43 protein-coding genes and 3 tRNA genes (2 of these 46 cut by a window edge) are annotated in these 57,671 nt (G+C 52.4%); 17 read left to right on the forward strand and 29 right to left on the reverse strand.

Going from position 1 to position 57,671, the window contains the following annotated elements; genetic code table 11:
* A protein-coding gene (gene csdE / locus DRI82_RS13880; protein WP_114194519.1) for a cysteine desulfurase sulfur acceptor subunit CsdE crosses the window boundary here: on the forward strand, positions 1-48 show its 3' end. It extends 390 nt beyond the left edge of the window; 48 of the gene's 438 nt are visible here — the last part of the coding sequence; the start codon falls outside the window, past its left edge; the stop codon is at positions 46-48.
* A gap of 5 nt (positions 49-53) precedes the next feature.
* Here csdE and tcdA read toward each other — a convergent pair whose 3' ends face one another.
* On the reverse strand, positions 54-872 hold the full coding sequence (tcdA, locus tag DRI82_RS13885; RefSeq protein ID WP_114194520.1) for a tRNA cyclic N6-threonylcarbamoyladenosine(37) synthase TcdA: 819 nt from the start codon (positions 870-872) through the stop codon (positions 54-56).
* 164 nt (positions 873-1,036) lie between these two features.
* Complete coding sequence (mltA, locus tag DRI82_RS13890; protein ID WP_114194521.1) at positions 1,037-2,227, reverse strand: murein transglycosylase A; 1,191 nt, start codon at positions 2,225-2,227, stop codon at positions 1,037-1,039.
* Between the two features lie 214 nt (positions 2,228-2,441).
* Here mltA and DRI82_RS13895 point away from each other — a divergent pair.
* The 3 genes from DRI82_RS13895 (at position 2,442) to DRI82_RS13905 (ending at position 2,932) form a co-directional block, all read left to right on the forward strand.
* Positions 2,442-2,518 (forward strand) — tRNA-Met (locus DRI82_RS13895).
* Positions 2,519-2,645: 127 nt separating this feature from the next.
* Positions 2,646-2,722 (forward strand) — tRNA-Met (locus DRI82_RS13900).
* A gap of 133 nt (positions 2,723-2,855) precedes the next feature.
* A tRNA-Met gene (locus tag DRI82_RS13905) sits at positions 2,856-2,932 on the forward strand.
* Between the two features lie 130 nt (positions 2,933-3,062).
* Here the strand turns inward: DRI82_RS13905 and amiC are convergent.
* Positions 3,063-4,310 carry an N-acetylmuramoyl-L-alanine amidase AmiC gene (gene amiC / locus DRI82_RS13910; RefSeq protein WP_114194522.1) on the reverse strand — a complete coding sequence of 416 codons (1,248 nt, stop codon included), beginning with the start codon at positions 4,308-4,310 and terminating at the stop codon, positions 3,063-3,065.
* A gap of 233 nt (positions 4,311-4,543) precedes the next feature.
* Here amiC and argA point away from each other — a divergent pair, with 233 nt between their 5' ends.
* Positions 4,544-5,869 (forward strand): amino-acid N-acetyltransferase, encoded by a 1,326-nt coding sequence (gene argA / locus DRI82_RS13915; RefSeq protein WP_114194523.1) that lies wholly within the window; start codon positions 4,544-4,546, stop codon positions 5,867-5,869.
* Between the two features lie 42 nt (positions 5,870-5,911).
* Here the strand turns inward: argA and recD are convergent, their stop codons facing one another.
* The 13 genes from recD to DRI82_RS23875 all read right to left on the reverse strand — a co-directional run bounded on the left by recD (position 5,912) and on the right by DRI82_RS23875 (position 25,426).
* Complete coding sequence (gene recD, locus DRI82_RS13920; protein ID WP_114194524.1) at positions 5,912-7,786, reverse strand: exodeoxyribonuclease V subunit alpha; 1,875 nt, start codon at positions 7,784-7,786, stop codon at positions 5,912-5,914.
* Positions 7,783-11,337, reverse strand: a complete 3,555-nt coding sequence (recB, locus tag DRI82_RS13925; RefSeq protein ID WP_114194525.1) for an exodeoxyribonuclease V subunit beta — start codon at positions 11,335-11,337, stop codon at positions 7,783-7,785. The genes recD and recB overlap by 4 nt, the downstream gene beginning before the upstream one ends.
* A complete protein-coding gene (gene ptrA / locus DRI82_RS13930) occupies positions 11,334-14,234 on the reverse strand; it encodes a pitrilysin (RefSeq protein WP_114194526.1) in 2,901 nt (966 codons plus the stop codon). The genes recB and ptrA overlap by 4 nt, the downstream gene beginning before the upstream one ends.
* A gap of 199 nt (positions 14,235-14,433) precedes the next feature.
* Positions 14,434-17,811 carry an exodeoxyribonuclease V subunit gamma gene (gene recC / locus DRI82_RS13935; RefSeq protein ID WP_114194527.1) on the reverse strand — a complete coding sequence of 1,126 codons (3,378 nt, stop codon included), beginning with the start codon at positions 17,809-17,811 and terminating at the stop codon, positions 14,434-14,436.
* A 184-nt stretch (positions 17,812-17,995) separates the two neighbouring features.
* Positions 17,996-18,346, reverse strand: a complete 351-nt coding sequence (locus tag DRI82_RS13940; protein ID WP_114194528.1) for a prepilin-type N-terminal cleavage/methylation domain-containing protein — start codon at positions 18,344-18,346, stop codon at positions 17,996-17,998.
* A 14-nt stretch (positions 18,347-18,360) separates the two neighbouring features.
* Complete coding sequence (locus DRI82_RS13945) at positions 18,361-18,825, reverse strand: YgdB family protein (RefSeq protein WP_114194529.1); 465 nt, start codon at positions 18,823-18,825, stop codon at positions 18,361-18,363.
* On the reverse strand, positions 18,822-19,439 hold the full coding sequence (locus DRI82_RS13950) for a prepilin peptidase-dependent protein (RefSeq protein WP_245956847.1): 618 nt from the start codon (positions 19,437-19,439) through the stop codon (positions 18,822-18,824). The genes DRI82_RS13945 and DRI82_RS13950 overlap by 4 nt, the downstream gene beginning before the upstream one ends.
* Positions 19,427-20,011 (reverse strand): prepilin peptidase-dependent protein, encoded by a 585-nt coding sequence (locus DRI82_RS13955; RefSeq protein WP_114194530.1) that lies wholly within the window; start codon positions 20,009-20,011, stop codon positions 19,427-19,429. The genes DRI82_RS13950 and DRI82_RS13955 overlap by 13 nt, the downstream gene beginning before the upstream one ends.
* A gap of 204 nt (positions 20,012-20,215) precedes the next feature.
* Complete coding sequence (gene thyA, locus DRI82_RS13960; RefSeq protein ID WP_114194531.1) at positions 20,216-21,010, reverse strand: thymidylate synthase; 795 nt, start codon at positions 21,008-21,010, stop codon at positions 20,216-20,218.
* 6 nt (positions 21,011-21,016) lie between these two features.
* Positions 21,017-21,886: a prolipoprotein diacylglyceryl transferase gene (gene lgt / locus DRI82_RS13965; RefSeq protein WP_114194532.1), complete on the reverse strand. Its 870-nt coding sequence runs from the start codon at positions 21,884-21,886 to the stop codon at positions 21,017-21,019.
* 172 nt (positions 21,887-22,058) lie between these two features.
* Positions 22,059-24,305 carry a phosphoenolpyruvate--protein phosphotransferase gene (gene ptsP / locus DRI82_RS13970; protein ID WP_114194533.1) on the reverse strand — a complete coding sequence of 749 codons (2,247 nt, stop codon included), beginning with the start codon at positions 24,303-24,305 and terminating at the stop codon, positions 22,059-22,061.
* Between the two features lie 12 nt (positions 24,306-24,317).
* Complete coding sequence (gene rppH / locus DRI82_RS13975; protein WP_114194534.1) at positions 24,318-24,845, reverse strand: RNA pyrophosphohydrolase; 528 nt, start codon at positions 24,843-24,845, stop codon at positions 24,318-24,320.
* Positions 24,846-25,282: 437 nt separating this feature from the next.
* A complete protein-coding gene (locus DRI82_RS23875) occupies positions 25,283-25,426 on the reverse strand; it encodes a hypothetical protein (protein WP_157968072.1) in 144 nt (47 codons plus the stop codon).
* Positions 25,427-25,547: 121 nt separating this feature from the next.
* Between DRI82_RS23875 and mutH the strand changes: the two genes are divergently transcribed.
* The 3 genes from mutH to DRI82_RS13995 all read left to right on the forward strand — a co-directional run bounded on the left by mutH (position 25,548) and on the right by DRI82_RS13995 (position 27,833).
* A complete protein-coding gene (gene mutH / locus DRI82_RS13985) occupies positions 25,548-26,231 on the forward strand; it encodes a DNA mismatch repair endonuclease MutH (RefSeq protein ID WP_114194644.1) in 684 nt (227 codons plus the stop codon).
* A gap of 133 nt (positions 26,232-26,364) precedes the next feature.
* Complete coding sequence (locus tag DRI82_RS13990) at positions 26,365-26,583, forward strand: YgdI/YgdR family lipoprotein (protein WP_114194536.1); 219 nt, start codon at positions 26,365-26,367, stop codon at positions 26,581-26,583.
* 209 nt (positions 26,584-26,792) lie between these two features.
* Entirely contained in the window at positions 26,793-27,833 is a 1,041-nt protein-coding gene (locus DRI82_RS13995) for an NADP(H)-dependent aldo-keto reductase (protein ID WP_114194537.1), read from the forward strand.
* A gap of 76 nt (positions 27,834-27,909) precedes the next feature.
* Here DRI82_RS13995 and lplT read toward each other — a convergent pair whose 3' ends face one another.
* The 3 genes from lplT to DRI82_RS14010 form a co-directional block, all read right to left on the reverse strand.
* The gene (gene lplT / locus DRI82_RS14000; RefSeq protein ID WP_114194538.1) at positions 27,910-29,124 is read right to left on the reverse strand and encodes a lysophospholipid transporter LplT; all 1,215 of its coding nucleotides are present in this window, start codon (positions 29,122-29,124) and stop codon (positions 27,910-27,912) included.
* Positions 29,121-31,277, reverse strand: a complete 2,157-nt coding sequence (gene aas / locus DRI82_RS14005) for a bifunctional acyl-ACP--phospholipid O-acyltransferase/long-chain-fatty-acid--ACP ligase (protein ID WP_114194539.1) — start codon at positions 31,275-31,277, stop codon at positions 29,121-29,123. The genes lplT and aas overlap by 4 nt, the downstream gene beginning before the upstream one ends.
* Before the next feature lie 318 nt (positions 31,278-31,595).
* Entirely contained in the window at positions 31,596-33,854 is a 2,259-nt protein-coding gene (locus DRI82_RS14010; protein WP_114194540.1) for a molybdopterin guanine dinucleotide-containing S/N-oxide reductase, read from the reverse strand.
* A gap of 237 nt (positions 33,855-34,091) precedes the next feature.
* Between DRI82_RS14010 and DRI82_RS14015 the strand changes: the two genes are divergently transcribed.
* Together DRI82_RS14015 and galR are read left to right on the forward strand one after the other, a co-directional pair.
* Positions 34,092-35,234, forward strand: a complete 1,143-nt coding sequence (locus tag DRI82_RS14015; protein ID WP_114194541.1) for a pyridoxal-phosphate-dependent aminotransferase family protein — start codon at positions 34,092-34,094, stop codon at positions 35,232-35,234.
* A gap of 164 nt (positions 35,235-35,398) precedes the next feature.
* Entirely contained in the window at positions 35,399-36,412 is a 1,014-nt protein-coding gene (gene galR / locus DRI82_RS14020) for an HTH-type transcriptional regulator GalR (RefSeq protein ID WP_114194542.1), read from the forward strand.
* Here galR and DRI82_RS14025 read toward each other — a convergent pair.
* The 5 genes from DRI82_RS14025 to DRI82_RS14045 form a co-directional block, all read right to left on the reverse strand.
* Positions 36,409-36,870 carry a GNAT family N-acetyltransferase gene (locus DRI82_RS14025; RefSeq protein ID WP_114194645.1) on the reverse strand — a complete coding sequence of 154 codons (462 nt, stop codon included), beginning with the start codon at positions 36,868-36,870 and terminating at the stop codon, positions 36,409-36,411. The two genes, galR and DRI82_RS14025, sit on opposite strands and share 4 nt — an antisense overlap.
* 11 nt (positions 36,871-36,881) lie before the next feature.
* A complete protein-coding gene (locus DRI82_RS14030; protein WP_114194543.1) occupies positions 36,882-37,652 on the reverse strand; it encodes an FCD domain-containing protein in 771 nt (256 codons plus the stop codon).
* Between the two features lie 156 nt (positions 37,653-37,808).
* Positions 37,809-38,126: a PTS sugar transporter subunit IIB gene (locus DRI82_RS14035; RefSeq protein ID WP_114194544.1), complete on the reverse strand. Its 318-nt coding sequence runs from the start codon at positions 38,124-38,126 to the stop codon at positions 37,809-37,811.
* A 12-nt stretch (positions 38,127-38,138) separates the two neighbouring features.
* Positions 38,139-39,575 (reverse strand): glycoside hydrolase family 1 protein, encoded by a 1,437-nt coding sequence (locus DRI82_RS14040; RefSeq protein ID WP_114194545.1) that lies wholly within the window; start codon positions 39,573-39,575, stop codon positions 38,139-38,141.
* 8 nt (positions 39,576-39,583) lie between these two features.
* Entirely contained in the window at positions 39,584-40,921 is a 1,338-nt protein-coding gene (locus tag DRI82_RS14045) for a PTS sugar transporter subunit IIC (protein ID WP_114194546.1), read from the reverse strand.
* Positions 40,922-41,153: 232 nt separating this feature from the next.
* On the opposite strand from DRI82_RS14045, the gene DRI82_RS14050 reads away from it, so the two are divergent.
* Positions 41,154-41,477 carry a PTS lactose/cellobiose transporter subunit IIA gene (locus DRI82_RS14050; protein WP_114194547.1) on the forward strand — a complete coding sequence of 108 codons (324 nt, stop codon included), beginning with the start codon at positions 41,154-41,156 and terminating at the stop codon, positions 41,475-41,477.
* Between the two features lie 191 nt (positions 41,478-41,668).
* The gene (locus DRI82_RS14055) at positions 41,669-42,697 is read left to right on the forward strand and encodes a LacI family DNA-binding transcriptional regulator (protein WP_114194548.1); all 1,029 of its coding nucleotides are present in this window, start codon (positions 41,669-41,671) and stop codon (positions 42,695-42,697) included.
* Between the two features lie 71 nt (positions 42,698-42,768).
* Here DRI82_RS14055 and lysA read toward each other — a convergent pair whose 3' ends face one another.
* Positions 42,769-44,031, reverse strand: a complete 1,263-nt coding sequence (gene lysA, locus DRI82_RS14060) for a diaminopimelate decarboxylase (RefSeq protein ID WP_114194549.1) — start codon at positions 44,029-44,031, stop codon at positions 42,769-42,771.
* A 189-nt stretch (positions 44,032-44,220) separates the two neighbouring features.
* On the opposite strand from lysA, the gene DRI82_RS14065 reads away from it, so the two are divergent.
* On the forward strand, positions 44,221-45,150 hold the full coding sequence (locus DRI82_RS14065; RefSeq protein ID WP_114194550.1) for a LysR family transcriptional regulator: 930 nt from the start codon (positions 44,221-44,223) through the stop codon (positions 45,148-45,150).
* 5 nt (positions 45,151-45,155) lie between these two features.
* On the opposite strand, the gene DRI82_RS14070 is transcribed toward DRI82_RS14065, so the two are convergent.
* Both DRI82_RS14070 and DRI82_RS14075 read right to left on the reverse strand, forming a co-directional pair.
* On the reverse strand, positions 45,156-46,322 hold the full coding sequence (locus tag DRI82_RS14070; RefSeq protein ID WP_114194551.1) for an MFS transporter: 1,167 nt from the start codon (positions 46,320-46,322) through the stop codon (positions 45,156-45,158).
* A gap of 413 nt (positions 46,323-46,735) precedes the next feature.
* Entirely contained in the window at positions 46,736-47,644 is a 909-nt protein-coding gene (locus tag DRI82_RS14075) for a LysR family transcriptional regulator (RefSeq protein ID WP_114194552.1), read from the reverse strand.
* A gap of 107 nt (positions 47,645-47,751) precedes the next feature.
* Between DRI82_RS14075 and DRI82_RS14080 the strand changes: the two genes are divergently transcribed.
* Complete coding sequence (locus DRI82_RS14080; protein WP_114194553.1) at positions 47,752-48,630, forward strand: MBL fold metallo-hydrolase; 879 nt, start codon at positions 47,752-47,754, stop codon at positions 48,628-48,630.
* A gap of 44 nt (positions 48,631-48,674) precedes the next feature.
* Here the strand turns inward: DRI82_RS14080 and DRI82_RS14085 are convergent, their stop codons facing one another.
* Positions 48,675-49,388: a tetratricopeptide repeat protein gene (locus DRI82_RS14085; RefSeq protein WP_114194554.1), complete on the reverse strand. Its 714-nt coding sequence runs from the start codon at positions 49,386-49,388 to the stop codon at positions 48,675-48,677.
* Between the two features lie 283 nt (positions 49,389-49,671).
* On the opposite strand from DRI82_RS14085, the gene DRI82_RS14090 reads away from it, so the two are divergent.
* The 3 genes from DRI82_RS14090 (at position 49,672) to pdxR (ending at position 55,018) form a co-directional block, all read left to right on the forward strand.
* On the forward strand, positions 49,672-51,420 hold the full coding sequence (locus tag DRI82_RS14090) for an ABC transporter ATP-binding protein/permease (RefSeq protein WP_114194555.1): 1,749 nt from the start codon (positions 49,672-49,674) through the stop codon (positions 51,418-51,420).
* A gap of 579 nt (positions 51,421-51,999) precedes the next feature.
* Positions 52,000-53,412, forward strand: a complete 1,413-nt coding sequence (locus DRI82_RS14095) for an anion permease (RefSeq protein WP_114194646.1) — start codon at positions 52,000-52,002, stop codon at positions 53,410-53,412.
* Positions 53,413-53,584: 172 nt separating this feature from the next.
* On the forward strand, positions 53,585-55,018 hold the full coding sequence (gene pdxR, locus DRI82_RS14100) for a MocR-like pyridoxine biosynthesis transcription factor PdxR (RefSeq protein WP_157968073.1): 1,434 nt from the start codon (positions 53,585-53,587) through the stop codon (positions 55,016-55,018).
* On the opposite strand, the gene DRI82_RS14105 is transcribed toward pdxR, so the two are convergent.
* Positions 55,015-57,671 carry the 3' portion of an efflux RND transporter permease subunit gene (locus DRI82_RS14105; RefSeq protein WP_114194557.1) on the reverse strand. The gene runs 457 nt beyond the window's last position, so 2,657 of the gene's 3,114 nt are visible here — the last part of the coding sequence; its start codon lies off the right edge, out of view; it ends in the stop codon at positions 55,015-55,017. The two genes, pdxR and DRI82_RS14105, sit on opposite strands and share 4 nt — an antisense overlap.

Genomic DNA, 57,671 nt, shown 5'->3' on the forward strand with positions numbered 1-57,671 from the left:
GCGTTGTCAGACGGGGTTAAAAACCTCGCCCAACGCGCTATTTCCTAAAGAATTCAAGCCATCTGCTGTTGCCGTAGCGCTTTGCCCAACATTTTCTTCAGGGCATGCGAAACGGCAACAAATCCAAACGTCGCGGTCACCATGGTCGCCGCACCAAAGCCTGAAGCACAGTCCATTCTTTTTGGCCCTTCGGCGGTGCTTTTGACAGCGCACACGCTGCCATCGGCCTGCGGATAAACCAACGGCTCATCTGAAAATACGCAATCGATCCCCAATTTCCCTTTACTGTTTTTCACCACGTTAAAATCGCTTTTCAGCCTTTCACGTAATTTTGCCGCCAGCGGATCCTGAATGGTTTTCGCCAGGTCAACAACAGAGATGCGCGTAGGATCGATCTGACCGCCCGCCCCACCCGTCGTTACCACGGGGATTTTGAACCGTCGACAATAAGACAACAGCGCCGCTTTCGGTCTGATACTGTCAATTGCATCAATAACATAGCTAAAATTTTGGTTCAGCAGGTCGGCAGTATTTTCCGCCGTAATAAAATCATCAATGCAGGTGACCCGACATTCAGGGTTGATCGCCAAAATACGCTCAGCCATTACTTCAGCTTTTGATTGCCCCACGGTCTGCTTCAGGGCATGAATTTGACGGTTAGTATTAGTGACACAAACGTCATCCATATCAATGAGTGTGATCGCGCCAATACCCGTGCGTGCAAGCGCCTCTGCGGCCCAGGAGCCGACGCCACCAATACCAATAACGCAGACATGTGCCTGAGAAAATACCGCCAGCGCATTCTGGCCGTACAGACGCGCCGTACCGCCAAAGCGTTGCAGATAGGCATCGGAATAGGTTGTTGTTGACACAGCTTACCTCTGACTCAAAAAACAAAAGCAGCCCGCAGGCCGCTTTAACAAAACAGTATATGCTCTATACCCAAAATAATTGGATTTGCATCGAGGCTCATGGATGAGCCGAATAATCGAGCGTAGCCAACAAAGATGCAGCTTCAAGTATGACGGGTATAGAATCATTCCTGATTATTGACCAATACCGCACCGCTGGCATTTTGGTAGGTTCCCGGCGGAGAAGTCATCAGCGTGGGTGCCTTCTGACTGGTATAAGCCGTAAATAGTGGACCACCACTTTGCCTCGTTTTCAGAACCCAGACCCGGCCATAGTGGTTATAGTAACCCGCCGCATGGCCCGCCTCCTGACCAATCCCCTGATACATATCAAAGTGCTGGCCCTTAATCGCCCCGCCAACATCAAGCGCAACCATCAGTCGCAGATGATATTTACCGGTAAACTTACCGCCATTGTCAAGTTCAGGAACTTCAGCCAACAGGGTGGTCCCGGAGGGAATCAAGGAACGATCGGAGGCAACCGACGCTTTGGCAACCAATGGAACGGCACTCGCCCCTTTCACCGGCGCATACATCTCCGGTTTGAAGAATACGAATGAAGGGTTCTGTTCCAGCAGTTCCCGCACCTCGGATTCACTATGGGAATCCGCCCACTGCCGTATGGCTTGCATCGACATATTCTCGCGCGCCACTTCGCCACGATCAATCAGGACTTTGCCAATACTGCGATAGGCATGACCGTTCTTGCCTGCATAACCAAAGAACATCAATGGCCTGCCGTCGCCATAATCCACATAACCGCTTCCCTGAACTTCCATCATGAAGTTATCCATCAGCGAGTTGGTATAAGCGATGACCAGACTACTATTCAGCGCACCGGAATAAATTCCAGCCCGATCGGGCAGTCGCCGTTTGCCTTTTTGCGGCATACGGTACAACGGATAGCGGAATTCACCCTGCTGCGTATAGCGCGCCTGCAAGACCGGTGTGTAGTAGCCGGTAAATTGAACGTTGCCAAAGTTATCCATGCCTTCCATCTGGTAGGCACTCAGGCCGTATTGGCTAAGCGTGCGGGTATCGCCACCTGAACGGATCCACTGCTCAACGGAAAGGAAAGTATCACTGTTGCGGTTATACAGCGACGAAGACGCGGACTGCACTTTCATTATCTGATCGATATAATCCTTGGCGTTAACCGGTTTCCCTTTTGCATTCGGCTCATTGACCAGTTCCAGAGGATTATCCAAACGCCCGTCTTTATACTGTTGACCACGATCGGTCGGTTTTGACTGACAACCGGCCAGTACCGCAATCATCAGTCCACTCAGCAGATATTTTCCCAAACGTCCTTTCATTTACCGCACTCTCTCTGAGATATTTTCTACCGGCGAACGATAACAAACGCCCATCGATAAAGGAATTGTTCGTCTTAAAAAAAGAGCATGCACAATATTGATGAAAAAAACAGCAAATGTGTGATTATTCAAACAAAAAAACCGCTTCCGTGCCATTAATCACAAAAATGACTTGCATGAGATCTTGTGGAGAGTATAGTGCGCTTCCATCGGACGCGGGGTGGAGCAGCCTGGTAGCTCGTCGGGCTCATAACCCGAAGGTCGTCGGTTCAAATCCGGCCCCCGCAACCAATTCGATTCTGCGAAAGCAAAACGAAAAAGCGTTCGATAACTTGCTGAAATAAAGTAAGTATAGGCAGTAAACAATAGAAAAAAGCACGAAAGAAGTAGAAATGCAGTAAAAATATAGTAAGACGGACGCGGGGTGGAGCAGCCTGGTAGCTCGTCGGGCTCATAACCCGAAGGTCGTCGGTTCAAATCCGGCCCCCGCAACCAATCAGAATGCGTAAGACAGTAAACGTCGTCTTAGTAGGCGAATGATTACTGCAGTAAAGCTGGTAAATAGTGTAAAAATCAGTACAATAGCATCGGTATTAAGCAGTAAGACGTAAATTAAGAAGTAGACGGACGCGGGGTGGAGCAGCCTGGTAGCTCGTCGGGCTCATAACCCGAAGGTCGTCGGTTCAAATCCGGCCCCCGCAACCAATTACTTACAACATCAAACACCCAACAGGGTGTTTTTTTGTTTCTACAGTTTCTCAATCCTATAGTTTCTCAATTCTCCCGATACGAACCTCATTACCTGCAAGCAAATTCTCACCCCAAGAAATCCGACTCAACGTTTTGCCAGCGTTCCGCCCTTATTGAAATACGCCTTGATCCCCGCCAGGATGGATTCTGCGACCTGTTGCTGAAAACGGCTGGTGCGCAGTTTGCGTTCCTCTTCGACATTACTGATAAAGGCAGTCTCTACCAGAATCGAAGGGATATCTGGGGCCTTAAGTACCGCAAAACCCGCCTGATCGACAATGTTTTTATGCAGATGGTTGATACTTCCCATCCGGTTGAGTACTTCTTTGCCAAATTTCAGGCTGTCATTAATCGTCGCCGTCTGTACCAGATCAAATATCGTGTGGTCGAGATAGCGGTCACCACTCTTGCTTACGCCGCCAATATCATCCGCTTCATTCTGGGTTTGCGCCAAAAAACGCGCTGCGGTGCTGGTTGCCCCTTTGGTCGACAGTGCAAAAACCGACGAACCTCGCGCAGCCCGATTGGTAAACGCGTCGGCATGAATAGAAATAAACAGATCGGCGCGCTGCTTACGGGCTTTCGCGACCCGTACCCGCAACGGAATGAAAACATCTTCATTGCGGGTCATATAAACCTTCATATTGCCCTCACGCTCAATCAACTTACGCAAGCGTCGGGCAATCTGTAGCACGATATCTTTCTCACGGGTTTTAAATTTCCCCGTCGCCCCCGGATCTTCTCCGCCATGACCGGGGTCGAGCATAATCACTATCGGCCTGTCGCGCCCGGCCTTACCTGCCTTCGCGGTTTCGGCGGGCAATGTGCGTTCAAGATCGCCCTTATTGTAATCTTCGAGTAATGCCAGCAGGGGATCATCCTCTTGTGAGCTAGTTCCTTCCTCGGGATAGAGATCCACCACCAAACGATTTTTGAATCCTGCGACCGGTCCAAGGGTAAACAGATGCGGACTGGCATTCTGTTTCAGTTCGAAAACGATTCGCACGGTATTCTTGTCAAACTGCCCTACCCGCGCCTGTTTGAGGTAAGGATCGTCAGACTTAACCTGCGTGCCCAGCCCCTTTAAAATACTGTTGAGATGTACGCCTTCAATATCGATCACCATGCGATTAGGGTTCGTCAGCGCAAATTGACGATATTGCAGCGGCGTACTGGATTCCAGCGTAATACGCGTATAGGTGGAAGAAGGCCAAACACGAACGGCAACGACCTGTGAGGCGGCAAAACCGACGCGACTGATGCTCAACAACCAGGTTGCGGCAGCGCCTTGCAGTAAGCGACGTCGTCCCAGATTGTGATTTTCGTTAGCCATGCGACTCCAGTAACAGATAAACGGCGATGAAAAACATCGCCAAACAGAATAAACGCGAAAACTTTAACGAATCATTTCCATCATGTCATCTGAAAACATTGTCAATGTTTGTCAACTTATTAATGACTTAGCTACCCACTGCAAAATCAATGAATAATATCCTGCTTGCCATCGGGCCAAAAAAGGAATAAAAATACAAAAATTACGAATAAAAATGCAAAAGAGGTTTTGCCGTGAAGGAACGCAGTACTGAATTGGTTCAGGGTTTTCGCCACTCAGTTCCCTATATAAATGCTCACCGTGGCAAGACTTTCGTCATCATGCTCGGCGGTGAAGCTATAGAACATGAGAATTTCAGCAATATAGTTAACGATATCGGGCTGTTACACAGCCTGGGTATCCGAATTGTGGTGGTTTATGGTGCGCGTCCGCAAATTGACGAGAACCTGGCCCAGCACAACTATGAGCCGATTTATCATAAGCATACCCGCGTCACCGATGCCAAAACCCTTGAGTGGGTAAAACAGGCTGCGGGGCTGTTACAGTTGGATATCACCGCCCGTTTATCCATGAGCCTGAATAATACCCCATTGCAAGGTGCGCATATCAACGTGGTCAGCGGTAACTTTATTATCGCCCAACCGTTGGGTGTGGATGATGGCGTGGATTATTGCCACAGCGGACGTATCCGTAGAATTGATGAAGATGCCATTAATCGCCAGCTTGAAAATGGCGCTATCGTGCTCTTGGGGCCGGTCGCGGTATCGGTTACCGGTGAAAGCTTCAACCTGACGTCAGAGGAAGTGGCGACCCAGTTGGCTATCAAACTCAAGGCCGAAAAGATGATCGGTTTTTGCTCTTCCCAAGGCGTTACGGACGTTGAAGGTCACATTATTTCTGAGCTATTTCCCAATGATGCGCAGCAAAGAATCGAGCAGTTGGAAGAGACCGGTGATTATCACTCCGGTACGGTTCGTTTTCTGCGTGGCGCGGTCAAAGCCTGCCGTAGCGGTGTCAGACGCAGCCACTTGATTAGCTACCTGGAGGACGGCGCTCTGGTTCAGGAACTGTTCTCCCGTGACGGTATTGGTACGCAAATCGTGATGGAGAGTGCCGAGCAGGTGCGTCGGGCAACAATAAATGATATTGGCGGCATTCTTGAACTGATCCGCCCGCTTGAACAGCAAGGGATTCTGGTACGCCGCTCGCGTGAGCAACTGGAAATGGAAATAGATAAGTTCACTATCATCGAGCGGGATAATCTGACGATTGCCTGCGCCGCACTCTACCCTTTCCCGGAAGAGCGTATTGGCGAAATGGCCTGCGTGGCAGTGCATCCCGACTACCGCAGTTCATCGCGCGGCGAGATGTTACTGAAAAGAGTCGCATCCCAGGCTAAGCAGCAAGGGCTCGAGAGGTTATTTGTTCTGACAACGCGCAGTATCCACTGGTTTCAGGAGCGGGGCTTCAAACCGGCTGAAGTCGAGGTTCTGCCGATGCAAAAGCAGGCGCTGTACAACTATCAGCGCCGATCAAAGATTCTGCTGCTCGATCTCTAACCGCACCAATGTAAAAGTGACGCTGTAAAAAATAGTGCAGCGTCACTCCCCACGCTCTGACGGCACTAGTTCAAGTGGTAGCAGACGCTCCGTCAAGCCACTGCGGCGCTGGGTGGGCGTACGGATCGCCATACTCAGCACTTTATCACTGGCATACAGCGACAGTCGTTTTCGCGCTCGGGTAATGGCCGTGTAGACCAGTTCACGGGTTAATACCGGCAAGAACTGGTTTGGCAGCACCAGCGCCGTATGATCAAACTCTGAACCCTGAGATTTATGGACCGTCATCGCGTATGCCGTTTCATGGGCGGGAAGACGACTCGGCTGCACCGCCTTGATGTCACCGTTCGGTAATTGGAAGAATACCCGCAGTTCCCCTTGCGCATCTCGCAATGCGATGCCTATATCACCATTGAACAGGCCCAGCGCCCGATCATTGCGACCAATCATCACGGGACGCCCGGCATACCAACGCCCGGAAGGGCCAATGGGACGACGAATCAAACCACCTCGTTGTAACACCTGTTCAATACGTTCATTCAAGCCTGTCACACCAAAAGGCCCCTCACGAAGCGCGCAAAGCAATTGAAAGCGGCTAAATTCGGCAAGAACACTTTTTGCCTCATCTCCCGCAGCAACTTTCTTCAAATATGACCGGTAGCCCTCAACGCAGGCTTCCAGCAAATGTTGATAATCTTCCGTTTCGGCCAGTGGAAAACCCTGCACATCTGCGAAGGTGCCATGTAATGCCGCAATGGCATGCTGACTGTTTCCAGCATTGACCGCCGCCGCCAGTTGACCGATACCTGAACTGGCATCAAACCGGTAGCTCTTGCGCAGTAAACACAAACTGTCGCGCACGTTTGCATCCCGGGCGGCCTCAACGCCTGACACATCACACCCGGTCAAGCGCTGTAACTGGGCTGCTCGCTCCGGACTGTATCCTTGCTCTACAAAGCGGCAAATATCCCCCAACACCGCCCCGGCTTCCACTGAGGCCAGTTGATCGCGATCGCCAAGGAAAATCACTTTTGCCTGGGGAGGCAGTGCCGCAATCAGGCGCGCCATCATCGGCAAATCGATCATGGATGCCTCATCAACCACCAACACATCCAGATGCAGAGGGTTCCCCGCGTGGTATCGCATACGCTGGCTATTCGGTTGGGCGCCCAGCAATCGATGCAGCGTCGTTGCTTCCTGCGGGAATAATGCCAACCACCGATCGTTGGCAAAAATCTGCTGGCTGGCCTGCCCGAGTGATTCCGTTAAACGCGCTGCTGCTTTACCCGTGGGAGCCGCAAGCTGAATACGCAGTGGTCGCCCGGTATTCAATTGAATCAGCGCAGCCAGTAATTTTGCTACCGTGGTGGTTTTCCCGGTCCCCGGACCACCTGAGATAATGGAAATACGGCGCGTTGCCGCGACGGCAGCCGCCACTTTTTGCCAATCGATCTCCCCCTGATTCTCGCCAAAGAGTGCATCAAGGATTTTGCGCAGGGCCGATTCATCAGTGAGCGCTGATTGGGTGTCACTGGCAATAAAGCGCGCCACGTCGCCTTCACTCTGCCACATACGTTGCAAATACAATCGCGATCCTTGCAATACCAATGGCGTCGCCAGCGCGCCATCCCCTACGGCATCAGAGCGGGACAACAGGTCAGCCCACTGTTGCGGGTCCAATGAACCTGCGGCCTGCCATATTTGCTGTGCCAGAACAGGATACCGCCCCTCAAAGAGCTTTTCTGGCATCAATTGTGACAGCGGCAAACAGACATGACCACCTCCGGCTTCAGCGCTAACGCAGGCGGCGGCCAGCAATATCGCCGGGTGACGATCGCGGGCAATTACATGGGCAAATTGCACATCCAGTGCGCGTAATGCGCCTACTGCCTGAGCCTGATCCAGTAAGTCCATCATGATTCGGCTCCTGCGTCAGCTTCATTATTCCCTTCGAACAACGCGTCAAGTTGCGCAATAAATTCAGCATCAGGCCGGCGCTGGAAGATCCCTTGTCCAGGTACAGCGCTATCGACCCCGCGCAGGAAAAGATAAATCACACCGCCAAAGTGCTGCTGATAGTCGTAATCTGCCATTCTGTGACGTAAATAGCGATGTAAAGCCAGACTGTAGAGTTGATACTGCAGATCGTAGCGGTGCTCCGCCATCGCCAGGCGCATCGCCGGTTGGGTGTAAGCGCTGCTATCCTCACCCAGCCAGTTGGATTTGTAATCGAGCAAGTAGAAACGCCCTTCCCAGCAAAACACCAGATCGATAAACCCTTTCAGCATGCCTTGCACTTGTTGGAAATCCAGCGGCGGACATTGTGCAGAGAGGTCGTCATAGCGCTTCACCAACCGATCCAGTTCGTCAGCTTTCAGCAAGCCATTGATCGGTAGATAGAACTGTAGCTCGGATTGCATTTGCCGTGGTGAAAGTTGGCTCAGGCTGATTCCATTCTCATCCAGTGGCGCGTGTAAAACGGCATCCAACCAGGATTCAAGCATCGGTAGCCAATGCTCGCCCAGCCCTTGAACATCAAGCTTTTCCCGCAACCACTCGCGCTCAATAGGCTGAGTAAAATCCAGTTCCTCAAACAAACCATGAAGAAAAGTGCCCGGCGATGCGCCACGCGGGAAAGTATGCGGATTAATCAGCGGCTCAGTTTCACCCTGTTGCTCACCAACAGCATCAACATCAAGACGGGGTAACAAATCATACGCAATGGCCGAACCATGCTGTTGCAAACCGGAATAACTGGTCACCCGCCAATAATCCTGAACCTGACGGTTGAACACTTTTGCCTGTAAGGAACGCGTAACCAGCGGAGGCGCGACCCAGCTTGCAGAGTCGGGTTCATCAACAAGGGTTACCGCAATATCGTCGTTGACGAGTGTATTGAGTTGTTGTTGAAGAAACGCCGCATCACCGGCTTCCTGATGCTGAACCAGAAAACCCAACGCGCTGCGATGCAGATCCGTGTCACCCTGTTTTTTGCGCGTACCTTGAATCAGCGGGGCAATGCCTATGCTGCAGTGGTAAACAGAGCGGGTCAGCGCGACATAAAGCAAGCGTAAATCTTCAGCAAACCGCTCTTCTTCCGCCAACTTCACACTTTCTTCACTGGCATTGAGATCCAGTAGCGCGGCAAAGGTTTGCCTGTCGTGATACAGCACTTGTTGCTGTTGGCGAAAATTAGCCACAAAGGGCAGCCACACCAACGGATACTCAAGACCTTTCGATTTATGAATCGTAATGACCTGAACCAGGTGGCGATCGCTTTCAAGACGCAATTGCTGATTATCTGACTGGCGATCGGGTTGAGAGATCTGCTGTGCCAACCAGCGTGTAAGTGCATGCTCACTATCGAGTTGAGACGCCGACTCCTGCAACAACTCACCTAAATGCAGGACGTCGGTGAGCCGTCTTTCCCCCCCGGCCGTTGCCAGCAGATTTTCAGCCAGGTGCCGTCTGCGCATGACTTCTCGCAGCATCGGTAGCACGCCGTATCTGGCCCAATGCTGCCGATAGCCATCAAACTCTTCAACCAACGCATCCCATTCACTCTCATTCTTACTGAGAGCATCAATGGCCAGCGCATCCAATCCCATCAGACCGGTGGCCATCGCACTGCGTAGCGTTCTCTCCTGCTCTGGAGACATCACCGCCTGTAAGAGCCATAGCAAATCTTTGGCTTCTGCCGTATCAAATACGCTGTCGCGGTTGGAGAGATAGACGGACGGAATAGCAAGCGCACTTAACGCATCGCGTATCAATGCGGCTTCAGCGCGACTACGCACCAGAATCGTGATATCCGAAGCCTGAACAGGTCGACGTTTGTCACCTTTCACCAGCCACGCCTGTTGCTGTTGCCCTGCGGTCAGCCAGTCCCGAATTTGTCCAGCACACTGGCGGGCCATCAATTGCTGGTAATCACTGACTCCGACACCTTCGCCGCTCTGAAGGAAAAAGTGCATTGCAGGTTGTGCAGCGCCTTGATACTCAAAGGATAGCCCTTGATTTTTGATGGCAGGCGAGACCGGGTTAAAGGGGATTTGCTTGAAGAGAAAAGGGGAATCAACCTGCTGAAACAAGCGGTTAACGCTGTTCACCATTGAGTAAGAGGAGCGCCAGTTGGTATCAAGTGTGTAGTGGGCACTTACTTCAGATCGCGCCTGCATATAGGTAAAAATGTCCGCGCCGCGAAACGCATAAATCGCCTGTTTGGGATCGCCAATCAACAATAATCCGCACTGCGGCTGACCCACGTATAAGGTGCGAAAAATACGATATTGCTGCGGATCGGTATCCTGAAATTCGTCGATCATTGCCACCGGATAACGCGTGCGTATGGCCTGAGCCAACAACGCGCTGCCTTGTCCCTGCAACGCCGCGTCAAGTCGGCTCAACAGGTCATCAAAACCCATTTCCGCCCGCTGACGCTTCTCTTTCTGAATTGAGGTACGTATTTCACTCAGGGCTCGCGCCATAATCAGATCGCGAATCGTCAATGGCTCAGCATATATCCCATCTATAAGTATAAAAAGCGGGTGCTCTGGTGGCTGACCTTTCTTGGTTTTTTCCAGCAGAATACTTTGCCGAAACTTTTCCAGCTCTTTTGGCAACTGATAGTCTTCAGTTTCCTGCGCCACCCACTCCGCTACTTTCTCTAACCACATCGGCAAATAGCGGGCACTGTAACTGCGTTTATCCACACCCGACCCGGTAATCAGTGTTTCGATGTCAGCCGCAGCCAGGCGCCACTGTTCTTTCAGCATATTGATACGTGAAAGAATCTGCTGGTGGCGCATCTCCAACGTTTCGTCTTCAGCGGGAGGTTGCAGCAGTGTAGGCGCTTCACCATGCAGGTAAGGGGAAAGATCGGCAAGCAACGCTTCAGGGCCGCTCCATTCCTGACTCACCGCCCGGGTAATGCCTATCGACAGCGGATAGCAATGGCGTCGCCAGTAGTCAGCACAGGCCTGACGGCGTAACGGCAGCTCATCCTGAACCAGCGTTTGTTCAAAAAGGATGCCTGACTCAAAGGCGTTGTGGGTAAGCATACGCTGGCAGAAGCCATGAATAGTGTAAATCGCCGCCTCATCCATCTGCCGTTCTGCAGCAAGCAATTGCGAAGCTGCATCCGCGAAGTCACTCATTTCTGCCATGAGGGAAGTCAGCACCGGATCGTCACTGACTCCCCGTACACAGGCCAATCGCAGTGCATGAATATTGGCGCGAATACGGCCACGTAACTCCTCCGTCGCCGCTTCCGTAAAGGTCACCACCAATATTTCTTCGACAGTCAACGGGCGGGAAAAGGCAGATTTTTTACCCAGCCCCAGCAGTAAGCGCAAATAGAGAATACCGATGGTAAATGTTTTGCCAGTGCCCGCAGAAGCTTCTATCAACCGCTCACCAAAGAGCGGCAGATTAAGGGGGTCGAGCTTCAGCGGTGTGGCTGTATTCATTGACCTTTCACCTGTAATGGCAGCGTTTTTTGCAGACTTGACGCATCAGGGAACGTTGTCCAACTGGCTGGCGCAGCAAAATCCCCTTTTTGATCGCCGCTGCCTTTGATTTGCGACAGCAATGCCAGTCCCTGCGGTTTGATAATCGCTTCGCGGAAGTAACGGATCAATTGTTCAGACGTCACTGCTTCCAATTGCTTGATCACTTTCTCGCGCGTATCAAATTCAAAATTCCCGCGACTGAAATCGTTGCTGAAACGGCTGGCTTCTTCACTCAATGTCTGAGGTCGTTGGCGTAATTCATTGATCATACCCTGCTTATACTGTTCAAAATCCTCTTTGCTCAACGCGGCCAGGCGCTTATCTGCCTGCTCGTAAAAGGCCAGATAGCGCTCATAGAGATAATCAGGTTGCTTGCTGTTGCTCTGTAACAGGAAACCGAAGCCCCACTGCCGACCGATTGAGATTGGGAAGGTAAAGACGGCGTAACCCAACTGCTCCTGTGTTCTCAACTGACCATAAAACCAAGGCTGAATCATTTGTCCCAACAATGAACTGTAGGCCATTCCGCGAACTTCATCATAGCCGGTAGGCACATAGATTGCGGCCAGCGCAGAGTCAGTACTGCTGGCATCGCGTTGCAGGTTTGCCAACTGGTGCTGATTAATCACGACATCCACGCCGTGCCACCACTCGGTTCCCGTGCTCCCCACCTGGTTTTTTATCGACTCTGCCAAATCTTTCACTTTCTCAGCCGTCATGTTGCCCACCACCAGCAACTCCGTTGACGCATGGTGCAACAAGTCATCGCGGTATTTTTTGATGTCCTCAACCGTGATGCTGTCCAGCATTTTACGGCGCTCACTGCGCTCACTGTATGGCACGCGGGAAAGCATCTGAATCGGTTGCAACGCCATTTCGAATGCCTTGCCCTTATCGGCTGAATCGAGCTTTTCCCGATACCAGGATTTTGCCTGACTCAGTTGCTCCTCCGTGGGGACAAAGCTGGAATAGCCTTCAACCAGTGAGGTCAGTAACTGTGGAAGGCGCTGGGTGAAACCGTTGGCATTAACGAGCAGGCCATTGTCGGGGGAGGTAGTGAAACTGATGCCACCGATCGAAGCCTGATAACTCAGTTGATCCAGATAAATCCCCGCCATGTAGTCGGTCAGCGCGTAAAGTACCTGGTGCCTGGCACTGTCGAGCGCTTGTTGGTTACGGAATGCCAGCGTGATATCAGCACGCGGTTCATCCGCAAAGTAACGGCTAGGCATATACAGCGCACGCAATCCTGGCCGATCAATAATCTTCTGCGGATGTGTGGCTGCGTCAACACTGGCTTGACTGTTATCTATCAACGAAAGATCGTCTGGAATGTAGGGGTTCAAAACGGGTAGCGACAGGGAGATCTTCTCACCCAGTTGCTGCCAGGTTTGATAGCGCGCGGCATCGATACGGTCAACCTGATAAGGAGCATTGACGAAATATGCCATTTTGTTGTGCGGCTCATCGGGGCTGATAAACCAGAATCGGGCGTTCTGCGGCGTCAGTTCATCCAGACGTTGGGCAATTGCCTTGGGATCGTAGCGGTCTGCCAGATAGCTTGCATCAAGGGCATGCTCAACGGGCACGCGCAGCATGGTGTCAACCAACCACTCGATGTAATTCATATCCCGCGTAATTGCCGGATAGCGGAAATCAAGATCCAGTACGTGGCCGATTTCAGCGAAATAACTCTGCTCTATCCCTTCCTGACGCATTTTCCCAAGATAATTGAAGATCGCCGCAATCACCCGATCGCGCTGCGCAAGGCCTTTATCCGTTAGCGAAACAGTAATGGCAAACACCCCCTGATTGCGATCCACCATAGGATCGGCACCCGCACTAATGGCGTCCGCGAGCCCTTGCTTTTGTAACCAGTCAGAAAGTGTATTCTTGCTACGGTTACCGATCAGATAGCCAATATACGTGTCCGTTTTACTGCGAAATTCCGCATTGTTGTTATCAATCGGGAACTCAATGCGCAGCTGTTTACGCGGTTGCGCCGGGACATAATGAATGATCAGCCCTTTTTCTTTGTCTGTCATGGTCGGCACGGTGATTTCAGGGACCGCAGCATGACGATTAGGGATCTTGCCGAACGTTTCGCTTGCCAATTTAGCCAGTTGTTCGAGCGGCTGATTACTGTAAATCACGCCGACCATCAGGTTGGCAGAGTAATAACGCTGATAAAACTGGGTCAAGGTATCATGCAGTTTGCTGCCGGGTTTATCCTTCAGTGTATCCAGATTACCACCGGAAAAACGCGCGCTCGGGTGAGCCGGGTTGAGTGTTTCAGCCCTGACCTGCCCCATACGCAAACCGTCGCGTGAACGCGCCATCGTCAATTCCGCATTGACGGCATTTCGCTCACGATCGGCATTGACCGGGTCAAGAATGGGTTCGGCAATGGCATCCGCCATACGGTCGACAGCAGAAGCCAGCGCGTCATTCTCAACTTCCAGATAAAAAGCGGTGCGGTAAGAGGCCGTACTCGCGTTGTGACTGCCGCCGTGCTTTTTCAGGAACTCGGAGAGATTCTCAGGTTCCGGGTAGCGTTTTGATCCCATCAGAACCATATGTTCCAGATAGTGCGCCAACCCGAGCTGACTATCAGGATCTTCCAACGACCCTACGGGCAACGCCAGAGCCGCCAGTGATTTCGGTGCCTGGCTGTCAGAAACCAGCAGCACTGTCATTCCGTTTTCCAGTGTAATCGCCTGATACTGGCGAGGATCGTGTTCACTTTTATGGATTGTCTTTGCCAGTGGTTCCCATCCTTGAGCAGCCCAACTGACCGGTAGCCAAAACGTCAATAAAAACAGTAAACCCGTAATGCAGGCAAGCTGTCTGCGCATTCCCACTCTCCCCTCACCTCGTAAATGTACCGCCTGAGCAAACTTCACTTTCAAAAGACCACTCTGTGCGAATTCAGCCAACGTCATGTTTATGCCGTTATGTTATTTCAGACCCATTTCAACCCTGGGAGTTGAGTATAAAGGTGAATTATTTTTTTATCGGTTATCCAAAAACTTACCTGCCACTGGAAACTCAGCATCAGGCTACATTATGACGGGCCAGCGGCAGCAGATATTTCTCCGCATTGCGAATAATTTCCTCCAGATAGCGATTTTCCAGAGAACGGAAAACCCGCTGAACGTAAGGATCCTCACCTTCACCCGGGATCCGCTGATCCCCTTGCCACACTTGCAATAGCTTTCCACGCGCTTTGGCCTGCACGTCTGCATCATGATCGACATGACCGCTTTTCGGATCAAAACAGTGACTCAACCAGGCCCAACCACTTTTATTCAACAGTAACAGCGGCTTGCACAAACCTTGCTGGTAGCCTTCCAGCAAATCCTGCAAGTGACGCAGTGCATCTTTTTTCTTCATGGCGGCAAAACGCCAGGCCGTATTTTTCCGTCCGTACATCCGGCTCTCACCGGTACCGCCATTGGCGCAATAGGCCAAATGTTCAATCCACAGCAGTAATCCATCGACCGAGGACAAGGCGGCCGGACGCCAGCGTAATAAGCCGTCGGATTGAACTTGATGCAGCCAGCCAGTGAGCATCAAACCCGGTATAATTTCCTGATTCAGCTCAACGCTTAACTGTTCTTCATGGCGCTCTTCCCGCACTTTTTCGGCCAGTTCGACCATCTCTTCCTGCTGCTTTTCCCAGTAAATTTCACCAAAGGCACCATAAGGCAACCCTCCTGACGCTTTGACGCGTGTAAACAGGACAGCCGGATCCTTTTCCTGAATCAGTGAATTCAACAATTGGCTGTTGAATTGATAGCGACTGAGGTTATCCAGAATGAACGGTTCTTCATCCGGTAATTCAGTTTCTTCGAGAATAAAATTAACGCCCAGACGCATCTGGAAAAAGGCACGAACTGGATGACGGTAAAAGCGCAACAAATCGTCCAGTGACACTTCTGGCCGATCCTCTTCAGGCAGGGACTGATTGAAATCAGGGTGCGCGATTCCTTGCAAATCCGCTGCCGGAAGCCATTCGCTGGCGTAACTTTGGTGCTCATTTTTCACATCAAAGTTTTCGGCAACAAACGGCATTCGCGCATGCCAACACACTACATGCTCAACAACGCGCTGGGCACTCTCATCCACATTCAGGGTTTGATCTCCGGGCAATACAAAACTCTGCCCAATATATTCCAGCAACTCAGTAACCAATACAGAGGGATAGCGTTCGCTGTTGTCCTGGATTGAACGCCCGATGTAGCTGATATAGAGCCGCTCCTGTGCAGATAACATGGCCTCCAGAAACAGATAGCGATCGTCATCACGACGACTGCGATCCCCGCGCTGCACTTGCTGCGCCATTAAATCAAACCCCAGTGGCGGCAGCGTTCGTGGGTAGACCCCATCGTTCATACCCAGCAGGCAGACCACCTTGAACGGAATCGAGCGCATTGGCATCAGGGTACAGAAATTGATAGGACCCGCCAGGAATCGCTGACTGATTCTTTCCTGATCAAGGCGTGCGGCAAGTTCGTCACGCAGAATACTCAGCGGTACGTCATCGGGATATTGCGCATTGAGACCATAGTTGAGTACTTTTTGCCACTGCTGTTCGATCAACGCCAGTACCACTTCCGTTTCGCTGTCGGCTACAAAAAAGGTGTCCAGCATTTGGCGGCAAAGCGGTAACCAATCCTGTAATAATCTGGGTTCACTGAGCGTTTTACGCCACAAACTCAACTGCATTAATAATTCAGCCAGATAGCCCGCGAGTTCAGCGGCCAGACCCGTTGACTCGTCGTAGGGCAAGATCCCCTGCCAGTCACCGGCATCGCTGTCCATTGCATAACCAAGCAGCATTCTCGTCAGGCCAAAACGCCATGTATGCTGGCCCGTGGCGGGCAATTCGAGTTCACGAACGCTCTCGTCATCCAGCCCCCAACGAATGCCAGATTCGCCAACCCATTGGCGCAACAGACGCAATCCATCTTCATGAATATTGAAACGAGCGGCCAGTGCTGGCACCTCCAGCAGGGATAACACCTGTTCCGACGTAAAGCGGCTTTGTGGCAAATCCAATAGCGCGATGAATGCCTGCAACGCCGGATGCGCCTGACTGACCTTACGGTCAGAAATGGCAAACGGCAGGAAACGCTCTTTTGGCGCATTACCAAATACCGACTGGATATACGGGGTGTAACTGTCGATATCCGCGACCATCACGATAATGTCTCGCGGCGTGAGCGACGGATCGTCCACCAGCATCTGCAACAGTTTATCGTGCAGCACTTCTACTTCCCGTTGCGGACTGTGGCAGGCGTGAACGCTAATGGAGCGATCTTCAGGATCAAGCTCAATTTTGGTGTCGCTAGATGCCAGCGTCTCCGGCGTCATTCCGACAACGGCATGATCTTCAAGATCCAGCATATCCTGTTGGATATTATGCAGTAGGCATCCGCGCTCTACGTCAGAAAAAGCGTGGACTTCCTGGATATCATCGACCTGGGAAAGCAAAAAAATATGATCGCGCCCCAATTTCCCCCAAGACGCCAATAACGGATTATTCACCTCTTGCTCACCCAATGCGTTAAACAATTGCGCCGCTTGTTGGGGATCGCGAAACAGTTCCTGTTCCATTTTCTCAAGATAGTGACGACGTTTACGGCTCTGTAATTTCGCCAGAAACGCATAGTTCTGAATATCCCCCCAGTAATACTTGCAGGGATTGGTAAACATCAGATGGATATCGATATGCCTGCCCAGCGCCTGCAATGCGTGTAAATAGACGGGAGGAAGAGCGGATATTCCGCAGATGAATACCCGTGGAGGCAAGCCCGGCGGACAGGTGTCACTTGCATTGAGCTGGGTAATAAACCGCTGGTACAAATTGGCACGATGCCATTCAGGTTGATTCAGTTCACGCGTGTATTCGCAAAGTTTTGCCCACAACGGCGCCTGCCACGCCTCCGCCTCGCCTAAACCATCAACGCGTTCTCCCTGCTCCCAACGCTCAAGCCATTGCGGGCGATAGACCAGATATTGGTCATAGAGATCGGCGACCCTGGCGGCGAGCTGATGTATTTTGCGTTTATCCGCATCATCAGTGAGATAGTGCCGCATGGGCGCAAACGCTGGCTCGGCAAGCAGCCTCGGCAACAGCCACATCAGTTTCCAGGTCATGGCGTCTTTGCTGAACGCACTTTCCTTCGGGATACCGGGCAAAACCCGGGTAAACATGTCCCATATAAATGAGGCAGGCAGCGGGAATTCGATATTTGCAGCGATGCCAAATTCTTCAGCCAATTGCATTTGCAACCACTGCGCCATACCTGGGCTTTGTACCAGAACCACTTCTTGCTGGAACGGATCGCTCAGGGGGTTTCCTGCGATCAGTGCCGATGTCAGCGATTTCAGAAGATCCAACTGATTAGAATGATAAACCGTGAACATCATGACCTCTTAAAGTGGCGTAATACCGCGTGGTTGCTGCATGGCACGGCTCAAACACTGTAACGACCCGAGACGGCAAAGCAAGCACTGCATGATAAATGCTGGGGCATTTTCTCATAATGGCTAAAATTTCTTACCCCGCACAGCCTTTCAACGGCTCTAACCTTTCAATACTTCTAGCCTTTCAACACATCCAACGCGTCAGGCTGGCCTTGTACTGGTCAGGGGTTTCAACGAGCGCCGTCACTGCGCGGCATCCACTGTCAGCAGTACTATCACTGAGTGATAACTGCCATGCCCGGGCACCTTTCGACACGGGCAAAATCAGTTGGCTCTGATTGCTGCCCTCACTGGCATATTCATCGAGGCGTTGCTGTGCCAGTGTCCATGCTTGCCGGATTTGCCATTGCCGTTGGAAACTGTCACTGAGCGCTTGGTGGTACTGTATCAACCCCAATAGCGATACCGAAAAGAGCAGCGCGGCGATCAATGCCTCCGGCAAGCTGAATCCCGACTGTTTTACACATTGATTCATTCAACGACATCTCCTTAACGACAGAATTGTGAATCCGTTACGGGGCAGAAATCCAGCCAACTGCGTTTCACCACCGACATAACCTGTGAGTTATTTTCTGTTGTCCTGGGTTCGAGGTGCGTATATAGCGCCAGCGCTTCGCCTTGTTTAACCGTCGCTGCCATCCCTTTCAGCAGATAAATCCCCTCACGCGGTGATTGCCTCAGGCAACTGACAAATGACTGGTTATCCGGTTTCTGGCACTGCCATTGTGCAGTGTCAGACAATTGCCATGATTGGCGACTTCCCCAACTGAGTGCTGAAGCGGCCTGATTCCAGGCCCGTAGATAATGGCGCTCCTCTGCAACCAATTGCAAAGCGTTGGTAAGTTGTTGGTGCAGCGCATTCAGCATCATCAACCCCAATGCCATCAGCATGACAATCGACAGCAAGGTGATACTGCCGCGCTGACGTTGAGCGACACCTCGCCCCTGTTTCATGGATTCAACCCAGAAATAATGCGTTCGATGCGCCGATGGATAGCTGGGCGTCGCGTCCACTGCGCTTCGATCGTCAGTGAAATCAATCCTCCGAGCTTACTGGCTGACAGAGGTAACAGGGTAAATGCTGAAACAATGACTTCCTCAGGATCCAAGAGCTTTTCCCAGCCATTACCCTGACATTGAGTCACACCGCGCTGCACTTCCAATGCCTGTTGCCGAAGACGAAAACCAAAATAGTCTGATTCAGGATGACCACTCCCTTCCCAATGGCCATTACGATTAAGATCGTAGGCTACGATCAGGCAAGAGTTGGCCGCTTCTCCCGCCACGTTGCCTATTCTCAAAGCTTCTCCCTGGCAGTCATCACCCTGACAGAAACCCGCGCGTTTGATGTCCTTTTCAATCATCAATGCTGTCTGGCGTAATAACTGATCCAGACGAAAACGTTGCCCCATATCCTGACTTTGCTGGCGCAGCAACGGGTAGGTTTTTGCTGCGCTCAGCATAACCATGCTTCCCACGCTTAACGCCAGCATCACCTCAGGCAACGTAAAGCCCCGTAACTTTGCCGATGAACTGAACGCACTCATGCGGTATTTCATTGCGCGCATACTCCGATCCCCAGAACTTGTTGTTTCTCACTGCACAGCCTCAAACGTCCGCGAGCAGACAAAATTACCCGCACGCTGCCAGCATTACTGCTCAAGCGAATGTGCCCCGGCAGGGCGGCGTTGCGTAGGCCGTAAAATCCCATGCTATTGGCGGAAAAATCAGACAGGGAAACCGAAGAATACGGTAACCGGAACACTCGGCCACCGGCATTGGCGCACTCTTGTGAAACCGCATGGGTCCCGACGCATCCCCCTTTACCTTGTTTTACCCATAACACCACCGATTCATTTCGCCAGTTGGCATCCGCTTGCTGCGTGGTCAAAAAAGCCAGTAATTGCTGGGCACTCTGCTCAAGTTGCAGCGCCTGCTGATAGCTCCGCCAACTGCTCAGACCCCAGGTCGTCATCATGCCGATCAGCACCATGACAAGCAGGGTTTCGATCAGCGTCATGCCTGATTCAGCGGTTACTCCCTGTTTACAGGGCCTCTGTTTGTAGGGGCGCTGTTTGTAGGTATGCCGTCTGTAGGGATGCCGTTTACCCAGATGCTGTCTATCCAGATGTGTGTCCATGCGCGGATTTTACGGCGGAAAAACCTACGCTCCAGCGGAGTTGTCGGGCTTTTCGGCAGACCGCGCAAAGTGGATGTGAATATGCAGGCTGGTGGATTTACTCTGCGGCACAGCGCGCAAATAAAGCGGGGAGTTCCAGGGGGAAGGGGCAAAAAAACGGAGCCCTCAGGCTCCGGTTTCAACAGGCAGATTCTCTGTTATCGATCAAATGGCGACAGGCGCTTTGATTGCGGGATGCGGATCGTAGCCTTCGATGTCAAAATCCTCGAACCGATAGTCAAACAATGATTCAGGCTTGCGTTTGATAATCAGCGTTGGCAGCGCACGTGGCTCGCGACTGAGTTGCAGATGAGTCTGCTCCATATGATTGCTGTACAGATGGGTGTCACCGCCTGTCCAGACAAAATCACCGACCTCAAGGTCACACTGCTGCGCCATCATATGTACCAGCAAGGCATAGCTGGCAATATTGAACGGCAGGCCGAGGAATATATCGCAGGAGCGTTGATACAATTGGCAGGAGAGTTTTCCGTCGGCAACGTAGAACTGGAAAAAGGCGTGGCAAGGTGCCAAAGCCATCTGATCCAACTCACCCACGTTCCAGGCGGAAACAATAATCCGGCGTGAATCAGGATCTTTTTTCAGTTGTTCAATCACATTGCTGAGCTGATCAATCTTGCGGCCATCTGCCGCCCCCCAGGCGCGCCATTGTTTACCATATACTGGCCCGAGATCGCCGTTTTCATCCGCCCATTCGTCCCAAATCGAGACGTTGTTTTCCCGCAGGTAGGCGATGTTGGTTTCGCCTTTCAGGAACCAGAGCAGTTCATGAATGATGGAACGCAGATGACAGCGTTTGGTGGTCACCAGCGGAAAACCCTCTTTCAGGTTGAAACGCATCTGATGACCGAAAATCGACAGCGTGCCGGTACCGGTGCGGTCGGCTTTTGGGGTGCCTTCGTCCAGCACTTTTTTCATTAATTCCAGATACTGTTTCATTTTACCTCACGACAGTTGTTTCTGTGGGCGGCGGTAAGCCCAGATAATCATAATCACACCAGCAATAATCATCGGCAGCGAAAGTATCTGCCCCATGCTGATCATGCCATCGAACAGGCCGAGCTGTGCATCTGGCTGGCGGAAATATTCAACGACGCTGCGGAATACACCATAGCCAATCAGGAACAATCCTGACACGCTGCCCATTGGGCGTGGTTTGCGGATAAAAAGATTGAGGATGATAAACAGCACCACACCTTCCAGCAGCATTTCATAAATCTGCGAAGGGTGACGCGGCAGCACACCGTATTGATTCAACAGCGGTTGCCACTGCGGATCGGCGGCGGCAATAGCGATGTCGTCTGCGCGCGATCCCGGAAACAGCATGGCCCATGGCACATCCCTGGTCACACGACCCCATAATTCGCCGTTGATAAAATTCCCCAGACGACCCGCCCCGAGACCAAACGGGATCAGCGGAGCGATAAAATCGGCAACCTGGAAGAAATTGCGTTTGGTACGGTGGGCGAACCACAGCATCACACAAATCACACCAATCAGGCCGCCATGGAACGACATGCCGCCATCCCAGACTTTGAACAGGTAGAGTGGATTATCAAGGAACAACGGCATGTTATAAAACAGCACGTAACCGACACGCCCCCCGACAAAAACGCCGAGGAAACCGGCATAGAGCATGTTTTCAACTTCGTCTTTGGTCCAGCCACTGCCAGGCTTGTTTGCACGACGCACGGCAAGCCACATGGCAAAGATAAAACCCACCAGATACATCAAGCCGTACCAATGGAGGGAAACCGGACCGATGGAGAAGATCACCGGATCGAACTTGGGAAACACCAGATAGCTGTTACTCATCTATCACCACAAATTGTTAGTATTTTTCCCCTTTCGGGGGTCGGCAGGGAGCGCATCATAACATAACCGAAAAGCACACCGGATCAGGCGCCAGGAAAAGTTCTGTAAACAGGGACAATCGAACTCCTGGCATGACGCCAATGCAAGTGCGGCTAACATACTCGCTGCGGCACTATTTACCGCCGCGGATCAATCCACCCAGACCGCGACGTTCCATAAACTCGGCGGTAATCTTGCGCACATCGGCTGCCAGTTGCGCAGTCAATACGCGCTCTACCAGCAACTGGATCTCGGCGAGATCCACGCTGCGCAGCAAGTATTTGATTCGAGCGACGCTGCGGCCATTCATACTCAAATTACGATAACCCAATCCCACCAGTAGCAGTGCGCCCATGGGATCACCTGCCATCTCGCCACACAGGCTGATCTGCAGTCCAGCCGCCTCGCCCTGTACGAGAATCATCTTCAGTACCTGCAACATCGCGGGGTGCAGACTGTCGTACATCGCCGCCACACGGGTATTGTTACGATCCACCGCCAGAAGATACTGCGTTAAATCGTTGGTGCCCACCGAGATAAAATCTACCCGGTGCGTCAAATGCGGGATCAGGAAAATCATCGCCGGCACCTCAATCATCACCCCAAGGCGGATTTTTGGCAGTTCGTACCCTAGAACCTCCTGCACTTCCTGCCCGGCGCGATCGATCAACCGTTTCGCTTCGTCGATCTCTTCCAGATTGGTAATCATTGGCAATAAAATGCTCAGATTACCGGTTGCCGCATTGGCCCTGAGCATCGCCCGCACCTGGATCATGAAGATCTCCGGCTGATCGAGCGTCACCCGAATCCCGCGCCAGCCGAGGCAGGGATTCTCCTCACTGATCGGCATATAGGGCAACTGCTTGTCAGCACCAATATCGAGCGTACGCAGCGTGACCGACTTACTGGGGAATATTTGCAGCATGCCCTGATACTGCGACACCTGCTCTTCCTCAGAAGGAAAACCGTTTTGCAGCATGAAGGGGATCTCGGTGCGGTATAAACCGACGCCGTCGACCCGGGTACCAAAGCGCTTTTCGTGATCGGCACTCAGCCCGGCGTTGAGCATGACCTGTATCCGCTCACCGCTTTTCAGCGTTGCAGGCTGTTCAACATCATCTTCTGCTCGCTGGCTCAGTTCCAGCTCTTCACTGATTAAACGTTGATATTCCGTCACCAGAACCGGTTCAGGTTCGATCAGCAACTCACCACGGTAACCGTCAACGATCAGCAACCGCCGATTGAGCAGCGACGGCTGGATATCCGCCCCCATTACCGTCGGCACGCCCATCGCCCGCACGAGAATGGCCGCATGTGAATTGGCTGCGCCATCGCGCACCACAACGCCAACCAGGCGATCCTGCGGCACTTCCGCCAGCAGCGTGGCCGTCAGCTCTTCCGCGACCAGCACGAATCTTTCCGGCCACTGGATATCGTCCTGCACATTATCGTCGAGGTGGAACAGCAACCGTTGCCCAAGCGCCCGCAAATCACCCGCACGCTCACGCATATAGGCATCTTGCAGACTGGCGAACTGTTCGGCAAAGTGCTCCACGACTTTTTTAACGGCCCACTCCGCGACCCAACCGCCGTCGATTTCGACAAACAGTTCACGCTTGAGCCGGGCATCGTTGAGCAAGTGGGAGTAGAGATCGAAAATCGCCGCGCTCTCTTTTTGCGAACTGGCCGCAAAACGTTTGCTGAAACGGCGGAATTCAGCGCCCGCCTCTTCCAGCGCGCGGGTCAGCCTTTCGCGCTCCCGCGAGGAATCGAGCGTTGACGCCATATAGACATGATCAAGCGACGGCTGACTGCTGTCCAGCCAGCCTTCACCAATGGCGACACCCGGCGAGGCGGCCAGCGCCTTTACCCGGGTTTGGCGGAAACGACCATAAATGGCGTTGAGTTGCGATTGAGCGAGAATTCCGGCGACCTGCGTCGCCAGGGTGACCATGAAGGATTCTTCACTCTCATCGAACTGGCGGTGCTCACGCTGCTGTACTACCAATACACCCAGCAGTTGGCGCCGGTTGATGATAGGAACGCCGAGGAAAGATCGGAACAGATCTTCTTTTACCTGCGGGATATATTTGAAACTGGGGTGGCTTTGCGCATCGGCCAGGTTGATCGGTTCGGCCAGACGGCCTACCAGCCCGACCACACCTTCATCAAATGCCAGCGTAACCGTGCGCCCACGAGGCTTTTTCAAGCCCCGTGTCGCCATCAGGTAGTAACATCGGCGGTCATTGTCAGCCAGATAGATTGAACAGACTTCCGTATCCATCGCCAGACAGGTTTCATTAACCAGAAGATCCAGCGACTCATTCAGGCTGGCCGCTGCCGCGACCTTTTCAACGATTTCTCGCAAACGCATGAGCATAATCTGCGTGACTTAACCTCTTTTTCGGCGGTAAGCGGGCGAAGTCCGAGGAGGAGTTGCCTCCTGCATCGGCATCACTGTCATTGAGAACTCTTTCATCACACGCCGGTAGACATCGCGTTTAAATGACACGACCTGCCGAACCGGATACCAGAAACTGACCCAGCGCCAACCATCAAACTCAGGTGTGCTGCTGCGCTGCATATTGATATCCGCGTCATTGCACATGAGTTGCAAGAGAAACCATTTTTGTTTTTGGCCGATACATACCGGCTTTGTATCCCAACGCACCAAACGTTTTGGCAATTTATAGCGCAACCAGTTGCGGGTTGAGGCGAGAATACGGACGTCTTTTCGGCTCAGTCCCACTTCTTCAAACAGTTCACGGTACATGGCCTGTTCCGGGGTTTCACCAGGATTGATCCCCCCCTGCGGAAACTGCCAGGAGTGCTGACCATATCGTCTGGCCCACAAAACTTGCCCCTGCCGATCACAGATTACGATACCAACATTCGGGCGGTAGCCATCATCATCGATCACCGGACTACCTCAATAAGCTTATTAACGCAAAGATAACCTGATTGTTTCATACTACCATCAGGCGGTAAACCACTGCGTTCAGGCAGACGCAAACGAATAACTCTGGGATAACCCACAGATAAAAGCAAAGTTATAAACAGCCAGGGCGTTTTGTGCCCCATCTTATTCACTTTTTCTGTGGATATAGGTGTGCAGAACTGTAGGGTAAGCAGGGTAAAACTCAGTGGGGTTTCTAAAAGAGGGTATTCAAGCCAAAAATTAAATGCATGTAAATCATGAAATTAATGACTTAATACCGTTTATCCACCGCGGGCAAATGTGATCTGTGCACGGAAAGGATCCTCGACTGGTGAAAGATCAAGCAATGTCGCTTTTATCCACAGTATATGCAAAAAAGTTAGGCACAAATGGGGTAAATCAGGGTAAAACCCCCTAAGTCAAGGCTGTAAATAGAACCAGTAATCGGGTTTTAACCCGGTTATCCCATAAATCTGTGGATAACCCAGTGGGTGATCCTGTTCATTGTTGGCGGCAACTGGTGCAAAAGCGCCGTCAACTAAAAATTCAGGATTTATTTTCACGAAAAAAAACCCTTTAAATCATGCTATTATTATACTTTTCCCCAGGCAGGGTTCACTAATGTCGGACGGGATAATTAATAGAGTGTTTTTTAACCGTTTTTGACAGGCCGTGGCTATGACTATTTCACTGTATTCCCCACCTCCTCCCCCGAAAGATGAGGATGAACTGCTGGTGCGAGCCCAGGCTCTGGCGGGATTTTCATTGGGTGAATTGGCAACCCTGGCTGGCGTTGCCATACCCGCAAATCTTAAGCGGGACAAAGGCTGGGTAGGCATGTTGCTGGAACTCTTCCTGGGAGCGAGCGCAGGAAGTAAGCCCGAACAGGACTTCCCGCAATTGGGTATCGAACTAAAAACCATCCCGATCGATGAACAAGGAAGACCTCTGGAAACCACGTTTGTCTGCGTCGCCCCCCTGACGGGCAACAGCGGCGTGAGTTGGCACACCAGCCATGTGCGGCACAAACTGGCCCGGGTGCTGTGGATCCCTGTGGAAGGATCCCGCCAGTTACCTTTGGCCGGGCGTAGAATCGGCTCGCCTCTGCTCTGGAGCCCTTCGGCAGAAGAAGAACAGCTGTTGCGTCGTGATTGGGAAGAACTGATGGACCTGATCGTCCTGGGCCACGTCGAAAACGTTACGGCGCGCCATGGTGAAGTGTTGCAATTGCGACCAAAAGCCGCTAACAGCAAAGCGCTGACCGAAGCCATCGGCGAACATGGGCAGCCCATTATGACGTTGCCACGGGGCTTTTATTTGAAGAAAGATTTCACCCGTCAATTATTGGCACGCCATTTCTTACTTTAAATGCATACAAAAAGTATGGCTATTTATGTTTAATCTCAAAAAAGTGTTAAATAGCGCTGGCTGCCCCTTTTTATCACTCTCTATTTGCTACGCTTAACAAGATTTCACTATTACTGGTACCAAGGAAAAAAAGATGAAAAAGTGGATGTTGGCTGCGTCTGCCATGTTGATTGTTTTTGGACTGGCTGGCTGCTCAAGCGATTACGTTATAGCAACCAAGGAAGGAAACATGATTCTGACGCAGGGTAAACCACGTATTGATAAAGATACTGGATTGATCCGTTATACCGATGAACAGGGTAATGAACGTCAGATCAATGGTAATCAAGTCACCCAGGTACTTGAAAGGTAATCTTATTATTTCTTCCATAGGCTGCCTGTGATTGGCAGCCTATATAAGGAGACCTCTTTTTCTCCTTCCTGACTGTTATCGCTCTTCCCCCACACTAATTGCTTCGTTATAGTCCTTATAAGGCAATAGAGTCCTTGTAAGGGAAATAGCGTCCTTGTAGACAAGTTCATATTCAGCCTGACATTCTCAGATACTAAGGAAGACCGGCAATGCAATATCACCGTATACCCCACAGTTCTTTAGAAGTGAGCGTGCTGGGACTTGGCACCATGACATTTGGTGAACAGAACAGCGAAGCCGAAGCCCACCAGCAGCTTGATTACGCACTGGCTGCGGGAATTAATCTTATAGATACCGCGGAAATGTATCCCGTTCCCCCGCGACCAGAGACCCAGGGCCTGACTGAGACCTATATCGGTAATTGGCTGAAAGCCCGCGGTTGCCGTGAGAAAGTGATCCTCGCGAGCAAGGTGGCTGGCCCTTCACGCGGCAATGACAGCGCAATTCGTCCAGACCAGATTCTCGATCGCAAAAACATCCGGGCGGCTCTCGATGCCAGCCTGAAACGCCTGAACACCGATTATCTTGATCTGTATCAGGTGCACTGGCCGCAACGCCAGACCAATACCTTCGGTAAACTCAATTACACCTATACCGATGACAAACTGGCCGTCACCGTTCTGGAAACGCTGGAAGCGCTGAACGAACAGGTCCGCGCAGGCAAGATTCGCTATATCGGTATTTCGAACGAGACGCCTTGGGGCGTGATGCGTTATCTGCAATTGGCTGAGAAACACGATCTGCCGCGCATTGTCTCGATCCAAAATCCCTACAGCCTGCTGAACCGCAGCTTTGAAATCGGCCTGGCAGAAATCAGCCATCGTGAAGGTATCGAACTGCTGGCCTACTCCAGCCTGGCGTTTGGCACATTAACCGGCAAGTACCTCAACGGGGCAAAACCGGCAGGCGCACGCAATACGCTGTTCAGCCGTTTTACGCGTTATTCGGCACCGCACACCCAGGCAGCGATCGCCGAATATGTGACGCTCGCGAAACATCACGGGCTGGATCCGGCGCAAATGTCGCTGGCCTTTGTGCGTCAGCAACCCTTCGTTGCCAGCACATTGTTGGGAGCCACTTCCGTAGAACAGTTGAAGATCAATATCGACAGTCAGGATCTGGTTCTGGAGCAAGACGTTCTGGATAAACTGGAAGAGATACACCGCCGCTTTACCATTCCTGCGCCTTAAATCTCCAGGTGTTATCACTGATAGGTCATACCCACTGAAACAGGAGGGTGGAATCTTTCCACCCTCCTTGTGAAAATTATACCTTGCGCGCTTTACGAGCCTGCACAACTTGCCATACCCACAGGGAAGCAATCGCTAGCGCAAAAACCACACCGAAACCAACGCCAACGGCCACAACCGGCGCACCCAGTTTTACAACCAGCGAGTAGAGCCCCAGCATTAACAGCATAGCGGTATTCTCACCCAGATTCTGCACGGCAATCGCATTGCCTGCGCCCACGGTCTGTTTGCCACGTTCTTGCAGCAATGCATTCAGCGGAACAACAAAGAATCCCCCCAAAATACCGATAACGACCAGTAGCACATACGCGTTGAATAATTGATGTTGCAGCGCGAAAGCAGCCACGACAACACCCATTAAAATCCCCGCAGGCATACAGCGCTTCACCGTTTTCAGCGTGACGAATTTCCCTGCGGCCCCTGCGCCAAAGACAATCCCAACGGCTACCATCGCATTCAACAGCGTTGGCGTTGCGTTGTCGGCAATACCCAGGGCGACCGGTACCCACAGTACCAGCAGAAAACGCAGCGTCACCCCCGCTCCCCAGAACAGACTGGTGCCCATGAGCGAGAAACGCGTTTCACCGTCACGCCACAGACTGCACGCAGCTGCCGCAAAAGTTGTCACCATGGCGCGGGGATGCCATGACGAACCTGGCCTTGCAGCGGCCAAATGCGGAATAAACAGGTTGGCGACAACGGCCGCACCGTAGGCGATCACGCACGCCCAAAGAGCCGCCGTGAGACTCCAATCGGACAGCATGCCCCCGGCCACGGAACCCAGCAGAATCGCCGCAATGGTTGATGCTTCCATCAATCCATTGGCTTTCACCAACTGTTCGCCACGGGTGATTTCACCCAAAATACCGTACTTGGCCGGTGAATAAGACGCAGCCCCGATCCCCACCAGCGTATAGCCAAGGAACGGATTGAAGCCGAAGCAGATCACCAGCGCCCCCGCCAGCTTGAGTGCGTTGGCAAACATCATGACCCGACCTTTGGAAAAACTGTCGGCAAACTGTCCGACGAAAGGGGCGAGGATAATATAGGCCGCCACGAAAGCCATTTGCAGAACCGGCTGGCTCCAGTCGGGATAGAGAAGCTGTTTTATCAGCGCCAACGTCGCAAACAACAACGCGTTGTCACCGAATGCCGACAGAAATTGCGCGACGATTACCGCAATCATACTTCGCGATAATAAAGGGCCATCTGTCGCCGTGGTTTGACTCATGCCTGATTCTCCGGTTGTTCTGCCATTTTGCGCAGGGTGACAAAATCGGGTTTACCACTGCCCAGCAGAGGTAGGGTTTTCACTACGCGTATATCACGCGGTACAGCCAGTTCAGGCGTTCCTGCCTCGCGTGCCGACCGTAACAGGGCGTCCCGCGTTAATCCCGCATCGGTGGTAAATAATACCAGCGCCTCGCCTTTTGCACTGTCACTGCGCGCGGTCGCCGCATGCTGATGATCGGCAGACACCCGAATCGCCAGTTGCTCCACGCTTTCCAGCGAGACCATCTCACCGGCCAGTTTGGCAAAACGTTTGACCCGTCCCCGGATGACGCAAAATCCTTTTTCATCCAGCGTGACAATATCCCCCGTGTCATACCAGCCCGGTTGCAGTTCGCCTGCGGCGTTTTCTGCCACAGGTGGCTCAAGCACGCCGGGATTCTCCACCCGCAAATAGCCTTTCATAATATTCGGGCCGCGCAGTTGCAGTCGCCCGCCCTGCTCGATGCCAGGTACATGCATCAAGCGGGACTCCATACCCGGTAAAATCTGCCCGACGGTGCCGACTTTCGCCGCCATCGGTACGTTGATGGCCACAACGGGCGCGCATTCCGTCACGCCATACCCTTCCAGAATGCGGATACCAAATTTGTCCTGCCAGATCTGTTTGGTGCTGTCAGCCAGCTTTTCTGCGCCCGCCACCACATAGCGCAACCGCGCAAAATCGTAAGGATGGGCGAAACGGGCATAATTCCCCAGAAAGGTCGAGGTGCCAAACAGAACGGTACAGTTGGTGTCGTAAACCAATTCCGGCACCACCCGATAATGCAGCGGGTTTGGGTAAAGAAAAACCCGACTGCCGGTGAACAACGGCGTAAACAGGCCGACCGTCAGTCCGAAGGCGTGAAACAGCGGCAATGACGACATAAACCGGTCGCGTGGCGTGAAATCGGCAATGGTTCGAATCTGTTCAACGTTAGCCAACAGACTGGCATGCGAATGAACCACACCTTTTGGATTGCCCTCTGAACCCGAGGTGAACAACACCAGCGCCGCATCATCCGGTTTCTGCTCTACCATGGCTCTGGCCGGAAAAATCAGATGTGCCAGGATCCACAGTTTGTCCTGCCCGGTGATGGTGTCCTTCAAGTCTTCCAGATAGACCCAGTTGGCCTCGGTGACCTGCTCCGGTAAATGGGTCAGCCTCCCTTTCTCCAGAAACTGCCGCGACGTCACGATGGTCTTAATCTGCGCCGCTTTCATGGCACTTTTGATACCGTTCGAACCCGAGGTGTAATTGAGTAGCGCAGGCACCCGCCCACGCAGCGACGCGCCAAAAATTGCCGCAGCCATGATGGTGGCATTGGGCAACAACATGCCGACATGCTCACCCGGCTGGGTAAAACGTTGCAAAATCCGGCTCACGCCCAGGATTTTTTTCAGCAGACCGTGATAGCTGTCTTCTTTGAATGCAATGTCTTCGATACAAGGTTTGAAGCGGCCATAGCGGGTTTGGGCCGACAGGAAAGCCTGAAAAAGGGTTTCCGGCTCCCGCGTTTTCATTCGGGCATCCATCATGATCTGGTGCAGACGCTCACCCGCCAGAACCCGCCGTTCACGGGCCCGGGGCGCATCAGGCATCTCAATCTGAGTCGCGGGCAGAACGCGAATGGTTATTTTTGGAAACCAGCGGGTTTTGAAATTACCGCGCAACCGGCCAAACACCGTATATTCCGCACCATCGAGCCGAATGGGCACCACGGTGGCACCTGACTTGGCAGCAATAAAAGCCGCGCCATCATAGATTTTCATCAATGAACCGGTAACGGTGAGCCGCCCTTCGGGGAATACCACAATCGGCCTGCCACTCTGCACTTCCCGCACCAGATGTTTGATCGCCATGGGTTTGGTGGGATCGAGCGGAACAAAGTCGATGTATTTTTTCAGCCAGCGCATAAACCAGCGGTCGGTAATGCTGGAATAGACAGCAAAAACCGGTTTTACCGGCAGGAACAGGGCCAGCAACGCGCCATCAAGGAAAGAGATGTGATTGGGGGTGATCAGCAGTTTTTCATGCTTGAATTGCGCTGGATCGGCATCCACCGAGACCCGATATAGCAGTCTGAACAAGCCACGTAATAAAGAATAAACCATGCCCATCTCCATATGAGGGAAAACCAGGAACGCAAAAAATGCGCCACCGCATGGCAAACAGAATACACCAGCATATGGGCGACTGACGACAGTCGACGGGGTAAACCCCTCTTAAATTGGCGGAAAAAGCTTCAGGCAAAAAAAAACCTACGCATCCGCGTAGGTTGGTGCAAACATTATAAAATGGTTTCAACATACAGAGTATGTTGATAATTCACCAATCAATACCTCTGGGACGTTCAATGTATCCCGTTTATCAGAAGTACAGCCAGCGGCGAATCGCAACATAAATCTGCAAAGTGTAACCAGCAATGAATATCAGGCCAGTACCACGTCAACCAGGCAACTCATGGCATTCGGACCCTGAGTTAAACGCGATGTACCAATATCTAGCGTCAATACATTGGGGTTACCAGATTGCTCTATGCCGTTGTCTTTCCCCACAAAATCCGGATCAAACCACGCTCCGGTAGACATCAGTACCACGCCCGGCGTCAAGCCGTCGGTGATATAGACGCCGGCCAGGCAGGCACCGCGCTGATTGACAACTTTCACCAACGCGCCGTTTTCGATTCCCCGCGCCTGTGCATCCGCTGGGTGCATATGCAGCGTCTCTTTTCCGGCTGTTTTATTGCTTTGTGCCAGCGGAGCCTGATCGAGCTGGCTGTGCAGCCGATCGCTGGGTTGGATCGAAATCAGATGCAGGGGCCACTGTTTGGTAGTCTCGCTGCCCAACCATTCCACTGGCGGCTGCCATTGCGGATGTGGCGCAAAGTCCTCATAGCGATAACCGGCAATTTTTTCGCTGAACAGCTCAATCTTGCCGGACGGCGTCTTCAGCGGATTGGCCTGAGGATTATTGCGGAACTCTTCAAAGAAGATAAACGGCTTCTCGGGTTTGGGTAATTCCACATAACCACGTTGCCAGAAGGTCTCGAAGTCCGGCCACTCCACACCCGTTCCTGCTTGCGCCGCACCGCATTGCTCATAAATCTGGTGCAACCACTGCTGTTCATTGCGCCCCCCGGTAAATTGCTCGCGATAACCCAGGCGATCGGCCAGTTCGGCAAAGATATCGAAATCATTGCGTGCCTGATGCTGCGGGGCAATGGCCTGATGCATCGCCAGAACGTAACGATCGCGCGACGATCCGCCGATATCATTACGTTCAAGCGTCGTGGTTACGGGCAAGACGATGTCGGCCAGTTTGGCCGCTGGCGTCCACCAGATATCCTGCACGATGATAGTATCGGGTTTCTGCCAGCCTTCCAGCAGCCGATTCAGTTGCTGATGGTGATGGAAAGGATTGCCGCCCGCCCAGTGAACCAGATGAATATCAGGATAATGGTGGGTTTCACCCTGAAATTCGTAAGGCTGCCCCGGCTGTAACAGCATGTCACAAATACGCGCGACCGGAATCGACAGCCCGGCAGGATTCTGTCCTGCCGACATGGTCGGCCCCGGCGTGTCGTGGCGTGGATTGCCCACGCTGTTCATTGAACCATGGCCAAAGGCAAAGCCGCCACCCGGCAATCCCACCTGCCCCAACATCGACGACAGTGCGATCAGCATCCAGTAAGGCTGTTCCCCTCGGTGCGCCCGTTGCACGGAATAGGAGCCGGTAATCAAACTGCGTACGCCAATCAGTTGCTGCGCCAACCACTCAATGCGAGCCACAGGAATGCCGGTAATCTCGCTGGCCCACTGCGGGGTTTTCGCTATCCCGTCCTGCGCACCGGTCAGATACTCCAGCAGTTGTGGATAACCGGTACAGTGACTGGCAAGAAAAGCCAAGTCATGGGCACCCTGACGCTGGATTTCATACCCGAGCGCCAGCATCAGCGCGACATCGGTATTGGGTCGGATAGGGATCCATTCGGCCTTGGCAAATTCAGGGCAGTCATCACGCATCGGGCTGATATTGATAATCGGAATGCCTTTGCTGACCAGCTTTTCCAGCCAGGGTTTCAGGGTATGCTCCGCCGCCCCGCCCGAGGCAACCTGGGCATTTTTCAGCGCCAGTCCGCCAAACGCGACAAACACCTCGCAATGTTCCGCAATGCTTTCCCAGGACGTTACCCGACCGGTCATTGGGCTGTAGGTACCAATTATATAAGGCAGGAAAAACTGCGCCGCGCCCCAACTGTAATTGCCCACTTGGTCGACACCGCCGCCACCGCTGAAATAGAAGCGACGAACCAGCGAACGTGCATGATGCAGGCGACCGGCCGATGACCAACCGTAAGAGCCGGTAAAAATGCCCGAAGCGCCGTAACGATCGCGCACCCGACGGTTCTCCTGCGCCACCAGATCCAGCGCCACGTCCCATTCCACTTCGACAAACTCTTCACGCCCCCGCAGCGAGCGATCGCTATTTTCGCGCTTTTGCAACCATGAACGGCGCACAGCAGGCTTTTGAATCCGTTTGTCGGAATAGACCGACGGGGCGATCGAATTCAACAAAGGGGAAGGATCGGGATCGCCAGCAAAAGGCTCGCAGCGGATCAGTTTCCCGTCTTCAACTACGGCGGTGTACGCCCCCCAGTGAGCAAGTTGCGGATAGCGTTTTATGGACATGACGGTCTCGGTGGCAGTAAATGGGGCATAAAAATAACATTCAGCAGATGAAAGATTCAAAGCACAAATTGGACTAAGGATTTATAAAACTCGGCTTGCGAGGCAAAAACGCGGTTTTTATCGCCAAGGTGGGTAATCGCCCCTACACTTTTCTGTAAACAACCGCGCATCACCGCCCGTTGGAATCACATTGAGTCGCCATTCCCCTCTGCCGGCTCGCTATAACAGGAGCTTGTTATGACAGATTCAACCTGGTATCCGCTTCTCGATCTGCCCGCCTATCCGGCGGAGAGATTTGCCCCACTGGCCGACCGGTTGGCCGCGCTACTCAATACCCGCAATGATGTGTTGCTGATTCAGGGTGAAGCCATTATCGCGCTTGAGTCGGTGGCCGTCAGTCTCTCACGTCCCGGCATGCATATCCTGAATGTGGTCACCAGCCCTTACGGACTCTATTTCAGCCAGTGGTTACGCCGCGGTGGTGCCACTATCCATGACGTAAAAGCGCACAGCGGTTTCCCGGTCAGCCTGGAAGAATTCAGCCACGCGTTGGATAAACTCGCGCATATCGATGCCGTCGTGGTGGTACATGGTGAAGCGGCCAGCGGTATCGTCAATCCCCTGGCGGATATTGCCGCCCTGGTCAAACAGCGCGGCGCATTGTTAATCGTTGACGCCGTGGCGTCCTTCGGCGGGCATACGCTGGACGTCGACGCATTGGGCATTGATTTGGCCGTGATTGGTCCGCAAAAGGCGCTCGGTGGACCCGCCGGGGTGTCGGCAATCAGCGTCAGTGAACGTGCCTGGCAGCAACTCAATACGCCGGCCAGTTATGCGCAATCCTGCCTGTCATTGAGCGAGCTGAAACGCCAGTGGCTCGATCGTGGTCGTCAAAGTCTGCCGGGAATGCCCTCGTCCCTGGATTTCTGGGGATTGGAATCTGCGCTCGATCGTTTGGATAAAGAGGGGCTGGTGAATATGATTAACCGGCATATCCTGGCGACACGGGCGACCCGCGCGGGTTTGCGGGCCATGGGCGTCGTGCCCTGGGTTCCCGAGGACGATCAGGCGTCAGCGTTGGTCACGGCCGCGCCCGTTCCGGATGAGGTGAACATCGACGATCTGCTGGATGCCACCGCCCGCCTTGGAGTCACACTGACGCCGGGCGTGGGGGCCATTTCCCGCCGCCTGATCCGCCTGAACCATACTGGCCCGAACGCAAAATTCAGTACCGTTCTGGCGAATGTCGTTGCCTACGGTGCCGCGCTGATACAAGCAGGACAGCCTGCGGATATTGCGGCGGCAGCGGCAGCCGTCACGCGCCACTACGCGTCTCTTCCGGAACCGGCGGCCGGGAGTCAAACCGAGCCCACGCTTTAGCGTTTTTCCGCGTTACCCCGTCCCATCGACGCGCAAAGGTCTGCTTAATGGGCAGTTCTTTGCGCTGGTATCATAAAGTTGCGATCTACACCCCTTGCGCAGCACGGCGATTTCCGCAAAACTGAACAATGTAAGCGATTACCCTGCACTTTTCTGGAAAATCTATGGCCACAATTAAGGATGTAGCGAGACTGGCGGGCGTCTCTGTTGCAACGGTATCACGCGTTATCAATAACTCCCCGAAAGCTAGTGAAAACTCTCGTGTTTCAGTCATGAGCGCCATGGAACAGCTGCAATATCACCCCAATGCAAATGCGCGGGCTCTGGCGCAACAATCCACCGAAACCCTCGGTTTGATTGTGGCAGACGTGTCAGATCCGTTTTTTGGCGCGATGGTAAAGGCCGTTGAACAAGTGGCTTATAGCACCGGTAATTTCCTGCTGATTGGTAACGGTTACCATGACGTAGAGAAAGAGCGCAAGGCCATTGAACAATTGATACGCCACCGTTGCGCGGCACTGGTGGTGCATGCCAAGAAACTGCCCGATGCTGAACTCAGTAACCTGATGGAACAAATGCCGGGCATGGTGCTTATCAACCGCATCGTCCCAGGTTTTGAGTCGCGTTGTGTGGCCCTTGACGATCGCCATGGCGCGTGGTTGGCGACCCGTCACCTGATTCAGGCCGGGCATCAGCGCATTGCTTTTATCTGTTCAAACCATCAGATTTCGGACGCCAATGACCGCCTGCAAGGTTATCTCGACGCATTGAAAGAACACAATATTCCTGTGGATGACAAACTGATCGCCTACGGGCAGCCGGACGAAGTGGGCGGCGAGTTGGCAATGACCGATCTGCTCGGCCATGGGAAGAATTTTACCGCCGTTACCTGCTATAACGATCCCATGGCGGCAGGTGTGCTCTCCGTTCTGAGCGATAATAGTATCGACGTGCCGCATGAAATGTCATTGATTGGTTTTGATGATGTGCTGATTTCGCGCTATCTGCGCCCGCGCCTCACCACTATCCGTTACCCGGTCGTGGCGATGGCTACGCAGGCCGCAGAGTTGGCATTGGCGTTGGCCAGCAATCTGCCTCTCCCGGAAACCACCCATATGTTCAGCCCGACGCTAGTCAGACGCCATTCGGTGGCCTCACCCCAGAATGGGCATGATTAGAAATCGTTAAGTGATTGATGATATAGGCGAACGGGTTTATCTGGATAGTCGAGGGCGTCACCGATGTACTCCCAACCCTGACGTTCGTAATAACCACTGAATGTCGCATACAGATAGAGATCGCCAAAACCGACCTGGCGACTGTACTCCAACACAAACTGCTGTAGACGCTGGCCCAAACCGGCGTCGCGGTGGGCTTCGTCTATATACAGTGCGGCGAGCCAGGGGGTGAGATCCTGTCGGCTAATCAAATCACAGCGCCATAATCCCACCGTGCCGAGTATCTCGCCGTCGCGCAAGGCAACAAATGTCAGGGGCAGTCCCTGTTTTTTCATGCTGCTTTTGACAATACTGGCAAAAAACTCTCGGCTGTTATGGCTACCGAACGCCTGCCACTGCCAGTCCGTCACCTGCCGTTCAAACTGCGGATGATCGGCCAGAAATTCGATACGTACCACGCCATGCCCCACTAGACCAATTTTCCCTGAAAGATGGGAACAGATTCAAAGAGATAACCATCAAATTCCGGGGCATCGACATCTGACAACTCCATCAGGGTCTTTTTGACATTTTCCAAATGCTGCCACATGGCCTGATAGGAGCCCATCACGTCGCGTCGGCGCAGGGCAGCAAGGATATTCTGATGATCTGCCAGCCATTTCAGCCGGTAACCGCGCGTGGCGATATGGCTGTGCAACTGTTGCCAGAGTGGGCTGTTATCCCGCAGCTGCCAGATATTTTTTGTCGTCTCCAGCAGCATCTGATTCTGCGTGGCACCGGCGATCAGCAGGTGGAACAGTTTGTCGTTGTCGCCGCTGGTATCATTTGCCACGATGGCGCGTTGTTCTTGTTCCAGCGTGCGGCGTAAATTCTCAATATCACTTTTTGTCGCCATGGTGGCAGCAAAGGCCGCAATATTGCTCTCCAACAGTTGTCGCGCTTGCAGCACTTCGAAAGGGCCGATTTCATTGCGCAACTCCTCGTCCTGCTCTTCATCTTCCGCCGGAATACGCATCACATAGACGCCCGAACCCTGACGGATATCCACCGTCCCTTCCAATTCGAGCATCAGCAACGCTTCGCGGACGATGGTACGGCTGACACCATAACTTTCGGCAATGTTACGTTCAGGCGGCAAGCGAGATCCCACCGCATAATGGCCTTGCTGTATTTTCTGCCGCAGATCCTGACCAATTTCCTGATACTGCTTTCTTTCTTGCGGAATGACACCTTTTTCCACGATTTCACCCTAAAAGCCACAAAGAACTCAATTAAACCGCCCAACAGGCCAGTCGCTACAGGGTCGACTTTTTAAACGGTGAAAAATATCACCTTTAAAACAGTGGGTTAAATCCCCTTTAACCCACTTTTTCGCCCTGCGATGCTGGCAAAGGACTTAGTCTATCAAACCCAGGGCCTGATCGAGTACTTTCGCACCGTTTAGCGTGCCATACGCCATTGTATCAATGACAGCGATGGGGATCTGATAGCTGTCCGTTAATTTTTTGTTCTCGGCCAGCTTAAAACGCACCTGGGGGCCAAGTAATACCACCACCACGTCATTACCGAATGTCTGCAATTCATCGCGCAGGTTCTGCTCAGGAATGGCATAAATTTCGTAAAGGAGACCACGGGCAGTCGCTTCTTTTTCCATTTTGGTCACCACCAGTGAGGTGGACATTCCTGCCGAACAGGCTAAAACGATTCTTTTCATCACTCTTCCTCACTATTTTTCATCATCATCCAGCGTTAATTCCAGCACGCGTGATTCGCTTAACGCATTGAACCAGTGTGATGATTTTTTCTGCCGCCGATTGCGGTTATTTTCCAGATCGATCTCAATCAATCCGTAGCGGTTTTTGAACGCATTCATTGGCGAGACATTATCGGTAAATGCCCACAGCATATAGCCGTGACAATTGGCACCGTCCTCTTTCGCCTTGAGCGCCCAGTAAAGGTGTTCGGCAATAAACTCAATCCGGTAATTATCCTGAATTTCGCCATGGGTATTTTTAAACTGCACTTCGTTTTCAATCCCCATGCCATTCTCGGCAATAAACCAGGGAATATTGCCGTAATCATTTTTAATCCGCATCGCCATGTCATAAATGATCTTCGGATAGATCTCCCAGCCACGGGATTTATTCATGCGGCGGCCCGGCAATTCAAAATGCTCGTAATAATAGGCCGGGTGAAAAGGGGTCTCTTTATTCCACTCCCGACTTGGGGCTTTTACCCGATACGGATAATAAAGATTGATCCCCACTTCATCGACCGTGTTCTCACGAATAATCGCCAGTTCGGATTCGCTGCAGTCAAAATGAATCTGGTGCTTTTCAAGCAAGGCCAGTAATTGTGCCGGATATTCCCCTTTAATCGCCGGGTCGAGAAATACGCGGTTATAGAACAGGTCATAAATATCGGCGGCCTTGACGTCATGCGCGGCACTTGAGCGGGCGTAAGTCACTTCAGGATTGAGAATGACCCCCACGCTGCCGCCCTGCTGTGCATAGCCCTTCTGGCGGAAAAGCTGCACCACTTTCGCCGTGGCCAGATTTTTATGATGATTCCACTGCATCCATTTTGCGGTGTTTTGCTCGAACGGCCAGCGAATCGCATCCAGATAGACCCGGGTCTGCACCACAATCGGCTCATTAAAGGTGAACCAACGCGTTACCTTGCCTGCAAAGCGCTCGAATACCTTTTCGGCATACAGTACGAACAGCTCAACCACATGTTTGCTGCTCCAGCCGTCGTATTTTTCCAGCAAAACGGCAGGCAGTTCATAGTGTTCCAGGCAGAGCATCGGTTCAATGCCCTGCCGCTGCATCTCGTCAAGCAGGCTGTCGATGTAAGCCGCATACTCTTCATCAACAGTGCCCCGTTCGTAATCGGTCAGAAAGCGCGACCAGTTAATGGAGGTGCGATAGTGGCTCAGGCCACTCTGTTTCATCAGCGCGACATCTTCCTGATAACGATTAATAAAATCCGTCGCCTTCGCCGGGCCATAGCCGTTGTGCCATACCTGACGGTTATTCTTGTACCAGGCATCAAGATACGAATCTTGCCCCGGTTTTTTCCCGCTCCATCCTTCGGTTTGCCACGCTGACGCGGCGGCACCAAGAATAAATCCTTCAGGAATGGCGATAGAAACCTTGCTCATTACATACCTCACGCATTTTGGGCCAGTTCAACTTTGGCGGCTTCATTCTGGGCATTTTCAGCCCGGCGGGACGCGACTTTCACAAACGGCAGGTAGATCAGGATAGCCGTCGCAATACAGACTATTTGCGTCACAACCGCCCCCATAGAACCGGCGGTTGACAGCCAGGCGTTGATGATTGGCGGCGTAGTCCAGGGCACCATCACCACGGCTTTACCGGCAAATCCAAGGCTGGTGGCGAAATAGCCAATCGTTCCGGTCACCAGCGGCGTAATGATGAAGGGAATCGCCAGAATCGGGTTAAGCATGATCGGCATACCGAATATCACCGGCTCGTTGATGTTGAAAAAGCTTGGCCCAAGCGACAGTTTACCGATCTCTTTCATCTCTTTGCGGCGGGAAGCAATCATGACCGCAATCAGCAGGCCGATAGTGCAACCGGAACCACCGATGCTCATGTAGACGTCCCAGAACGGCATGGTGATGATATTCGGGATCTCTTTACCCTGTTCAAACGCGGTCATATTGACGGTGATTGCGCCCAGCAGCAGCGGTTCACGGATCGGTTTGATCATCTGATTGCCATGGATGCCGATAACCCAGAACAGTTGGGCAACAAACATCAGGATCAGGATACCCGGCAGGCTCTGCACCACCGACTCCAGCGGCTGTTGAATGACCCGGTAGACGGCGTCATACAGGTAAATACCCGTAACTTTATGGAAGACGAAACCAAAGGTCGCAATCACGACAACGGTAATAATCGCGGGAATCAATGCGGAGAAAGAGGCCGACACATTTGGCGGTACGCTTTCCGGCATTTTAATTCTCAAACCATTCACCTGTTCAAGCCGGGAATATATCTCTACTGCCAAAATGGCAATAAACATTCCGAGGAACAGACTTTTGGTATCAGAGAATTGTTTCGCCAATACATCTTTCACCACCTGCAGCTGATCGTTGACCATCAGTTCTATAGTGGTTGGCGTCACGGCAATAAAACATATTACCGCCAGTAATCCCGGAAATAACGTTCGGCTGCCGTTAATCTTGCCTAATTCAATACCAATCAGAAAAACCGCACCAATAGTCAGGAAACTCAGGGTGGCGTAGTTAATACTGGTCATTATTGGCTTGAGCGTAGCCAGGAAGGAAAATATTTGAAAACTGGCGAGTCCATTTTTTGGATCCATCACCATATTGGAGATCAGCACGGAAAATGCCCCCACAATAATTACGGGCATCAGCGTAATGAACGCTGCTTTGATTGCCATAATATATCTGAGGCTATTGAACGTGTTGGCAAAACCGCCCAGAGAGTCTATTAGCCGGTCTTTAAATGACATGACATCACCTCTTGATTTTCGAGTTTTGTGTTTGCTAGGACATTTTTATTTTTTTAAACAGAGTCCGATTCTGAGGAATTCCCATTTTCCCGGCGCGTGAGGCTCGATCGCGTTTGGTATGCCAAAATTAGCGGAAATGAATTATTTTTCTGTGATCGCTCTCTCACAAGAGCGTATTGGAATTCCAATATGATGAAAAAACCAAGTTTTGGCATACCAAAAAGGATAGCTGATGATTCTCGATCTCGAACAAACCGTCATGGAACTGCTGATCAATGCCGGGGAAGCCCGTTCACAAGCCATGATGGCGATTCAGGCCGCGCGCAGGCAGGCATGGCAAGAGGCTGATGAGATGCTGGAAGCCTCTCAGGCCGCGGCTCGCGAGGCGCATAAGGTGCAAACTCAACTGATTGGCCTGGATGAGGGCGTGGGTAAAATTCCGGTGAATTTGATCATGGTGCACGCTCAGGATCACCTGATGACTGCCATGCTTTGCCGCGACCTGGCCGAAGAAATCGTTCTTTTACGCCGGGAGATGTTTGGCAATAACGCATAAAGCTGCCTGACCAATTTTTCCTGGTGTGAAGTATTTGCCATAACGCTGATTAATGAGACAAAAGACTCACCTAGCGCGGAACGAATGGTTTCCGCTTTAGGACGATCGCTATGTTAAACTGTGGATCCATTTTACTTCCCCCAATCCGGAGGAAGTGGCGACGGTCAATGATTCCATGAGGGCAGCGATTGATGATCACCATGCTGGATGTTTCTGTACGCGCGGGCGTGTCGAAGGCAACCGTATCACGCGTGCTGAACAATACCGGACAGGTGAAACAGAGCACCCGTGATGCGGTTTTCAAGGCGATGGATGAGTTGGGTTACCGACCGAATTTCCTGGCGCAATCACTGGCAACCAAAAGCTCGAACAGCATCGGCCTGGTGGTATCCAATTTTGATGGTCCCTATTTTGGCAGCCTGCTGCGTCAGGCCGCAAAACTCACCGAGGCCAGCGGTAAACATTTAATCGTGACCGACGGTCACGACACGCCGGAAGGTGAAATCCAGGCCGTGAGATTATTGGCTGACCGGCGCTGTGATGCCATCATCCTCTATACCCGTTATATGTCTGAAAGCGAATTGATGTTGTTGCTGGAAACGCTGCCTGCGCCGCTGATGGTGATCAACCGCGATCTGCCCAAGGCGCGAGAACGTTGCGTTTTCTTCGAACAGCAATTGGCGGCGTTCAATGCCGTTGATTACCTTATCCAGCAGGGTCACCGTGACATCGCCTGTATCACCGCACCGATTGCGACCCCCACCGCAAAACTGCGTCTGGCCGGTTACCAACAGGCACTGCGTGAACACGGCATTACGCCAAATCCTGTGTTGGTCGTAAATGGTATCAGTACCGTTGCCAGCGGTTACCATGCCTGTCAGCAGTTGCTGGCGACGGGAACGCCTTTCAGCGCCCTCTTTGCCAGCAACGATGATATGGCGATTGGTGCCATGAGAGCGCTGAATGAGGCCGGTAAAAAACTGCCGGAGGATGTTTCCCTGTTTGGTTTTGATGACGAACCCAGGGCGGCCTATCTGCTACCTGCGCTCTCCACCGTTTTTCTGCCCATTGAAGGGATGATTGAGGCGGCGTTTTTACAAGCCTTGCGTCTGATTAATGGCAAGCCCATCGCCGAGTTGCCCCCTTTTGTTGGGGAGCTCAGGTTGCGGGAATCGGTCGGTTGCGGGCCATTTTCCCTGTCTGCATCGCAAAAAAAATAGCGAACGCCTGCGCCCGCTATTTCTCAGTCCAACCTCTGGCTGTTTACAGCCATTCGTTAACAACGACTGGTTTACAACAACTCGAGTGCCAGCAATTCCTGAATGGTTTGGCGGCGGCGAATCAGTCGCGGTTCACCGTGCTCAAACAGCACTTCCGGCAAGAGAGGACGGCTGTTGTAATTGGATGACATCGAGGCGCCGTACGCCCCGGTGTCATGGAAGACCAGATAGTCGCCAATCCGCGCTTCAGGCAAAGCCCGCGTTTCGACTCCGCCACCCGCCTGCTGGGTAAAGACATCGCCCGATTCACATAGCGGCCCGGCAATCACTGACTCACGCAACGGCAGTTCGCTGATATCATGGCCATCCGCAGGCAGCAGAGAAATATGATGGTAGCTGCCATACATGGACGGACGCATCAGATCGTTGAAACCGGCATCCACCAGCACGAAGTGGCGACTCCCCATCTCTTTAATCGCCCGGATCTGCGCCACCAGCACGCCGGATTCTGCCACCAGAAAACGTCCCGGCTCGATTTCCAGACCTACCGGATGACCGAGGTGTGCGGCAATCTGCTCGCGAGCGCGGTTCCACAAGCCATAATAGTGTTCGGTATTGATCGACTCTTCGCCAAACTGGTAAGGGATCGACAAACCGCCCCCGGCTGAAATTGCCTCGATGTCATGATTCATTTCAACCACCTGACGCACCATCGCATCACATACCTGCTCCAGGTGCTGGTAATCCACCCCAGAACCAATGTGCATATGGATTCCCACCAGTTTCAACGAGTAACGCTGAATCTGGGCGAGCGCCTGCGGTAAATCGGCATACCAAATCCCGTGTTTGCTGTTTTCACCGCCGGTATTGGTTTTTTGGCTATGGCCGTGACCAAACCCAGGGTTAACCCGCAACCACACCGGATGCCCGGCTTTTTGTTGGCCGATCTGCTCCAGCATATCGATGGAACCGGCATTGACCGGAATATCCAGTTCAGTCACGCGATCCAGCGTAGGCTGATCCAATACGTCGGCGGTAAAGACAATCTCACTCTGCTCACGCCCCGGAAGATAACCCGCCAGCAGCGCACGTTCGATTTCACCGAGCGAAACCGAATCCACTTTCACACCCTGTTCACGCATCAAGCGCAGGATATGAATATTGGAACAAGCCTTCTGCGCAAAACGGATCACGTCAAATTGCCGTAACTGGGCAATACGCTGGCTGATGATATCCGCATCATAGGCCCACACCGGGCAACCAAAGCGTTGCGGCAACGCCAGTAAATTCTCTGCGGTCAGTGCGGTGCTCAGGTCATTCAGGGCGCGTGGCATAAGATCCTCTCAACTCTCTATATCAACGAGGGTCTGGTAAAACGATCGTTCATTAAAACCATCGTCCACAAGGCACTCATTCATGAAAACATTGCCCTGATTATTACTGGCATAAAGCGGGATGAAAAATATCTATTTGCCTATAGTCTATTCATCTATGATATGGGTATCGTCAACGAGGACTCTTCCATGGCCGCTATATCGCTGCGTCACATTGAAATATTCCACGCGGTAATGACTACCGGTAATCTCACCGAGGCTGCCGCGCTGCTGCAAACGTCGCAGCCAACAGTCAGCCGTGAACTGGCACGCTTTGAGAAATTGATTAATCTTTGCCTGTTCGATCGCTTGCGCGGACGCCTTTACCCCACGGTGCAGGGCTTGCGGCTGTATGAGGAAGTACAGCGCTCCTATTACGGACTGGAAAGGATCATCAATGCTGCGGACGGCATCCGTCAGTTTCAGCAGGCGCAGTTGTCGATTGCCTGTCTGCCGATGTTCAGCCAGTCATTGCTGCCCGCCGTCTGCAAACCCTTTATCGATCGTTACCCTGACGTGAGTTTCAATATCATTCCGCAGGAATCCCCGCTGCTGGAAGAGTGGCTTTCTGCCCAACGCCACGACATTGGCCTGACCGAGAATGTGCTAGCCCCGGCAGGAACCGAACGTGAAATGTTGTTAACGCTGAACGAAGTCTGCGTGCTGCCAACCGGGCATCCATTGCTGGCGAAGCGTGAGCTGACTCCACAAGATTTTGAACAGCAAAACTTCATCAGCCTGTCGATCACCGACAGTTATCGACAACTTCTGGATGCTTTGTTTAGCGAAAACGGCATAACCCGGCGGATGGTGATGGAAACGCATAGCGCCGCATCAGTGTGTGCGATGGTTCGGGAAGGCGTGGGCATGTCGATTGTGAATCCTTTGACGGCTCTGGATTATGCTGAAGGCAAAGGTGGAGTCGCCATTCGTCCGTTCAGCCATCAGGTTCCCTTTACGGTGAGCATTATCAGGCCAGTGCATCGGCCATCATCAGCACTGGTGACGACGTTTATTGCCCATTTAAAACAGCAGGCCAATCACTTTCCGGCACGGTTGTCGGCAGCGATCGCCTGCTGATTGCTTTAGTGTGCAGCGGTATGCGTCGCGTTGCGGGCCGCGCGGCGGAAAGTGAAGAAGCAGACCGCGAAACCAAACAGCGCCAGTGCGGCGGCGGCCAGCGGAACGGTGGTCAATCCCAGACCACCGGCAATGACCACGCCACCGACCCAGGCACCTAGCGCATTTCCGACATTAAACGCGGCGATATTCAGCGTAGAAACCAGATTCGGCGCGTTCTTGCCGTACGCCACAACGTTGATTTGCAACGCCGGAACGGCGGCAAAGGACGCCGCAGCCCAGAAGAATAAGGTAATCTCCGCCGCCAGCAGATACATGCTGGTCCAACTGAACAGGATGGATAATGCCGCCATCAGCACAAACGTCAGCGTCAGACTGACAGATAACCGCCAGTCCGCCAGTCGCCCGCCCACGACATTACCGATCGTCAGCCCCAACCCCATCAGCAGCAGGGTCCAGCTCACGCCTTGCGGCGTAATGCCCGTCACGTCAGTCAGGATCGGCGCGATGTAGGTAAAGAGCGCAAACATGGCAGCAGCAAAACTCACTGTCATCAGCAGCGACAACCAGATCCCTGCACCACGCAGGGCGGCCATCTCTTTACGCAACCCAGTCGGCGCTTCATTTTTCGCTTCCGGCAATTTGGTGAACAGCGCCACCAGCGAGATCACGCCAATGATTGACACCGCCCAGAACGTCGAACGCCAGCCGAAAACCTGCCCCAGCGCCGTGCCCAGCGGTACGCCGAGCACGTTGGCCAGCGTCAGGCCGGTAAACATCAACGCAACTGCCGATGCCCGCCGATTGGGTGCAACCAGATTTGCGGCGACTACGGCACCAATCCCGAAAAATGCACCATGGCACAACGCGGTAATAACACGCGCAAACATCAGAAATTGATAAGTGAACGCCAGCGCACACATGACGTTGCCAATAATAAAGATCGCCATCAACAGTAGCAGCGTATGTTTACGCGGCAGTCTGGCGGTCAACAGCGCCATAATGGGTGCGCCAATCGCCACACTCAGCGCATAACCACTGATCAACCACCCTGCCAATGGAATACTGACATGCAGATCGCCCGCCACCTGCGGCAATAACCCCATGATCACAAATTCAGTGGTGCCGATGGCAAAGGCACTCATTGCCAACGCCAGAAGAGAAATAGGCATACACGCTCCCAATCAATGTCATTCTGATCGACGGCAGAACTTCGTCCGCCGCGGGCAGATAAGTATTTAAATAAATCGAAAGAATTCCGGGGGAGTCCGCTCGCGGGCAGCCCGGAAAGAAAGGGTCAGAGCAGCAAGAGTGTCGACATCTGGAACCAAGCCGATAAAAAAGCCCGACGCCAGGTTATCGGAGATATCCTTATAATTTTTAAGCCTTTATCACTCTTGATTTGCCTCACAGAAATAGCACGGCATGCGCCCCATTGACCAGCAGCTTTGTCCGGTCCCCGGTGTAAAATCCGCCATTATTTCGCTAAATGCTTGAACGCATGGACGATACAAAATGTATATAAACGTTACATTCACGTTAATAACTTTCGCTAAATCATCAGTGCTCATCATTTAGCACCCTGTCATGGCAGAAGTGATTGCCAGCGAGGATGGTGGGAAAACCAGTCGACCAGATAGTCCAGCAGCGCTCTTTGCGTGGCAGGCATTTGTCGGCGCGAAGTAAAGATCGCATAGATGCCCATCGCTTGCGGTTGATAATCCGGGATTAACTTTACCAATTGTCCGTTGGCAATCAGCGGCGCAGCCGAATACCAGGGTTGCAGCGCGATGCCTGCCCCCTCTACGGCCCCAGCCAGTAAAACCACCGACTCATTCGCACTCAGATTGCCACTGACGGGCACCGCCAACTGCTTGCCCTGATGCTCAAAATGCCACAGGCTTTTGCCGAAATAGGAGTACGTGAGGCAATTGTGCAACGCCAAATCCTGCGGTTTATGCGGTGTGCCGTGAGCCGCCAGATAAGAGGGTGCCGCACAGATGATTGAGGCACACTGCGCCAGCGGCCTGGCAATCAGATTGGGATCCAGCTCATTGGTAATGCGCAGGGCCAAATCAATACGTTCTTCAACCAGATTGATGGCGCGATTGCTCATCTGCAAATCAATGGCAACCTGAGGATGCTGCCGGAGAAATTCCGTAATCGCGACCACCAGCGCAGTTTGCCCCAGTGACTGGGAGCAACTGATGCGCAGCAATCCGCGTAACGCGTCATCGCCCAGTTCCGGCGTGACATCGATTTCAGCAGCAATCGCCAGAATTTTACGGCAGCGCCCCAGCGTATTCTCACCGGCATCCGTCAAACTGAGCTTGCGGGTGGTTCGGTGCAGCAAGCGTACCCCCGCCCACTCTTCCATCTGCGATAAATAGCGCGTCACCATCGCGCGGGACATGTCCAATGACTCTGCCGCCGCGACCAGACTGCCGCGCTCCACGATGGTAATAAAAACGTGTGCTGCCGTAATGCGATCCATAATTCGTCCGATTTATGCAACAAACAATTGCTCATTATCCGGTTTTTCAATCGATATATGCAATCTATAGTACGCACACTATCTGAGTGACTGACTGAAAATATCCCATGACCAAATCATCTGTTCTGTTCGCGACCGGCGCTGCACTCGTTTTTTCCTCGGCAGTTCATGCCGCCACCCCCTTAAAACTGGAGGTCTATAACCCCGGCGAACGCAGCATTTTCCCGGTCTCTTCCGAAATCATCAGCGGCCCGCACGAAGCCGTGTTAATCGATGCGCAATTCCAGCGCAATGACGCGCAGGAACTGGTGAAAAAAATCAAAGAGACGGGCCGTAAGCTGACGACGGTGTATATCAGCCATTCCGATCCCGATTATTACTTTGGTCTGGACACCATCAAGGCCGCATTCCCTGACGCCAAAATTATCGCTACGCCACAAACCGTTGCGGCAATTCAGGCCACCCAAGCGGGAAAATTGGCCTATTGGGGGCCGATATTGCAAGAAAATGCCCCTAAAGAGGTGATTATTCCTGAAGTACTGCACGGCGACAGTTTCAGTGTGGATGGTGAAAAACTGCAAATCAACGGCTTGAAAGGGGCAATACCGGACAGAACGTTTGTCTGGGTTCCGGCACTGAACGCTGTCGTGGGGGGCGTGGTGGTCTCGGGCAATATGCATCTGTGGCTGGCGGACAGCCAGAGCGTGGAGTCGCGTAAAAACTGGCTGACGACGCTGGACAATATTGCAGCGCTGCAACCAAAAACGGTCGTTCCGGGCCATTTCCTGCCAGGCGCACCGCAGACGTTGGAGTCCGTGACCTTCACGCAGAACTATCTCATCACTGCTGAACAGGAACTGCCGAAAGCCAAAGATTCCGCTCAACTGATCGCCGCGATGAAAAAACACTACCCGCAATTAAGCGGAGAGAGCGATCTTGAAATGAGTGCGAAGGTACTGAAAGGCGAAATGAAATGGCCGCAATAAAACAGTAGCAGGTGGCGCCGGTTCAAACGATCCGGCGCTATTGCTCAGGGCGCGACGCGGACAAACTCGCCGTCTGCCCGCACGTTATGCCCAAAACCGCAGTCTCCGTGAGTTTTCAGCGCGACGTTTTCGTCGCTGAAAACCATTTCAACATCACAGGTTCCGCCATAGTCTGAATCATCTGACTGATGGTACACCGCCTGCTGATCCTTTATCGCCGCTACCGCCGTAAACTCACCAATATTGGGGCCGTAATAGAGCGCCATCGCGCCCATGTACAGGCCGTCATAATGAATCTCATACCGCTCGCCTTTGGCTTTCACCTCGACGGTATTCCAGGATCCAAAACCAGCATATTGCCAATATTCCCCGACCGGACTGGTGGGCTTGGCCAGCGCCGTCAGAGAGTCCTGCATGCGCGAAAGGTTGTATTGCGACTTTTTATCGTCAGCCGCCAATGCCAGCCAGGCGCGGGCTTTGCGCAGTTGACCCTGGCGCAAATACGCCAGCGCCGAATTATTGTATGCCGTCGCCAGGGCACTTTGCGGATGCTGGCAGAATTCACTCCAGGCCACCTGATCGCGGAAATGATCGGCTGCTTTGACGTAATCCCCTTTTTGGTATGCCGCGTTGCCCAGAGCAGCATAGTCCGCAATTTTCTCGCAATCAGCCTCGACATCCGGCTCATCGATTTTGGCAAACGATTGAGCTGAAAACAGAAAACCAGCCGTCAGCAGAGCGGGCAGCAATACTTTCATTGATCTTTTCCTTGGTCTCTTTCGTCATCTCACAGGGCAAAGGCGCGATAAGAAGGCGATACTCTACTGGGTTCTGACCATCATGCAATGCCGATCGGCATTTTAGCCTGGCAATAATGCGACATGACCGAATGAAATTAATCATGATGGGGATAGAACGAAAAGGATGCTTACAAGTCTATATTTGCCTGTTGTGCTGAGCTGACTCATTCTGCTTTTTATTCACCTGACTGATAAGCCCAAGGGTTTACTGAAGAAATTAACGTTGGAAGTTTGACTACCTATGAATAAACAACCGGGAAAAACCACTCAATCGCAATGGAGGGCGGTGTGGAGTTTGATCAAACCCTATTGGCACTCCGAGGAAAAATGGCGCGCGTGGGGAATGTTGATCGCCATTGTGGCGCTCTCACTGGCAACCGTCTATATCAGCGTATTGCTGAATGAATGGAACAGGGTATTTTACGATGCCTTGCAGAATAAAGACTATCCGGTTTTCAAGGCGCAATTGCTGCATTTTACCTGGCTGGCTCTGGCTTTCATTCTGATTGCCATCTACAAAATCTATCTGACGCAGGGATTGCAAATGTACTGGCGGCGCTGGATGACCCGCAAGTACATGGACAAATGGCTGAAACACCATGTCTATTATCATACCGAACAGCAACAGAGTATTGATAACCCTGACCAACGTATCGCCGATGATTTGAATGCCCTGACCAGCGGCACCCTGAATTTATCCCTCGGATTGCTGTCCAGCGTCGTGACATTGGTCTCTTTCGTTACCATTCTCTGGTCGGTCAGCGGCCCCCTCAGTTTTATGGTCGCTGCGCATAACATTACCATTCCGGGCTATATGGTCTGGTTCGCCCTGCTCTACGCCATTCTGGGCTCCTTTCTGGTGTGGTGGATAGGCAAACCGCTGGTGAAATTGGGTTATAACCAGGAATGGTTCGAGGCAAATTTTCGTTTCGGTCTGATCCGTATCCGTGAGAATGGCGATGCGATTGCGCTGTATCAGGGTGAAAACCGCGAACGTCAGCAACTTGACGGCAAGTTTGAATCGATCCGCGCCAACTGGTGGTCGATCATGCGCGTTACCAGGCGCCTGAACGTCGCCTCCACGTTTTACGCTCAATTCGCCATCATCTTCCCGTTTTTGGTGGCAGCGCCGCGCTATTTTACCGGCGCAATCCAGCTCGGCATGCTGATGCAGATCTCCTCGGCCTTCGGTCAGGTTCAGGGGGCGATGTCGTGGTTTATTGATGCCTTTACCGATCTGGCCAATTGGAAAGCCTGTGTGAACCGTCTCGCCGGATTCAATGACGCAGTGGAACGGATCGACGCCCAGCGCTCGGCCATCACCATGAAAAGTGATAGCAGGCATTCACTGGAACTGCGCGATCTCTCCCTCACCCTTCCTCAGGGCGAGCGCCTGTTTGAGCCGGTCAATGTCAAGCTGAACAGCGGCGATAAGGTGCTGATTGCCGGGCCATCCGGATGCGGTAAGTCGACGTTGCTGCGTGCCATTGCAGGCATCTGGCCCTATGGCAGCGGGGAAATTCTTGCCGATCAGGATAAAGTCCGGCTATTCCTGCCGCAGCGCAGCTATATTCCCATTGGTACGCTGCGTGATGCATTGAGCTACCCAAATGACGCCACGGGATTCAGCGATGGGCAATTGCTGGATACCCTTGAGCGCTGCCATTTGAAGCATCTGCAACCTTTCCTGGATACCAGCGGAAACTGGAGCCATCGCCTGTCGCCGGGTGAGCAGCAGCGTCTGGCCTTCGCCCGCGCCCTGTTGATCAAGCCGGACATTCTGTTTCTCGACGAAGCCACCAGCGCACTGGATGATGACACCGAGCAACGGATGTACAGCCTGCTGGTGGAGGAGTTACCGCATATGACTCTGGTCAGCGTCGCACACCGAAATAGCGTGGCGAAATATCATCAGCAGTGCTGGCGTTTCACCAAAGATACTGAGCAACAGCAGGTCACATTGCGCGCCAGCGCCCTCCCTGTAAATTAATGCCCGCCCCTCTCCGGCCCGTTGTTTAGTCCGGGGAGGGAATTACGCCTCTATCGCATCCATTCACCAATAGACTTTCCCACGCGGATATATACGCATTGCTTTACGCATTACAGGGTGTATTTTTTGCTGTCGGGATAGCATTTATTAAAATGCGCCGGTCTGGCGTTAACGAATGCGACATATTGACGTTCGTTGCGCGTCATAAAGGTAGCGATACGAAACACGTTTCAGAAAAAAAGGAAAAATGTCTGTACTCTATGAATACAAGGTATTCCACTATTTATGGAGGGGGTATTTTAGAATATATAACATTGGCAATCATAATAATTAAACATCAAGACATTAATAATTAACATTAGTTTTCACCCCGTTAATTGCGCACCGATTTTTTTACTTATAAAAAGTCACAGAGTAAAATTTTACCCCTTAAGGAGTAAAACTCCCGATCAAGAATGACCTCGATCAACATAGCTTTTGCTCTTCAAATATAAAGTCACTTTATTGATAGCTCTGTTGTCATAACTTCCCAAGTAAACCACCAGATATAGACCTTAATGGAATAAAGGTATGAATATAATGTCACTCTTTAAGACAAAAATGGGGAAAATGCTGATTATCCTGCTGATTGGGGCAGGTATTTGGATAAGCCCAATCCCTGAAGGTGTCAATCCCGCTGCCTGGCATTTGATGGCAGTGTTTGCCGCGACGGTAATAGGGTTGATCCTTTCTCCTTATCCACTCGGTGCCATGGCTATTTTCAGCCTGACCGTGGTGGTAAGCACCGGTTTGCTGGATATGAAAGCCGTGCTGGCCGGGTTTTCCGATCCGACCATATGGATGATTGCCTGCGCATTCTTCATCTCGCGTGGTTTTATCAAGACCGGTTTTGGTCGGCGTGTCGGTTATCTGTTTATCAGTAAACTGGGGCACAGCTCGCTCGGGCTGGCCTACGGTCTGGTATTGACCGATTTGATTTTTGCTCCGGCAATGCCCTCCACCTCAGCGCGTTGTGGCGGTATCATTACGCCGTTGTTTCGTTCTATTTCAGAAGCTTATGACTCCACGCCGGAAAGAGGCACCGAGCGCAAGATTGGCGCGTTTCTGGTGCAATGTATTTTCCAGTGTAATGCCATTACCTGTGCGATGTTCCTGACATCCATGGCGGGTAACCCCATGGTCGGAAAACTGGCCGGGGAAATGGGCATCCAGATCACCTGGACCAGTTGGGCAGTGGCGGCGATTGTCCCCGGTTTGATCTCGCTGGTGGTTATCCCGCTTCTGCTTTACCGTTTCTATCCGCCTGAGCTGAAAAAAACCCCTGAAATGCGTGCCATGGCGAACGAAAAACTTCGCGAAATGGGTGGCATGAGCCGCAATGAGTGGATCGTTCTTACCGTATTTATTGGTCTGGTCACCTTGTGGGTGTGCGGTTCAGCATTGAAAATCGACGCCACCATGACCGCCTTTATCGGCTTGGCTATCTTACTGTTAACCGGTGCGCTGACTTGGGAAGATGTGATTTCCGAGAAAGAAGCATGGCATACGATTATCTGGTTTGCAGTGTTGATGACGCTGGCAAGTCAGCTCAATAAGTTGGGCTTTATCGCCTGGTTTGGTTCGCTGATTGCCGGTTCCGTGCAGGGAATGAACTGGGTGCCGATGCTGGGTATTCTGTTGCTGGCTTACTATTACAGCCACTACATGATGGCGAGCGCCATTGCCCACATCAGTGCGATGTATGCAATATTTGTCTCTATCGCCATTGCGGCGGGTGCACCGCCAATGCTGACCGTGCTGGTCTTTGGTATGTTCAGTAACCTTTATATGGCGACTACGCACTATTCTGGCGGCCCGGCCCCGATTCTGTTTGGCTGTAACTACATTCCGCTGGCAACCTGGTGGAAGATTGGTTTCCTGATCAGTCTGGTCGTTATTCCTATCTGGCTGTTTATCGGCAGTGCCTGGTGGAAAGTCCTGGGATTCTGGTAAGCATTTTCTCTCTCCGCCATCACGCAACGCGCGTGATGGCGGTTTCGCTTCGCTATGCTCCCGCAACGTTATATATACCCAAAGTAACAGACCATTACTCTCCTTCACTAGGCCAGCTTAAAAAGAACTGCTACTCTTTCTTTTGTATTTTATTAATGCAAAAAGGGTTTACGTGCCTGCTTTCGCGTTGCAAAAAATAACCGGCGTGTCATTTCAAGCGCAAATTTACCGCTATTGGGTGACGCAGTTTTCGCAGAATAAAATCGGTCCCGGTGAGTTTTTACCTTCGGTAAGAACCTCTGCGCAAGACTTCAATGTATCGCTTAATACCATCAGGTTGGCTTATGAGAAATTGGTCGAGGATGGTTATGTCATTAATCGACCGGGTATCGGCTATATTGCTGTTTATAGCAAGGACGTAAATACCGGCGTTATTTTTTCCCCTCCGCAAAAAACCCAGGCATTTACTCCCCCTCTGTTTGCCCGATCGACGGGATTTCATCAGGATCCCTGCGACAAATCCGCTTTCAGCTTCAGGTTAGGTGCCATCGACCCCCTTGCGTTTCCATGGGCGTCCTGGAAACGCTGGAATAATGCCAGTTCACATTACCAGCGCGAACTGGCTTCGGCATACCAGGATCCAGCGGGATTGTATCCCTTACGTGAGCAGATTTGTCAGCACGTATTGCTGAATCGCGGAATCAAAGCCGTTCCAGAACAGATTGTTGTCACCCATGGCACACAGGAATCCCTTTCCCTGCTGACCCGTCTTTTTCTCGGGCCAGACAGTTCAGCCGTTATTGAGAATCCGGGTTACGCGGGGGCGTGGCAACTGTTTCACTTGTCCCAGCAAATTTCTGGTAACCGCATTATTCCTGTCGATATCGATAACGAAGGGATGCGCACTGAGGTATTACCTGCGGGTAAGCACACTTTATGTTACGTCACCCCCGGGCATCAATTTCCGACCGGGGTGACGCTGAGTCAAACGCGGCGTTATGCGTTACTCGCCTGGGCCTGCCAGTCCGGTTGCTATGTGGTGGAGGATGACTACGATTCGGAGTTCCAATACGGTACAACACGCGTCCCCGCGCTGAAAAGTCTGGATAATCAGGAGTGTGTGATTTACCTCAGCAGTTTCTCCAAATCACTCGGTGCTGGTTTACGCGTGGGATATATGATCTGCCCGCAGCATTTGACCGAAACCATTACGAGTTTGAAAGCCTTGCTTGATAAGGGTAATTCAGGGCTGTCACAAGCATTTCTGACCGACTTTATGCTGCGTGGCGATTATTTGCGCCACCTTAAAGCTATGGAAAAACGCTATGCCAAACGGTATGCACTGCTGCGTTCAGCTTTAGCGGATATTTTCCCGCACTCATCCCTTTATCCGGCAACGGCAGGTTTACATCTGGCCCTGCACTATAACGAACCGCAACCCCTGGCAGAGCGGCTGACAGAACTGAATGCCCTGGGCATCGGTTTTGGTCGCGAAAACAGTTACTTCTCGCCAAGTGAAGATCGCCAGACATCCGGCGTTTTATCTTTTGGTTTTGGCGGAATAAACAGCGAGCACCTGAAACAGGCGCTCGCGCTGATGCATTAACGCTGACGCGGTGCAAAGAGACGGCAAATCACCACGAAGAAGACGGGAACGAAGAAGATTGCCAGGATCGTTGCAGAGATCATGCCGCCCATTACGCCCGATCCGACCGCATTTTGCGCCCCGGATCCCGCGCCATTACTCAATACCAACGGCAGAACCCCGAGAATGAATGCCAGAGAGGTCATGAGGATCGGGCGAAGCCGCATTCGCGCTGCCTCCATCGTCGCCGAAATCAGATCCTTGCCCTCTTTTTCCATCAGATCCTTGGCGAACTCGACGATCAGAATGGCGTTTTTCGCCGACAATCCTATCGTGGTCAATAACCCTACCTGAAAATAGACGTCATTGTTTTGCTTCATCATGAATGCCGCCAGCAATGCACCAATCACACCCAGCGGCACCACCAGCATAACGGAAATCGGGATTGACCAGCTCTCATACAACGCCGCCAGAGAGAGGAAAACGACGATCAGTGAAATCGCATACAGCGCCGGAGCCTGATTGCCTGATAACCGCTCCTGATACGACATGCCCGTCCAGTCGTAACCAATACCGCTTGGCAACTTGCTGGCCATTGATTCCATCAGGGCCATGGCATCACCGGAACTTTTACCCGGCGCAGCTTCACCCAGAATTTCCATCGAGGGCAAACCGTTGTAGCGCTCAAGACGCGGTGAACCTTTGCTCCAGTGCGCATCACTGAATGCCGAGAAGGGAACCATCTGCCCGGAACTGCCACGAACGAACCAGTTATTGATATCGTTTGGCAGCATTCTGTAAGGTGCCAATCCCTGCACGTAGACCTTTTTCACCCTGCCGCGATCGATAAAATCATTCACATAGGTCCCGCCCAGCCCGGTGGCAATGGTCTGGTTGACATCATCAATGGATACACCCAGCGCCTCTAATTTATCCTGATCGATATCTATCTGATATTGCGGTGTATCCTCAAGCCCATTGGGACGGACCCGCACCAGCGTGTCCCGGTGTTTCGTGACCATGTCGAGCAGTTGATTTCGCGCCTCGGTCAATTTTTCATGGCCCAAACCCGCATTATCGATCAACTCAAAATCAAAGCCGGTTGCGTTCCCCAACTCGATAATTGCTGGCACGTTGAATGCAAACACCATCCCGTCTTTAATCGTTGAGAAATACTTGTCGGCGCGGGCAATCAAGGCAGGTGCTTTTTGACTGGCCTCTTTACGCAGCGACCAATCTTTGAGCATAACGAACGCCATCCCGGTATTCTGGCCGTTGCCGCTGAAACCATAACCGGCAACGGAAAATACTGATTGCACCGACTGCGACTCCTGATGCAGGTAATAATTTTCTACCTGACTGATGGTGTTCAGCGTTCGTTCCTGCGTGGCACTGGCGGGAAGTTGTATCAAGGAAAACAGTACGCCCTGATCCTCTTCCGGCAGGAACGCCGTTGGCAGGCGAAGAAAAAGGAACGCCATTCCCGCAACAATAATGATATAGATCAACAGGTAGCGACCAGTTCGGCTCAGAATCAGGGAAACGCTGGACTGGTAGTGACCGGCGCTGCGCTCGAATATCCGGTTGAACCAGCCAAAGAGACCGCGCTTGCTGCCGTGGCTTTCTGCTGAGTAGGGTTTAAGCAACGTGGCGCAAAGCGCCGGGGTTAAAATCATTGCAACCAGCACTGACAGCGCCATCGCAGATACGATGGTGACGGAAAATTGCCGGTAAATCGCCCCCGTCGACCCCCCAAAGAAGGCCATCGGAATAAATACTGCCGACAGCACCATCGCAATCCCAACCAACGCCCCCTGAATCTGCTCCATTGATTTGATAGTGGCGGCTTTGGGCGACAACCCCTCTTCCTGCATCACCCGCTCGACGTTTTCAACCACGACGATGGCGTCATCAACCAGCAGTCCGATCGCCAGCACCATCCCAAACATCGAGAGGGTATTGATGGAGAAACCAAACGCCCCGAGAACGCCGAATGTCCCTAACAGCACCACCGGTACGGCAATGGTCGGGATCAGCGTCGCACGGAAATTTTGCAGGAAGATATACATCACCAGAAACACCAGGATGATCGCTTCAAATAACGTCTTTACCACTTCCTGAATGGAGATTTTAATAAACGGCGTCGTGTCATAGGGGTACGCCATTTTCAATCCGCGCGGGAAAAATTGCTGCAAATGGGCGATCTGTTCTTTTACGTTATTTGCCGTTTGCAGCGCATTGGCACCGGTTGCCAGTTGAATACCGATGCCGCTGGCGGCCTTGCCGTTATAACGGGCAACGGTATCGTAATTTTCACCGCCCAAAGAGACTTGGGCAACGTCACGCAGCCGCACCTGCGAACCATCGCGATTTATCCTCAGGATAATGTTCCTGAACTCCTCGGGATCTTTCATGCGGGTTTGCGCAATGATCGAGGCATTCAACTGTTGCCCAGCCACTGGCGGCGTTCCGCCAAGTTGCCCCGCCGCGATTTGGTTGTTTTGCACTTTCAAGGCATTGACCACATCCAGCGTGGTCATTTGGTAGGTATCCAACTGATTCGGATTCAGCCAGATGCGCATGGAATATTGCGCACCAAACAGCTCGACATTTCCCACCCCATTCAACCGACTGACGGGATCCTTGATATTCGCGGCCACGTAATCGGCAATAT

This window comes from Edaphovirga cremea, assembly GCF_003332275.1.
Taxonomy (GTDB): Bacteria; Pseudomonadota; Gammaproteobacteria; order Enterobacterales; family Enterobacteriaceae; genus Edaphovirga; species Edaphovirga cremea.

What these genes read in the sequence shown, in the direction of transcription:
- recD (WP_114194524.1), bottom strand. Translation starts at nt 7,786, where the DNA reads ATGATGGACTTACTGGATCAGGCTCAGGCAGTAGGCGCATTACGCGCA.
- lysA (WP_114194549.1), bottom strand. Translation starts at nt 44,031, where the DNA reads ATGCCACGCGCCCTGAATGACCTGAGCACCGCACTGACCGCAGAGAAT.
- DRI82_RS14065 (WP_114194550.1), top strand. Translation starts at nt 44,221, where the DNA reads ATGGCCGCTATATCGCTGCGTCACATTGAAATATTCCACGCGGTAATG.
- DRI82_RS14055 (WP_114194548.1), top strand. Translation starts at nt 41,669, where the DNA reads ATGATCACCATGCTGGATGTTTCTGTACGCGCGGGCGTGTCGAAGGCA.
- recC (WP_114194527.1), bottom strand. Translation starts at nt 17,811, where the DNA reads ATGTTCACGGTTTATCATTCTAATCAGTTGGATCTTCTGAAATCGCTG.
- DRI82_RS13955 (WP_114194530.1), bottom strand. Translation starts at nt 20,011, where the DNA reads ATGGACACACATCTGGATAGACAGCATCTGGGTAAACGGCATCCCTAC.
- DRI82_RS14040 (WP_114194545.1), bottom strand. Translation starts at nt 39,575, where the DNA reads ATGAGCAAGGTTTCTATCGCCATTCCTGAAGGATTTATTCTTGGTGCC.
- DRI82_RS14010 (WP_114194540.1), bottom strand. Translation starts at nt 33,854, where the DNA reads ATGTCCATAAAACGCTATCCGCAACTTGCTCACTGGGGGGCGTACACC.
- DRI82_RS13950 (WP_245956847.1), bottom strand. Translation starts at nt 19,439, where the DNA reads ATGCGCGCAATGAAATACCGCATGAGTGCGTTCAGTTCATCGGCAAAG.
- galR (WP_114194542.1), top strand. Translation starts at nt 35,399, where the DNA reads ATGGCCACAATTAAGGATGTAGCGAGACTGGCGGGCGTCTCTGTTGCA.
- amiC (WP_114194522.1), bottom strand. Translation starts at nt 4,310, where the DNA reads ATGGCTAACGAAAATCACAATCTGGGACGACGTCGCTTACTGCAAGGC.
- DRI82_RS13940 (WP_114194528.1), bottom strand. Translation starts at nt 18,346, where the DNA reads ATGAATCAATGTGTAAAACAGTCGGGATTCAGCTTGCCGGAGGCATTG.
- DRI82_RS14035 (WP_114194544.1), bottom strand. Translation starts at nt 38,126, where the DNA reads ATGAAAAGAATCGTTTTAGCCTGTTCGGCAGGAATGTCCACCTCACTG.
- lgt (WP_114194532.1), bottom strand. Translation starts at nt 21,886, where the DNA reads ATGAGTAACAGCTATCTGGTGTTTCCCAAGTTCGATCCGGTGATCTTC.
- ptsP (WP_114194533.1), bottom strand. Translation starts at nt 24,305, where the DNA reads ATGCTCATGCGTTTGCGAGAAATCGTTGAAAAGGTCGCGGCAGCGGCC.
- DRI82_RS14050 (WP_114194547.1), top strand. Translation starts at nt 41,154, where the DNA reads ATGATTCTCGATCTCGAACAAACCGTCATGGAACTGCTGATCAATGCC.
- DRI82_RS14085 (WP_114194554.1), bottom strand. Translation starts at nt 49,388, where the DNA reads ATGAAAGTATTGCTGCCCGCTCTGCTGACGGCTGGTTTTCTGTTTTCA.
- recB (WP_114194525.1), bottom strand. Translation starts at nt 11,337, where the DNA reads ATGAATACAGCCACACCGCTGAAGCTCGACCCCCTTAATCTGCCGCTC.
- DRI82_RS13990 (WP_114194536.1), top strand. Translation starts at nt 26,365, where the DNA reads ATGAAAAAGTGGATGTTGGCTGCGTCTGCCATGTTGATTGTTTTTGGA.
- thyA (WP_114194531.1), bottom strand. Translation starts at nt 21,010, where the DNA reads ATGAAACAGTATCTGGAATTAATGAAAAAAGTGCTGGACGAAGGCACC.
- DRI82_RS14095 (WP_114194646.1), top strand. Translation starts at nt 52,000, where the DNA reads ATGTCACTCTTTAAGACAAAAATGGGGAAAATGCTGATTATCCTGCTG.
- DRI82_RS13995 (WP_114194537.1), top strand. Translation starts at nt 26,793, where the DNA reads ATGCAATATCACCGTATACCCCACAGTTCTTTAGAAGTGAGCGTGCTG.
- aas (WP_114194539.1), bottom strand. Translation starts at nt 31,277, where the DNA reads ATGGTTTATTCTTTATTACGTGGCTTGTTCAGACTGCTATATCGGGTC.
- lplT (WP_114194538.1), bottom strand. Translation starts at nt 29,124, where the DNA reads ATGAGTCAAACCACGGCGACAGATGGCCCTTTATTATCGCGAAGTATG.
- DRI82_RS14075 (WP_114194552.1), bottom strand. Translation starts at nt 47,644, where the DNA reads ATGGATCGCATTACGGCAGCACACGTTTTTATTACCATCGTGGAGCGC.
- mltA (WP_114194521.1), bottom strand. Translation starts at nt 2,227, where the DNA reads ATGAAAGGACGTTTGGGAAAATATCTGCTGAGTGGACTGATGATTGCG.
- DRI82_RS14080 (WP_114194553.1), top strand. Translation starts at nt 47,752, where the DNA reads ATGACCAAATCATCTGTTCTGTTCGCGACCGGCGCTGCACTCGTTTTT.
- DRI82_RS14090 (WP_114194555.1), top strand. Translation starts at nt 49,672, where the DNA reads ATGAATAAACAACCGGGAAAAACCACTCAATCGCAATGGAGGGCGGTG.
- DRI82_RS13945 (WP_114194529.1), bottom strand. Translation starts at nt 18,825, where the DNA reads ATGAAACAGGGGCGAGGTGTCGCTCAACGTCAGCGCGGCAGTATCACC.
- ptrA (WP_114194526.1), bottom strand. Translation starts at nt 14,234, where the DNA reads ATGCGCAGACAGCTTGCCTGCATTACGGGTTTACTGTTTTTATTGACG.
- DRI82_RS14070 (WP_114194551.1), bottom strand. Translation starts at nt 46,322, where the DNA reads ATGCCTATTTCTCTTCTGGCGTTGGCAATGAGTGCCTTTGCCATCGGC.
- DRI82_RS14015 (WP_114194541.1), top strand. Translation starts at nt 34,092, where the DNA reads ATGACAGATTCAACCTGGTATCCGCTTCTCGATCTGCCCGCCTATCCG.
- DRI82_RS14045 (WP_114194546.1), bottom strand. Translation starts at nt 40,921, where the DNA reads ATGTCATTTAAAGACCGGCTAATAGACTCTCTGGGCGGTTTTGCCAAC.